Below are 56,122 nucleotides of genomic sequence, written 5' to 3' on the forward strand. Positions count from 1 at the left end.
AAACGCCCGGTCCCATTCCGAACCCGGAAGCTAAGCCTGACAGCGCCGATGGTACTGCAACCGAAGGGTTGTGGGAGAGTAGGACACCGCCGAACCTAATTTGGAGAAGGGCCTGGGCCCGGTTGAGACGCGAGTCTCCCGGCCCGGGCCCTTTTTTTCATGCCCGCGGACGCCGCATGCCTGCATCCACTCGAGCCGGCCCGAACGAACCGCGCGCCCACGCGAGCAAATGAGGCGAGGCCGCGGCCCGCGAAGGCGGCTACCGGCAGGTCCGGAACCGCACGCCGCCCGGAGCAACGCCCGCTCGCGAGAGCCGCCAGGCGACCTCAGACCGAACGCGGCCGAGGTGCCGGCCGGCTCCGCAGTGGCGACGACAACACCAGCGACGTCGTCGTCTCGCCGTACCGCTGCACCTTCTCCACCAACGCCTCCAGCTCCCCGGTGTCCCGGCACAGCACCCGCAGGATCCAGCACTCGTCACCGGTGATGTGATCCGCCGAGACCACCTGCGGCAGCGGCAGCACCGCCGTCCGGAACCGCGGCGTGTCCAGGCTCCGCACCCGGGCCCGCACCAGCGCCTCGATCGGCAGCCCCAGCTTCGCCGTGTCCACCCGGGCCGCGTAGCCCGTGATCACCCCGCGCTCCTCGAGCCGGCGCACCCGCTCCGTCACCGCCGATCCCGACAGCGACACCCGGCGGCCCAGCTCCGAGAAGCTCAGCCGGCCGTCCTCCTGGAGGAGCTCCAGCAGCTGCCAGTCGACGTCGTCGAGGTCCACCTTGAATCTCCAAGTCGAACAGGGCCACAGCCGGGAAATCCTCGGGCGGCCCCGGCTTCCACGCCGATTCTGCCCTGTGGCGGAAGCCCCGCCACCAGCAGGATTTACCCCATGACACGCATCCTCGCCGTCCCCGCCCCGGCCCCGGAAGCCGCCACGCAGTACTTCGGCGCCGAGCTCGCCTTCGAGGTCGACCCCGACGACCTCGTCCGGGACCTCGAAGCCGGCCACACCGACGGCTACGTGATCGTCGAGACCCGGGCGCCCGAAGCCTTCGCCCAGGCCCGCATCCCCGGCGCCGTCAACCTCCCCTACCGGGACATGACGGCCGAAAGCACGAAACACCTCGACCGGGACGTCGTCTACGTCTGCTACTGCGAGAGCGTCAACTGCAACGCCGCCACCAAGGGCGCCCTCGAGCTCGCCCAGCTCGGCTTCCGGGTCAAACGGCTCTCCGGCGGCATCACCGCGTGGATCGCGGCCGGCTACCCCGTGGAAGGAGCCGCCGCCCCGGGAATCCGCTGCGCCTGCTGACCTACCCTGAAAAGCGTGACACGACTGCTCATCATCCAGCCGGACGCGTCGGACCCGCTCGGCCCCCTCGGCGACTGGCTCACCGGCGCCGGCGCGGAGCTGGACCTCCGGCTGCCGCCGAAGGACGCCCTGCCGGACGACCTCGACGGCTACCGCGGCGTCGTCTGCCTCGGCGGCGGCATGGCCGCGGAAGACGACGCGAAACACCCCTGGCTCGCCGACGTCCGGCGGCTGCTGGCGAAAGCCGCGACGAAGCGGATCCCGACCCTGGGGATCTGCCTCGGCGCGCAGCTGCTGGCCGTCGCGACCGGGGGCCGCGTCGAGGTCGGGCCGGACGGGCCCGAGGTCGGTCCGCAGCTCGTCAGCAAGAAGGACGCGGCGTGGACCGACCCGCTCTTCGCCGACCTGCCGCTCGTGCAGGACGTCCTGCAGTTCCACAACGACGCCATCACCCGGCTCCCGCCCGGCGCCGAGCTGCTCGCTTCCGCGCCGCTGTACCAAAACCAGGCGTTCCGGTTCAACCGGTGTGTCTACGGTGTCCAGTTCCACATCGAGACGACGCCCCTCGTCGTCGAGAGCTGGGCCGCGGATGAGCCCGAGATGGCGGAATTCGCCCGTCCGGGCTCACTCGAGCACGACGCGTTGATCACCGTCCACTCAGACATCGAGGAAACCTGGCGGCCGTTCGCGCAGCGGTTCGTCCGGTTGGCCGCCGGAGAACTCGAGCCCGCCGCCGACAGTCAACGGTCGTTACCACTGGCTTAACGGCAGGCGTCACGATAAGCAACAGCCTGTTAACGCCAGGCGTCACCCGTCAGGTACCTTGCGGGAAGAGTCCCCACAAGGGCGTTCGGAGGTCGGGGTGGAGCCCTCGTTGCTGGTCGTGCTCGTAGTCGTCACGGCCCTGGTTTTCGATTTCACGAACGGGTTCCACGACACCGCGAACTCGATGGCGACGTCGATCGCGACCGGCGCTCTCAAGCCCCGCGTCGCCGTCGCGATCTCCGCGGTGCTGAACCTGGTCGGCGCGTTCCTGTCGGTGGAGGTCGCCAAGACGATCTCCAGCGGCCTGGTGGACGACACCAAGATCGGCCCGTCGATCGTGTTCGGCGGGCTGATCGGGGCGATCGTCTGGAACCTCGTGACGTGGTTCGTCGGCCTGCCGTCGAGCTCGTCGCACGCCCTGTTCGGCGGCCTGATCGGCGCCACCTGGATCTCCGCGGGCACCGACTCGGTCCACTTCGGAAAGATCGTCGAGAAGGTCCTCGTCCCGGCCGCGGCGAGCCCGGTGATCGCCGGGGTCGTCGCGATGGGCGCGACGTACTTCGTCTACCGCTTCCTCGTGCGCGGCCGCCCGGCCACGCGCGGGTTCAAGGTCGGCCAGGTCGTCTCGGCGTCGCTCGTCTCGCTCGCGCACGGCACCAACGACGCGCAGAAGACGATGGGCGTCATCACGCTCACGCTCGTCACCGCCGGCAGCCTGCCGGCGGGCGCGGCGCCACCCGTCTGGGTGATCATCAGCGCCGCCTGCGCGCTCGCGGCGGGCACCTACCTCGGTGGCTGGCGCATCACCCACACCCTCGGCAAGGGCCTGACCGACATCGAAGGCCCGCAGGGCTTCGCCGCCCAGACGAGCTCGGCGCTGGTCATCCTGGTCTCGTCGCGGCTGGGCTTCCCGCTGTCGACGACGCACGTGTGCTCCGGCGGGATCGTCGGCTCCGGCGTCGGCCGCCGGGAGGCGCCGGTGCGCTGGCGGATGGCGGGCCGGATGGTCGTCGCGTGGCTGTTCACGCTGCCCGCGGCCGCGATCGTCGGCGCGATCTCCGGCAAGATCGCCTCGCTCGGCGCCGCGGGCACCATCGCCGTCGGCGTCGTCGGGCTGGGCGTCGGCGTCGGGATCTGGCTGCTTTCGCGCCGCCACCCCGTCACCGCGCACAGCTTCCAGGTGCCCGAGCCGACGCCCGCCGGAACCGAACCGGGTCAGCTGGCCGCCTGAGCCGGGGCCCGCGGGATACGGTGGTCGGTGATGGCAGACCGCGCGCGAACGACCGCTTCGGCGGCGAGGTACGGCTTCACCGACTCCCGTGCCGAGGGTCAGTTGCGCGCGGCCGGCTGGTGGGACGACGGCGGCCCGGTCGAGACCGCCACCGACGTCATCGCGGCGTTGTCCCGCGCCGCGGACCCGGACCTCGCGCTGCGCGGGATCGACCGGATCCGCGAGGCCGACGACGCCGAGTGGACCCGGCTCGACGAGCAGCTGCGCGCGAACCGGACGTTCCGCGGCCGCCTCTTCGGCGTGCTCGGGACGTCGAGCGCCCTGGCCGACTTCCTCGCCGCGAACCCCGCGCAGTGGCAGTCGCTGCTGGGCGACAAGTGCACGGATTCCGCCTGCTACCGGGAAAACCTGCGGACGGCGCTCGTGCGCGACGACGGTTCGGTGCTCACCGGCACCGAGGCCGAGCAGGCGCTGAAGGTCGCCTACCGCGGCCAGCTGCTCGGCATCGCCGCCGCCGACCTGGGCCACCTCGTCGAGGACGGGCTCGAGCACCCGCACTACGCCGAGGTCGCCGCGCAGCTGACCGAGCTGGCCGAGGCCGCCCTCGCCGCCGGGCTCGCCGTCGCCGAGGCCGAAGTCGGCACGTCCGCCGAAGGCACCTTGGCGATCATCGCCATGGGCAAGTGCGGCGGCCGGGAACTCAACTACGTCAGCGACGTCGACGTCATCTTCGTCGGCGCGGACGACCTCGGCGTCTCGACGCGGCTGGCGAGCACGACGATGCGGATCGTCGGGAAGGCGTGCTTCGAGGTCGACGCCGCGCTGCGGCCCGAAGGCAAGGCCGGCGCGCTCGTCCGCACGCTGGAAAGCCACCACGGCTACTACCAGAAGTGGGCCAAGACCTGGGAGTTCCAGGCACTGCTCAAGGCGCGCCCGGTGGCCGGCGACGCCGAGCTCGGGCGCCAGTACGCCGAGATGGTCGCGCCGCTGGTGTGGGCGGCGGCCGACCGCGAGAACTTCGTCGGCGAGGTGCAGCAGATGCGCCGCCGCGTCGAGGGGCACGTGCCGTCCGAGCACGCCGAGCGCGAGCTGAAGCTGGGCCGCGGCGGGCTGCGGGACGTCGAGTTCGCCGTCCAGCTGCTGCAGCTCGTGCACGGCCGCATCGACGCCGATCTGCGCTCACCGTCCACGATGGACGCACTCGCCGCGCTCGGCGAAGGCGGCTACGTCGGCCGGCAGGACGCGGCCGAACTGGGTGCGTCGTACGAGTTCCTGCGGATGCTCGAACACCGGCTGCAACTGCGGCGGCTGCGTCGCACGCACCTGTTCCCGGCGACGTCCGACACCGACGAGCTGCGGATCCTCGCCCGCGCCAGCGGGATCAAGGCCGGCGGCGGCAAGACGCAGGGCGAGGCGCTGCTGGCGGAGTTCCGCAAGCACGGCAAGGGCATCCGGCGCCTGCACGAGAAGATCTTCTACCGGCCGCTGCTGCAGTCCGTCGCGAACGTGCCGACCGAGGCGCTGCGCCTGACGACCAAGCAGGCGGCCAGCCGGCTGGCGGCGCTCGGCTACACGGCACCCGACGGCGCGCTGCAACACATCAAGGCCCTCACGTCCGGCGTGTCGCGACGCGCGGCGATCCAGCAGGCGCTGCTGCCGGTGCTGCTCGACCTCCTGGCCGACACCCCGGACCCCGACGGCGGCCTGCTGTCGTACCGCAAGGTGTCCGAGGCCCTCGAAGACACGCCGTGGTACCTGCGGGTCCTGCGCGACGAGGGCACGGTGGTCGAAAACCTGGCGCTGCTGCTCGGCACGTCCCGGCTGGTGCCCGACCTGCTGGTCCGCGCGCCGGAGGTGCTCAGGCTCCTGGGCGACCCGGCCCGGCTGCTGGGCCGCACGCCCGCCGAGGTGGCGACGTCGCTGCGGGCCGCCGTCCGCCGTCAGCCGGGGTTGAACGCCGCGGTCGCGGCCGCGCGGTCGTTGCGGCGGCACGAGCTGCTGCGGGTCGCGTGCGCGGACCTGCTCGGCCTGCTCGACGTGCCGGCGGTGTGCGAAGCGCTGTCCAGCGTGTGGGTCGCGGTGCTGCAGGGCGCGCTCGCCGCGGCGTTCCGCCAGCGCCAGGCCGAGCTGGGCCGCACGCCCGCGCGCATCGCGGTGATCGGGATGGGCCGGCTCGGTGGCGCCGAACTCGGCTACGGCTCCGACGCCGACGTCCTGTTCGTGTGCGAGCCGTCCGAAGGGGTCTCGGATGCCGACGCGGTCAAGTTCGCGTCGTCGGTCGCGGAGACGGTCCGGAAGATGCTGGGCGCACCGAGCTCGGACCCGGCCCTGGAGGTCGACGCGGACCTGCGGCCGGAGGGCCGGAGCGGGCCATTGGTGCGCACGCTGGAGTCGTACCGCACGTACTACGCGCGCTGGGGCGAGGTGTGGGAGGCCCAGGCGCTGCTGCGCGCCCGGTTCGTCGCGGGCGACGACGACCTGGGCGAGCGCTTCATCGCGATGATCGACCCGATCCGCTACCCCGAGGGCGGCTTGGACGGGACGAAGGCGCGCGAGATCCGCCGCATCAAGGCGCGCGTGGAGACCGAGCGCATGCCCCGCGGAGCGGATCCGACGCGCCACACGAAACTGGGCCGAGGCGGCCTCGCCGACGTCGAGTGGACGGTCCAGTTGCTGCAGCTCCAGCACGCTCACTCGGTCCCGGCGCTGCGCACGACGTCGACGCTCGACGCGCTGGCGTGCTTGCCATCGGCGGGCTTGGCTTCGGAGTCCGAAGCGGACTCGCTGCGCGAAGCGTGGCTGCTGGCGACGAGGGTGCGCAACGCGGGGATGCTGGTGCGCGGCAAGGCGGTCGACGAGGTCCCGGGCTCGGGCCGCGACCTGGCGGCGGTGGCGAGGGTGCTGGGCCAGTCCGCGGAAGACGACCCTGGCGAGTTCCTGGACACGTACCGCCGCCTCACGCGCCGGGCGCACACCGTGGTGGAGCACCTGTTCTACGAGGCCTGACCTACAGTGGGGCGGTGACCGATCGCGAGCCGTTCCGGACCCGGATCAAGGTCCGGCACTACGAGCTGGACACCCTGGGCCACCTCAACCACGCCGTCTACCACTCGTACGGCGAGGTCTCCCGCCTCGAGCTACTGGAGGCGGCCGGCGCACTGGAGGGCCTCCCCGGCGTGGCGTCAGTGTTGCTGGAGACGCACGTGGTGTTCCGCCGCGAGCTGAGGGCGGGCGACGAGGTCGACGTGACGTGCGACGTCAAGTTCGGCAGCGGCAAGACGTTCAAGATGGACTCGAACATCTACAAGCTGGACGGCACGCTGGCCGCGGAGATCACCTGCACGCTGGGGTTGATGGACCTGGAGATCCGCAAGTTGGTCCCGGACCCGCGAGCCAAGTACGAAGCCGCGGGAGCGGACCTGAAGCTGATGTCGACGGCTGAATAGAAGAAACGCCGGTGGCGAGGGCTCTTCGCTCCTCACCACCGGCGTGTCCGGGGTGGTGCTACCGCATCACACGTCGTAGTACAGGCTGAACTCGTACGGGTGCGGGCGCAGGCGCAGCGGGTCGATCTCGTTCTCGCGCTTGTACGAGATCCACGTCTCGATCACGTCCGGCGTGAACACGCCGCCCTCGAGCAGGTACTCGTGGTCGGCCTCGAGGGTGTCGAGGACCGTGCCCAGGTCGCCCGGGACCAGCTTGACGTCCTTGGCCTCCTCGGGCGGGAGCTCGTAGAGGTCCTTGTCGATGGGGTCCGGCGGCTCGATCTTGTTCTTGATGCCGTCGAGGCCGGCCATCATCATCGCCGAGAACGCCAGGTACGGGTTGCCCGAGGAGTCCGGGCAGCGGAACTCGGCGCGCTTGGCCTTCGGGTTGTTGCCCGTGATCGGGATGCGGACGCAAGCCGAGCGGTTGCGCTGCGAGTAGACCAGCGAAACCGGGGCCTCGAAGCCCGGGACCAGGCGGTGGTAGGAGTTCACCGTCGGGTTCGTGAAGGCCAGCAGGCTCGGCGCGTGCTTGAGCAGGCCGCCGATGTAGTGGCGCGCGGTGTCCGACAGGCCGGCGTAGCCCGACTCGTCGTGGAACAGCGGCTGGCCGTCCTTCCACAGCGACTGGTGGCAGTGCATGCCCGAGCCGTTGTCGCCGGCGAGGGGCTTCGGCATGAACGTCGCCGTCTTGCCCGCCGCGAACACCGTGTTCTTCACGATGTACTTGAACAGCTGCAGGTCGTCGGCCGCGTGCAGCAGCGTGTTGAACTTGTAGTTGATCTCGGTCTGGCCGGCGGTGCCCACCTCGTGGTGCGCGCGCTCGATCTCGAAACCGATGTTCGTCAGGTTGCGGACGATGTCGTCGCGCAGGTCGGCGAAGTGGTCGACCGGCGGGACCGGGAAGTAACCGCCCTTGAACTTCGTCTTGTAGCCCTGGTTGCCGCCCACCTCGTCGGCGCCGGTGTTCCACCAGCCCTCGACCGAGTCGATCTCGTGGAAGGAGGCGTGCTCGGCGGAGTCGAAGCGGATCGAGTCGAAGATGTAGAACTCGGCTTCGGGACCGAAGTACACGTTGTCGGCGACGCCGTACTCGGCGATGTACTGCTCGGCCTTGCGCGCGATGTTGCGCGGGTCACGGCTGTACGCCTCACGCGTGAACGGGTCGTGCACGAAGAAGTTGAGGGCGAGGGTCTTCGCCTTGCGGAACGGGTCGATCCGCGCGGTCGCCGCGTCCGGCAGGAGAAGCATGTCGGACTCGTGGATGGACTGGAAGCCGCGCACCGAGCTGCCGTCGAACGCGAGACCCTCTTCGAAAGCCTCTTCCGTGAAGGCCTTGGCGGGGACCGTGAAGTGCTGCATCACGCCGGGCAGGTCGCAGAACTGGACGTCGACAACTTCGACGTCCTCGTCGGCGATGAGGCGCTGGATGTCGTCTGGAGTAGTGGGCACCCTCGGTGACTCCTTCTCGTTCGAGCTCGTACGGCAGTGCTCTCTTCGGCTCACGCTAAGAGGGCGGTGTTGCCCGACCGTCACCCGTATGTTTCGCGGGTGTTAACGGGTGGGTGGATACCGGCTATCCGACCAGGGCGGATGTGGTCCGCGCCACCGGCATACCCTGGATGGGTGGCGAGATGGACCGGAGAATGGCTGCCCGGCACCGGCGAGGGCCGGCAGGACGCTGATCAGCGCTGGCCGGGTGAGAAGTTCGGTTTGCCCGAATCCGGCGTCGGCTCGGCGGCGAGCGGGGGCGCGCGGCTGCTCGGGCTGATCGTCGACCTCGTCGTCGCGGCCCTGGTCACTGCCATCTTCCTGCACCCCAGCCTGCAGGACCCGGCCGCGATGCAGGAGTTCAACCTCTGGTCGGGCGGCGTGTGGGCGGTGATCTCGGTGCTCTCCGCCGGCTTCTTCGGCTTCACCCCCGGAATGGGTGTGATGGGCATCCGCGTCGCCCGGCTCGACGGCGCCGCGCTGGTCGGGCCGCTGCGCGCGCTGGTCCGGGCGGTGCTGACGTTCGTGATCATCCCGGCGGCGGTCCGCAACGCCGACGGCCGCAGCTGGCTCGACCGGCTGACCGGCACCGTCGTCATCAAGATGCGCTGAACGACGAAGGCCCCGTCCGAGCTCGGACGGGGCCTTCGTCGTTCGCGGGGTCAGCGACGGCGGATCGTGCGCTGGACGTTGCGCATCTTCGCGCCGGCCGGCATCGGGCCCTTCGGCATCGCCGCGCCGCGGTTGCCGAGCGCGGCCAGCTTCGCCTCGAGGGCGTCGACCTGGGCCGGCTTGAGGTTGCGCGGCAGCTTCATCAGGAAGCCCTGCAGCTTCTTCAGCGGGATCTGGCCCTCTTCGTGGCCGATCGTGACGTCGTAGATCGGGGTGTCGCCCACCAGGCGCGAGACACGCTTCTTCTCCTGGGCGAGCAGCGTCTTGACGCGGTGCGGCGCGCCCTCGGCGACGAGCACGACGCCCGGGCCGCCGAGCACGCGGTGCACGGCGTCGAGCTGCGTCGTCGCCGCGACGGTCGGCGTCACCTTCCAGCGGCCGCGCAGGTTCTCCAGCGCCCACGCCGCGGCGCCGGGCTGGCCGTCGGCCTTCCCGTAGACCGTCTTCTGGACGCGCCTGCCGAAGATGATCATGGCGAGCAGGGCGCCGAGCACCAGGCCCAGCGGCAGCAGCACCCACTGCGCGTCGAAGAAGAACCCGATCCCGAACAAGACGCCCGCGACGACGACGATCGACCCGACCATCCACGGGATGAGCCACGGGTCTTCCTTGCGCTGCATCTTGAAGGCCTCGAAGAGCTGGCCACGGCGTGCCTTGCTCGCCGCGCGCTTCTCCTTCTTGGCCTGCTTGGCCGCTTCCTTGTCCTGCTGTCCCGCCATATGACCAGGATACGGCCGCGTGCCCCTGACCCGATTCCCCGTCCCCCTCTGCGAGGATGCGGGACGTGACCGGCGTACTTCCCCCCAAGAGTGTGACCCGTCTGCTGGATGGCCTCGACCCCGAGCAGCGCGCCGCCGCCGGCGCCCCTCGCGGGCCGGTCTGCGTGCTCGCCGGCGCCGGCACGGGCAAGACCAGGACGATCACCCACCGGATCGCCCACCTCGTCCGATCGGGGCACGTTTCCGCCGGTCAGGTGCTCGCCGTCACGTTCACGACGCGCGCCGCGGGCGAGATGCGGACCCGGCTGCGCGGCCTCGGCGTCGAGGCGGCGCAGGCGCTGACGTTCCACGCCGCCGCCCGCCGTCAGCTGCGGTACTTCTGGCCGCGCGTGGTCGGCGACCGGCCGTGGGACCTGCTGGAAAACAAGTTCCGCTTCGTCGGCCAGGCCGCCACCCGGCACCGGCTCGGCACCGAGACCGAGGTCCTGCGCGACCTGGCGAGCGAGATCGAGTGGGCGAAGGCGTCACTGGTCGGCCCGGACGACTACCCGGCGGTCACCGCGCGCGCCCAGCGCGACATCCCGGCGCCGGCGGCGCAGGTCGCCGAGGTCTACCGCACGTACGAAGAGCTGAAGAACGCGGCGCAGGTGCTCGACTTCGACGACCTCCTGCTGCACACGACGGCGGTGCTCGAGGAGCACGGCGTCGTCGCGGAGGAGTTCCGCGACCGCTACCGCTGCTTCGTCGTCGACGAGTACCAGGACGTGACGCCGCTGCAGCAGCGCCTGCTCGACGCGTGGCTCGGCGGCCGCGACGACCTGACCGTGGTCGGCGACGCCAACCAGACCATCTACTCGTTCGGCGGCGCGTCCCCGCGGTCGCTGCTGGAGTTCACCCGCCGCTACCCGGACGCGACGGTCGTCCGGCTCGAGCGCGACTACCGGTCGACGCCCGAGGTCGTCGCGCTGGCGAACCGGGTCATCGGCGCCGCACGCGGGCGGCCGGCGGGGTCGCGCCTGAAGCTGATCGGCCAGCGGCCGTCCGGCCCGGAGCCGCGCTTCGCCGAGTTCGACGACGAGGCGGTCGAGGCCGAAGCCGTCGCCCGCCGGGTGCGCGAGTTGCTGGACGGCGGCGTCGCGGCGAGCGAGATCGCGGTCCTGTACCGGGTGAACGCGCAGTCCGAGGCGTACGAGTCGGCGCTGGCCGAGGCGGGCATCCCGTACCTGGTCCGCGGCGGCGAGCGGTTCTTCAACCGCACGGAGGTCCGCCAGGCGATGTCGGCACTGCGCGCCGCGAGCGGCGACGTCAGCTCCGACCTGGTGACGACGGTCCGCTCGGTGCTCGCCCGCGTCGGCCTCACGGAGTCCCCGCCGGCGGGCGGCGCCGCGAAGGAGCGGTGGGACGCTCTGCTCGCGATCGTCGAGCTGGCGGAGGAACTGGCATCGACGGTTTCCGACGCCGACCTGCCGCGCTTCTGCGCGGAGCTGGACCAGCGAGCGGCGGCCCAGCACCCGCCGACGGTGGAGGGCGTGACGCTGGCGTCGCTGCACGCGGCGAAGGGCCTGGAGTGGGACGCGGTGTTCCTGGTCGGCCTGGCCGAGGGCACGATGCCGATCCTCCACGCGGGCGACGACGAAGCGGCGATCGAGGAGGAGCGCCGGCTGTTTTATGTCGGCGTGACGAGGGCCCGCGAGCACTTGTGGCTGTCGTGGGCGTTGGCCCGGACGCCGGGAGGACGCCGCAACCGGCGGCGAAGCCGGTTCTTGTACGGCCTGATCCCGGAGGACCACCCGGCGGCGAGGGCGGCCCGAACCCAGCAGAAGCCGTCGACGCCGATCAAGACGCGCTGCCGGGTGTGCGGCGGCCCGCTGCTGGAGACGATCGACGTCAAGCTGGGCCGGTGCGGACGCTGCCCGTCCACAGTGGACGAGGGGTTGCTGGAGCGCCTGAAGTCGTGGCGCGGGGATCGGGCCCGCGAGCTGAAGGTGCCGGCGTTCGTGGTGTTCACGGACGCGACGCTGATGGCGATCGCGGAGCAGCGCCCGACGGATGAAGCGGCGCTGGTGTCGATCTCGGGGATCGGGGCGACGAAGCTGGAGCGGTTCGGAACGGAGATCCTCGGGGTCGTCCGGGCCTCGGCGAGTTCCTGAGGCCGGCCGCGCTGGGGTTGGTGGGCGGTTCGGCTGGGCCCGGTGGTTGGGCTGGGGTTGGCAGGTGGCTCGGCCGGGGCCGAGTGATCGCGCCAGGTTGGAACGGTCTGCCTCGGTTCGGCTGGTCGCGCCCTGGGCCGCTTGATCCTCGCGGTCGCGGCGATGCCGGCGGGTCGCCGTGCCGAGGTCGGCTGGCGGGTTCGGGTCGGCTCGGGTGGTCGTGCCGGGGCTGCGGGCGGTTCGCTCGGTTCGGCGGAGGCGGCTTGATCGGGGCGGTCGTGCCGGGAGCGACGCGCGGTTCGGGTCGGTTCGGGTGGGTCGTCCGCGCGGCGGGGGAGGCGGGTGCGGTTTGGCCGCGTCGGCGTTCCGCGCGGTCGGGGGCCTCGGCGGTGGGCTCCCCGTGCGGGGCCGCTCGTGCGGTGTTGACCGCGTCCGGGCCATGATCCACGCGGCGAACCCGCTGCTCAGGGGCGATCTTCGTAACTTCGAGGATTTTCCCGTTAATTGAGTTGCCCCGGTGTGGTGGGGGGCAATAACCTGCCAGTACCGAGCCCGAAGGGCTCGGCTGGGGATCCACGTGCAGAGCCTAGACACAGCGCCGCTCGGCGGCCGTGTGTGCAGAGTACAGAAGGAGGTGCCGGTGAAATGATCAGCAACATGACGCTCACGAATCCAGGCACCCGTCTGTCCTGCGCCGGGGAAGTCTCGGCTGCTCAGCGCCCGGGCACCGGTGTGTCCGTGAGCGCGCACGAGATCCGTGGCATGCGTCGCGTCGAGCGGCGTTGGGCCACCGGTGTCGTCGTCTTCGGGACGCAGGGCGTTGTCGCCGCGTACCCGCAGGCCGATCTGCCGACCATCAAGCAGTTCCGTGTTCCGTTGTCGATACGGGAGCGAAGTTCCTGACCTAGTCAGGACAGAGGCTCACGAAGGCCGCGGAACCGGAAAACCCGGATCCGCGGCCTTCGTGTTTTTGGCTGCACAACCCAAGAGGAACAGCATTGCCCAGCTCCATCTCCCAACCGAAAACCCGTGCGACACAAGGAGGAACTGCCATGTCTTCGGCCATCGCCTACACCTCGGGTGAGGCAATATTCGCCGACCTGCTCGACCCGATCGCCGTGCCGGACGCGGCTCTGCCCTGCCGTTCGGGCGACGCGGACCTGTGGTTCGCCGAGTCCCCGGCCGAGCTCGAGCGCGCGAAGGCGCAGTGCGCCGACTGCCCGGTCCGCGAGGCCTGCCTCGCGGGTGCACTGGCCCGGCGCGAGCCCTGGGGCGTCTGGGGCGGCGAGATCTTCGAGCGCGGCGTCGTGATCGCGCGCAAGCGGCCCCGTGGCCGCCCGCGCAAGAACGCCGCTGTCGAGCCCGCCGCGGCCAAGGCCGGCGGCGATCACCGGAGTGCCGCCGCATGAGCGTCGAACCGGTCACCACGAAAGACCACGAAGCGCGGATGAGCCGTCCGCAGCTGCAACTGACGAAGACCGAGATCGAGGAGATCAGCGAGATGTTGCTTTACGAAGAACTGTCCAGGGCCCGAATACGGGATCTGGAGGAAGGGGTCCGCGCCCAGCGGGCCCGAGGTAGCGCGCGTGCCGTACGCCGCTGGACGCGGGTAGCCCGATGGGCGAGCCGCCGAGCGGAGCGGTACCAGCTGGACCAGAACTGAGCGCAGGCCCCCGCCGCCTTCGGGCGGTGGGGGCCGTTGTGCTGTTCAGCGGACGACCGGTGCCGGTGGATTTTCGCTGGCCGGGGCAGGGGGTGGCACTCGCGGCTGGCGATGTGGTGGCGCTGCCGTGCTCGCCGCCCGCTGGGGAATGGGCATCCTGTGCTGGGCCGCAGGATGTGCGGGCGCCGCCGGCGGAGGTTTCGGTGGCCGAGGAGCGGGCGGTGCTCGCGGCCGGCGGCAGCGCGGTGGGCAGCCGGGAATCTCCCGTGTTCGCAGCTGGGCAGCCGGCACCTCTCCGCTGAGTCGGAGTCTCCTTCGGGTGCCGTTCGTGGCGGGGTTGCTGGTGTTCAATGGGGTGATGTCCGCACACACCCATCACGACATCGACTGGGCCGACCGGCTCGCTCAGCTGCGCATGGCCGATGCCCTTGATGCCGGTGCGCTTGCGCCCGTTGCGGGGCGGTTGGTTGAGCTCCTTCGGGCTCGGCCGACCGTGTTCGATGTCGGGTGCGGGGCTGGGGGCATGAGCGTGCTCTTTGCTCGTGAGCTTGCTCGGCGGGGTGGGGGCACCGTTGTGCTACTCGATGCCACCGCCGTTCTGCTGGCCGAGGCTCAGCGCGCCGTCGGTGAGGCCGGCGGTGCGGACGTTGAGGTCGTCGGCGTGCACGGGGACCTTGCCGATCCGCGGCTCGCCGAACGGGTTCCTGCTCCTGATCTTGTGTGGGCGTCGGGCGTTGTGCACCACGTCGGTGATCAGCAGGCCGCCTTGCGTGCCTTGGCCGGGCTGGTGCGGCCGGGTGGGGTGCTTGCCGTCGGTGAGGGTGGGCTCGAGATGCGGTGCCTTCCTTGGGACGTCGGGGTTGGGCGGCCCGGGCTCGAGCAGCGGTTGCTCGCCGCTCGGGGTGAGTGGTTCGCCGGGATGCGGGCTGGGCTGCCCGGCAGCGTCGCCATGCCATATGGCTGGCCGCGCGCCCTTCGGGAGGCCGGGCTCGAGGATGTCGAGTCGTTCGGTGCGCTCATTGATCACCCCATGCCCGGCTCGGACCTGTTGCGTGAGTACGTCGTGCACCGGATCGGGTGGCTTGCCGAGTCGGCCGGGGAGCGGCTCGATGCCGATGATCGCTTGGCCGTCGCGGCCTTGACCGATCCGGATGGGCCGGACTTCCTCGGCCGGCGTGACGATCTCTTCCTGTTCGGTGCCAAGGCGATCCACTGTGGACGGTTGCCGTGAGCGCGCCCGAGCAGGTTGGGTGTACGCGCTGTGGCCGGATCCGCAGCTCTGACGACGACCCGGCTACCGCGCTCGCCTGGGTGGCCAGCCGCGAGCGGGGGACGCTGACGTGGCTGTGCCCGGACTGCGCGCGGCAGCACGTGCGTGACATCGAGGGCAAGCTGCCCGACGAGTACTGGTGATCTGTCTGCCTCATGCCGCGTCTCCGATGGGGGTCATCGGGATGGCTCGGACCTTGGGACGCGGGGTGCGGGATGCGTCGCCGAAGGCGTGGGCCAGCTCTTGGGCCACCTCGCGGGGGACCTGTTTCAGCTGGCGGACCGTGCAGCGGACCAGCACGATCCCCGTTGCCGCCAGGGCCAGGTGGGAGAACCCGCCCGTTCCCGGGCCGCAGCGGTACTGCCAGGCCAGGCCCAGCTCGTCCCACCACGCGTCCGCCTCGCCGATGCGGCGGCCTCGGCGGTCGCAGACCGTCACGTCCCACGTCGGCTGCGGGAGGCGGGCCATGTCCATCACCTGCGCCGCCAGGCCGTGCGCCTGGATCGGTCCCTCGTCGAGCTCGCGGAGCACCTTCCGGACCAACGCCGTGCCGCGCTGGGGGCCCTCCGCCAGCTCCGTCATCAGCTCATGGCGGTCGCACAGCCCCCAGTAGAGCGGGAGCGTCAGCAGGTGCCGGATCCGCGCCGGGTCGGGGTCGGCCCTTGCCAGGTCGAGCGCTGCTCGCGACGGCGGGGCGAACGGCAGCCCGTCGACCACCGCCGGCTCCGGCATCCTCGCCGTGCGCGCCGCGCTGACACCATCACACGGCGCCACCCGGCAGTGGTCGGGGACCAGCAGGCGGATCTCGCCGTCCGCCGGGCACTGCACGCCGTGGGCCCGCAACGCGTCGGCGCCCGTGATCACCACCCGCGGGCCGTAGCGCACCAGCGCCGCGTGCAGCCGCTGCTGCCGCGTCGGGGTGCTGTTGCGGAGCAGGACGACACCGGGGTGCAGGCGGCGCCACGGCCCGCCGGGGCCGCAGAGCCGCCGGGTTCTTCGGTCCGATATCCCGGCTTTCCTCAGTTGTTCGAGGTTCATCACCTCGCACGTGCCGGGGTTACTGAGGGCCAGTGGGTCGGTGCAGTGAGTAGCGGTCATGGATCGAGCATGACGGCTCGGCCAACCGGGTGGAACCCCGTTCCCCGCAGCTGTGGACAACTCGCCGGAATCCGCGCGTTCGCGGCCCGGCCTGTGGACAACTCAGGCGGCGAACCCGGGCTGCCAGCGCTCCACGATGCCGCGCGCCGGAATCTCCGCGTCGAGCTGGCAGAGGATGCCCGTCGACCCGGCCGTCACGCGGTGGATCATCAGGTACTCGGGCGGCAGGTTGAGCGACCGCCCGACGCGGAAGTCGTTGCCGCGGCTGTCGCCGACGCGCCACGCCTGCTTCTGCATCCACTTGCGCGTGAAGTGGAAGGTCGGCTCGGCCAGCGGCTCGGTGAACGGCGCCAGGTAGGTGAGCACCTCGTCCGCGGTCAGGTCGCTGTCGGGCCGGATGAACCGGTTCTCCCGCAGCACGCGCATGAGCTCGGCGGACTCGCCGTCGAGGGCCAGCCGGGTCATCTCGCCCAGGTGGCGGGGGATGCCGTCGGGCAGCCGGGCGACGCCGCCGAAGTCGATGACGCACAGCCGGCCGTCGCCGGTGATCATGAAGTTGCCCGGGTGCGGGTCGGAGTGCAGCAGGTGGACGCGCTCGGGGGACGAGTAGTGGAACTCGGCCAGCAGCCGGCCCGCCAGGTTCCGCGTCTCGCGGTCGCCGTCCGCGATGACCTTGGACAACGGGGTGCCGGTCACCCATTCGGTCACGACGACCTTCGGCGCGCTGGCCACCACGCGCGGCACCAGGATGCCCGGATCGCCGTCGAACGCCTTCGCGAAGGCGCGCTGGTGCTGGGCCTCGGCCTGGTAGTCGAGCTCCTCGTTCATCCGCTCGGAGAGCTCGGCCAGCAGCGGCTTGACCTCGGTGCCGGGCACGAACGCCTGGAACAGCCTGCTGAACCGCTGCAGCTGGCGCAGGTCGCTGCGCAACGCCTCGTCGGCGCCCGGGTACTGGACCTTGACGGCGACCTCGCGGCCGTCGTGCCAGACCGCGCGGTGCACCTGGCCGATGCTCGCGGCCGCCGCCGGCTCGTCGTCGAAGGAGGCGAACCGGCTGGTCCAGGTGCGGCCCAGCTGCTCGGCGAGCACGCGGTGGGTCTGCCGGGCCGCCATCGGCGGCGCCGCGGCCTGCAGCTTCGTCAGGGCCTCGCGGTAGGGCTTCGCCATGTCGTCCGGCACCGCCGCCTCGAACACGCTCAGGGCCTGGCCGAACTTCATCGCGCCGCCCTTGAGCGTGCCGAGCACCTCGAACAGCTGCTCGGCGGCCTTCGCGGACAGCGTCGCGTTGACCTGCTCGGCGCTCTGACCGGCCAGCCGCTTGCCCCACCCGCCGACCGCCCGCCCGGCGATCCCGAGCGGAAGACTGGCGAGCTTGGCCGTGCGGGCGGCACCCTTGCGCGGCATCGCGGTGTCACGATCGCCTGGGTCGCGGAAGTCGGTCACCTCCGCGATTCTGCCTTGCGTCCTCGGCGGCGCGCAGCCTGCTCGCGGCGACTTAGTGGCCTACGTCTCCTGTTGCACCGCCGGGGCGCCGCACCCGCACCGGGCGTGCGGGGGCCAGCCGCGGTGGCGGATGCGGCCGTCGAAGGCGTCGATCTCGAGGGTCGCGTTCCACGCCGGCGGCGGCGGTTCCGCGGGCGAGAGCAGCCGCATGGCCTGGGCGACGGCCAGCGACGCGCAGGCGTGGACGGCCCCGAGGTCGGGCCGCTGGTGCCGGCCGGTCAGCTGACCGGCGACGCGGGGCCAGCACGGGTCGAGGTCGGTCCGGTGCAGGTCGGCGCACCGCAGGCAGGAGCTGCGGCCCGGGACCACGAGCGGGCCGACGATGGCCGTTCCGTCGCGGACGCGGGCGAGCAGGTGCGGGACGCCGTCCGCCATCAGCTCGGCGACGACCTCCGGCGCCGGGACGACGGCGTCGGTGAGCAGCGCCAGCTCCGGGTACCGGTCGTGCAGGCGGGTGACGCGGACGGCCGGGTCGACACGGCGGAGCAGGTCGCCGAGGGCCTGCCGCCGGGGCCGGCCCAGGTCGGCCTGGGTGAAGCCGGTGCCCAGGTCGTGTTCGGTCACCGTGCCGGGTAGTTCGAGCTCGACGTGGCCGATCCCCGCGTTGGCCAGCAGCACGGCGACCGCGACCGCCACCCGGCCGTCGCCCTGCACCGTGACCGCGGTGGCGCGGCGCCGGTCCGCCAGCGCCGGCTGGTGGTGGCGGGCGCGCAGTGACCAGAGGCCGGTTTCGCCGCGGAAGCCCGGTCCGCCCGGATCACCCGCGTCGGTGACCAGGCCGAGCGCGGTCAGCTGCCGGAGGAGGGTCCGCAGCTGATCGCGGTGTTCGCTCTCCGCGAGCAAAAGCCGCTCGACGTGCTCGCTGCCGTCCAGTGCGCGCAGCCGTTCGACGAGTCCGGGTGGCAGCCCTTCGACGATCACGCCGTGGCGCGGGTCGAGCCCGAGCTGGATCTCCCGCGACCCGCGTTCGAGCACGGTGATGCCCGGGAGCAGGGCGGGATGGGCCGGCAGGAGCACCGGTGGCATGTCCGCGGTCGAGAGGATCATGTCCGCAGGATGGCACCCGGCGGCGACCGCCGAGCCCCGGAAGGCGCTCGTGAGGCCGAGTTGTCCACAACTGAAGAGGGCTGTGGACAACTCGGGTCTGTGACCTCAACGCGCTCGGAGTTGTCGGTGCCTGGCCTTACCGTTGTCGGGTGGTCGAAGCACGGACGCCCTCGCTGAGAGGCAGGGGGGAGACGAACCCCCCGTCGGACACACCTGGACACAAGGTCGAAGTGCGGCGCAGCCAGCGCCGGCACCGGACGGTCACCGCGTACTGGAAGGACGACACGCTCGTCGTGCTCATCCCCGCGCGGATGACCAGGGCGGAGGAGAAACACTGGGTCGCCGAGATGGAGCGCAAGCTGCAGCGCGCGGAACCACGCCGGCCGGCGCCCCCGAAGACGTCGGACGAAGCCCTGCTGGCGCGCTGCGCACTGCTGGCGGGCAAGTACCTGGATGGCACCGCGATGCCGGCGAGCGTCCGCTGGGTGCCGCCGATGCGCACGCGGTGGGCGTCGTGCACGCCGGTCGACGCGACGATCCGGGTCAGCGACCGGCTGCGGAAGGTGCCTCCCTGGGTACTGGACTACGTGCTGGTGCACGAGCTGGCGCACCTGCGTGAGCCCGGGCACGACGCTGCGTTCTGGGCGCTGGTCCGGCGGTACCCGAAGACGGAACGGGCGATGGGATACCTCGAGGGGCTGGCCGCGGCCGCCGGGTGGGGGATCGACATCGAGGAGTGAGCTGGTCGGTGGCCGGGGTGACCCGCGGGTTGCTCCGGCCGCTGATTCGGGCCGGTCCCGGAAAGCAGAAAGCCGGTGGTCTGCGGACCACCGGCTTCCCGGAAACGACCCAGCACTACGCCGGGGTCTCGCCCTCCTCGGGCGGGGTGTTCTTGCTCTTCTCCTCGCGCTCCGAACGCTCCGTGCGCTCCAGCTCGGCGATCGGGTCCAGGTCGTCCAACGACCCCGTCTCGCCCACCCGGTCCGCGAAGTCGATCGGCTCGTCCAGGTCCTCCGCCGTCGGCATCAGGTCCGGGTGGGACCACAGGCCGTCGCGCTTGTCGGAACCGTGGCGGTCGCCCACCAGCTTCCACAGGTTCGAAGCGTCCCTCATGCGGCGGGGACGCAGCTCCAGACCCACCAGCGTGGCGAACGTCTGCTCGGCCGGGCCGCCCGTGGCCCGGCGGCGGCGCAGCGTCTCGCGCAGCGCGTCCGCTCCCGGCAACCGGTCGCCGACCGCCTCCGCCACCACCACGTCCACCCAGCCCTCCACCAGGGCGAGCAACGTCTCCAGGCGGCGAAGCGCGCCCTTCTGCTCCTCCGTCGTCTGGGGCTCCAGCAGGCCCGACGACATCGCTTCCTCGATGCTCGCCGGGTTGGCCGGGTCGATGCGGCCGGCCAGGGACTCCAGGGCCGACGTGTCCACCGAAATCCCGTGGGCGAACTCCTCGACCGTCGCGAGCAGGCGCTGGCGCAGCCACGGCACGTGCGTGAACAGCCGCTGGTGCGCCGCCTCGCGGGCGGCCAGGAACACCAGGATCTCGCTGTTCGGCAGCTCCAGGCCCTCGGCGAACTTCTCGATGTTCGCCGGCAGCAGCGCCGACGTGCCGGCCGGAGCCAGGGGGAGGCCGATCTCGGACGCCGTCAGCATCTCCGACGCCAGCTGGGCCAGCGCCTGCCCGAGCTGGGAGCCGAACGCCATCCCGCCCATCTGGCCCATCATCTGCAACAGGGGTCCGGCGGCCTGCTTGGCCTCTTCCGGCAGCGCCTGCATCCACGCGCCCGAGATCTGCTGCGCCACCGGGTCGCAGAGGCGCTGCCACGTCGGCAGCGTCTTCTCGACCCACGTGCGCGGCGACCAGGCGACCGTCGACGTCGCGCCGGCCGGGAACACCGTGGCCGCGTCGAGCCACAGCTCGGCCAGGTGGGCGGCGTCGCGCACGGCGGCGTTCGCGTCGTCACCGCCGCGGAAGCCGAGGCGGCTCTCGCCGGTGTTGCCGGCGCTGCCGAGGTTCTGCAGGGCGATCTGCTTGGCGAGGTCGTAGTTCACCGGCCCGCTGGAGCTGCCGGCCTGGCTGAGCATCTGGCCCAGCTGGCTCAGCATCTGCCCGAGCTGGTTGAAGGCCTCGGCACCGGAGGGCTCCGAAGGCTCGTTCTCACCTCGTTTGTCGGGATCGGACGGTCCGAAGCCGAACGGGGGTTTGCTCATGTGTCCACCGTACGCGGGTCGGACGCCGCTGAGCGCGTCAACCGGACCCATGTGCGTGGCCTTCACCGACAAGCGAACACGGTCACCGTACGCTGTCACGCGTGACCAAGTCCTCCGAGCAGACCGCGCCCGCGAAGAGCAGCCCGGACCCCGGCGCCGAGCCCGCCGGCGAGGCCGGGCGGATGACCCGCCGCGGCTGGACGCTCGTGGTCAGCGGCTCGCTGTTCCTCGTCTTCGTGGTGCTCGGCCTGGTCGTGCCGGTGCCGTTCGTGGCGATCAGCCCCGGCCCGACCTACGACACGCTCGGTCGCGACGCCGCGGGCAACTCCGTCATCCAGGTCACCGGCCACGAAACCTTCCAGACCACCGGCGAGCTCCGGATGACGACCGTCTCGCTGCACGACGGCGTCACGCTCTTCCAGGGCCTCGGCTTCTGGGCCAGCGGCCGCTACGCGCTCGCGCCGCGCGAGGAGTACTTCAAGCCCGGCGAGACGAACGAGCAGGTCAAGCAGGAGAACATCCAGCAGCTGCAGGACTCGCAGACGAACGCGCAGGTCGCCGCCCTGCGCAAGCTCGGCTACCCGATCAAGGTGCTGGCGAAGCAGATCGTCTCCGGCAGCCCCGCCGACCACGTGCTCTCGCCCGGCGACAAGCTGATCACCGTCAACGGCAAGAAGATCGTCGAAGCCGCCGACGTGCGCAACGCGCTGGCCGGCACGCTGCCCGGCCAGACCGTCCAGATCACCTTCCAGTCCGACGGCCAGCCGGAGCGGACCGTGCCGCTGACGCTCGCCTCGCGGCCCGACCGCAAGGAGGGCTTCATCGGCCTCACCGCGGTCGACCGCGCCGACGCCCCCTTCACCGTCAACATCTCGCTGCAGGACGTCGGCGGCCCGTCGGCCGGCCTGATGTTCACCCTCGCGATCATCGACCGGCTGCAGCCCGGCGACCTCGCGGGCGGGCGGCACATCGCCGGCACCGGCGAGATCACCGAGACCGGCGAGGTCGACCCGATCGGCGGGATCTCGTTCAAGGTCGTCGGCGCCCGCGAGGCCGGCGCGACCGACTTCCTGGTGCCCGAGCACAACTGCGCCGAGGCCAAGACGAACGCGCCCGCCGGGCTCAACCTCATCAAGGTGTCCACACTGGACGACGCGCTCGCCCAGCTGGCCAACCTCAAGGCGGGCCGCCCGACGGCGTCCTGCTAGGGGAGGAGCGTCGCCTTGAGGGCCTCGAGGAGGTTCGGCGCCAGGTCCGGGCTCTCGACGATCTCGTCGACCGACTCGTCGCCGCCCATCCCGCGCAGCCGCATGGCGCACGCGCCTTCGCCGTCGCGCAGGACCGCGGCGACCAGGCGGGCCTCCGTCCGCTGCGGGTGGTCGGCGGCCGCGCGGCGCAGGCTGTCGGCGTCGGCCTCGGCGACGTCCGGCAGCTCCGACTCCGAGCCCGGCGGCAGCACGATGATCTCCTGCGCGAGCGCGCACCCGATGACGATGTCGGGCCACGCGATCCGGGCCAGCGCGTCGGCGAGGTCGCCTTCGGGCAGCGCTTCCTGCGCGACCGGCGTCAGCGGGTTCGCCCGGTCGAGCTGCCCGGCCAGCTCCGGCTGCTCGTCCAGCAGCGCCGCCGTCGGGACCAGCGCGAACAGCTGCGGGGGCTGGTCCCAGCCGCCCGCGGCCATGAACTCCTCGATCTCGCGGGCGAGAGCGGCCACTCCGGCCTGCTGCGATTCCATGCGCACATCGTGGCAGGCCGGTCCTCGCCACGACGCCGCGAGTCCGGTTTGGGCGGGTCCCGGGAACTTCCCCGGGCATCCGTAGAGTTAGGGAATCAGGGGGCGCGTGCGCCCCTGTTCAAGTGCTGACGAAGACAGGAGCGTGCACCGTGGCGACTCGGCCCCCGGTGAGCCTGCCGAAGCTGTCCCGGCGGAGCCGGATCCTCCTCATCATCGCCGCGGTGATCGTGCTGGCGCTCCTGCTCGGGGCCCGCTTGCTCGACACGTACGTCGACTGGTTGTGGTTCGGTGAAGTCGGTGCCCGCTCGGTGTTCACCACCCAGGTGGTCACGAGGATCATCCTGTTCTTCGCCGTCGGGTTGCTGGTCGGCGGCGTGCTCGCGATCAGCCTGATGATCGCCTACCGGACGCGCCCGGTGTTCGTGCCGATCTCCGGCGCCGACGACCCGCTGGCCCGCTACCGGTCCGCGATCGTCGCCCGGATCCGGCTCTTCGGCATCGGCATCCCGGTGCTCACCGGCCTCATCGCCGGCCTGTCCGCCCAGGGCGACTGGCAGGTCGTGCAGCTGTTCCTCAACGGCACCTCGTTCGGCCAGACCGACCCCGAGTTCGGCAACGACGTCGGCTTCTACGCCTTCGACCTGCCGTTCTACAACTGGCTGCTCGGCTGGCTGTTCATCACCGTCGTCATCTCCTTCTTCGGCGCGCTGATCTCGCACTACGTCTTCGGCGGCATCCGGCTGGCCGGCAAGGGCGGGCAGCTCGCCGGCCCGACGCGCGCGCAGCTCGCCATCACCGTCGGCGTCTTCGTGCTGCTGAAGGCGGCCGAGTACTTCTTCGACCGGTACAACCTGCTGCTGTCCGACCGCGGCGCGCCGCTGTTCATCGGCGCCACCTACACGGACCTGAACGCGGTCCTGCCCGCCAAGCTGATCCTGCTGTGCATTTCGGTGATCTGCGCGATCGCGTTCTTCGCCGGTGCCTTCCTGCGGAACCTGCAGCTGCCGGCGATCGCGCTCGTGCTGCTGATCCTGTCGAGCATCCTGGTCGGCGTCGCGTGGCCCGCGATCCTCGACCAGTTCTCGGTCAAGCCGAACGCGAACGAGAAGGAAGCGACGTCCATCCAGCGCAACATGGACGCCACCCGCCGCGCCTTCGGCCTCACCGACGTCCAGTACCAGCCCTACACCGGCAACGCCACCGCCACGCCGGACCAGCTCAAGGCCGACTCCGGGACGATGTCGAACATCCGGCTGCTCGACCCGAACATCCTTTCCGACACCTTCACCCAGCGCGTCGGGCGTGAGAACTTCTACGGCTTCCCGGCGAAGCTCGACATCGACCGCTACACCGTCGGCGGCGTGACGCAGGACTACATCGTCGCCGCGAAGGAGATCAAGACCGAGGGCCTGACCGGCAACCAGACGAGCTGGATCAACAAGCACCTCGTCTACACCCACGGCAACGGCTTCGTCGCCGCGCCGGCCAACACGATCGACCGCGCGGTCAAGGACGCCAACTCCGACGGCGGCTACCCGATCGCCACGACCAGCGACACGCAGAACCCGTCGGGTGCCGGCTCGCCCGCCGCGGGCCAGCAGGGCATCGAGGTCAAGGAACCGCGGATCTACTACGGCGAGCTGTCCGCCGCGGACTCCGACTACGCCATCGTCGGCGGCAACGGCGCGCCGGGCGAGTACGACACCGCCACCGACCGCTACAACTACAAGGGCACCGGCGGCGTCTCGGTCGACAACTGGTTCAACCGCCTGGCCTTCGCGGCCGAGTACGGCGAACGCAACATCCTGTTCTCCGACGCCATCGGTGAGAACTCGAAGATCATGTACAACCGCGACCCGCGCGAGCGCGTCAGCAAGGTCGCGCCGTGGCTGACCCTCGACGGCGACCCGTACCCGGCGGTCGTCGACGGCAAGATCCAGTGGATCATCGACGGCTACACGACGATCAACAACTTCCCGTACTCGCAGCAGACGCAGCTCGGCGCGGCGACCAACGACTCGCTCAACGGCGTCGCCCGGCAGGCGAACAGCTCGATCAACTACATCCGGAACTCGGTCAAGGCCACCGTCGACGCCTTCAACGGCACTGTGACGCTGTACTCGATCGACGACAAGGAACCGGTCCTCGACGCCTGGGAGAAGGTCTTCCCCGGGCTGGTGAAGCCGAGCTCCGAGATCTCGCCGGACCTGCGGGCGCACTTCCGCTACCCGGAGGACCTGTTCAAGATCCAGCGCGAGCTGCTGTCGCGCTACCACGTCAGCAACCCGCAGGAGTTCTACTCGCAGCAGGCGTTCTGGAGCGTCCCGCAGGACCCGACGGCCGAAGGCGGCTCGAACCCGGCCGCGGCCGGGGCCGCCAACCAGCCCGGCTACTACGTCCTCGCCGACAGCCCGGGGCAGAGCAAGCCGACGTTCCAGCTGACCAGCTCGCTCACCGGTCTGCAGCGGCAGTACCTCGCGTCCTGGATGTCGGTGTCGTCGGATCCGAACGACTACGGGAAGATCCGCGTCCTCCAGCTACCCAGCGCGGCGACCGGGGCCACCCAGGTCGACGGCCCGGTCCAGGTGCAGAACCGGTTCCAGAGCGATCCACGGGTCGCGCAGGACCGGACGCTGTTCAACAACCCCAACGTCATCCCGATCTACGGCAACCTGATCACGCTGCCGGTGGCGCAGGGCTTCCTCTACGTCGAGCCGGTGTACATCCGGCAGCGCAACCAGAACAGCTATCCACAGCTGGCCCGCGTCCTCGTTTCCTACGGACCGAAGGTCGGCTACGGCGCGACGCTGCAGGAAGCCCTCGACCAGATCTTCGGCGCGGGCACGGGCGAGGCGACGACGACGCCACCGCAGGCAGGCCAGCCCACGACCACGCCACCGACGACGACCCCGCCGGCCACGACGACGCCACCCAACTCGGGCGGCGGCAACGCGGCGCTGGACAAGGCCGTCGCGGACATCCAGTCCGCGCTCGCCAAGCTGCGAGCGGCTCAGCAGTCGGGGAACTTCACGGACCAGGGTGCGGCTCTCGCGGCGCTCGACGCGGCGGCCAAGGAGTACGAGTCGGCCAAGACCGCGGCGCCCGGGACCAGCACTCCGCCGCCTAGCAGCCAGCCGGGCGGGTGACGTCGGTTACCTAACGGGCACCTGCTTTGCACCCCCGGGAAACGGTGGCGTAAGGTAGGTGTCACGACGCGGGGTGGAGCAGCTCGGTAGCTCGCTGGGCTCATAACCCAGAGGTCGCAGGTTCAAATCCTGTCCCCGCTACTGGAAGAAGAGGCGCGGCCAACTGGCCGCGCCTCTTCTTTTTTCGTCAGACGAGCCAGCCGGCCACGGAACCCGTCGTCGAGGCGATGTAACCGTCCGGGCGGATCAGCGCCTGCGTCAGGTCGGGCCATGGCAGCTCCGGTACCTCCGCTACGACTACCTCCGGATGCGGTGCCGGTGCCGGGGTTTTCGTCAGCAGGACGAACTTTCCACTGTGGAACAAGTCGCTCGCGAAGCCGTTGCCCAGTGGGAAATCCGGGAGGCGGGCTCCCGCCGCCGGGTGGGATTCCGGCGATGCGTAAGCGATGTCCAGGCCCGAGACCATCCCCGACAGCTTGTGCTGCACCTCGGGAAGCGCTGTCAGGTCGCGGAACAACGCCCGCAGGGCCAGCTGGTCCGGGGTCAAGGGAATCAGCGCGTTCTGGGCCGCCACGTTCTGCAGGACCCCGGAAGCCACCGTGCGACGCTCCTGCTCGTACGAATCCAGGAGACCCTCCGGGGCTCGGCCGCGCACGTCCGCCGCCAGCTTCCAGCCCAGGTTCAGCGCGTCCTGGACACCGAGGTTCAGCCCCTGCCCGCCCGCGGGGAAGTGGACGTGCGCCGCGTCGCCCGCCAGGAACACCCGGCCCACCCGGTACTTCGCCGCCAGACGGCTGTCGTCCGAGAAACGGGACACCCAGCGGATTTCCTTGATCTCCACCTCCTCGCCGAAGCGTTCGCGCACCGCCGCGCGGACCTCCTCCGCCGGCACCTCCGCCCGGAGGTCTTCGGGCCGGTTCAGCCGGTCGCCGTAGCTCAGGCGGTACAGGTTCGGCTCGCCCAGCGGGATCAGGCCGACGAACTTGCCCGGGCTGTGCGACGTCACCATGTTGCCCATCGATCGCCACTCCGTCGGCGCGCCCGGCGGCGTCGTCCGGAACAGGATGTCCGCCGAGACGCCGTGGCCGCGGCCCTCGATCCCTTCGAACGGCAGACCCAGGGCCTTGCGCACCGCGCTGCGGCCACCGTCGCAGCCCGCCAGGTACCGCGCTCGGATCCGGACGTCGCCCGCCGTGACCGTCACGCCGGCGGCGTCCTGCTCGAACGCGGTCAGTTCGTGGCCGCGCAGCACCTTCACGCCCTGCTCGGCCAGCCGCTCCTCCAGCGCCGCCTCGACCTGGGCCTGCGGGATGCCGACCTGGTACGGGTGCCGCGTGTCCCAGCCGGTGTAGCTCACCGGGATCACCGCGAAGTGTCCGTCCGAGACGGTCGCGAACGACCGCTGCTCCGCCCGGCCCAGCAGGCCGCGCAGATCGAGGACCTCCGCCGTGCGCGGCTGCAGGTTCAGCGCCTTCGACAAGCCCGTCCGCTCGTGCATCCGCTCGAGCACCTGTACGTCCACTCCGGCCAGTGCCAGCTCGTTCGCCAGCATCAGCCCGGTCGGCCCCGCCCCGGCGACGACCACGTCCGCGGTCAGCTCGTTCATCCCCAGCTCCTTAACAACGTTAAATTGACCTGACCCGAGGATGCCCTTAACATCGTTAAACTGTCAAGCCGGGTATCCGAGGAGAATCGAAAACATGGCCCTGACCAGGCAGGACATCGCGCGTTCGGGCCTGAAGCTGCTCAACGAGGTCGGCCTCAACGGGCTGACGCTGCGGCTGATCGCCGCCGACCTCGGCGTCAAGGCGCCGGCGCTCTACTGGCACCTGAAGAGCAAGCAGGAACTGCTCGACGAAATGGCGACGCAGATGTACGCCGATTCGGCAGGCGACCGGCGGCCGCCGGAGGGGCTGGGGGAGTGGGACGCCGTCGCGCACGGGGCGCGGGCGCTGCGGCGGATGATGCTGTCCTACCGCGACGGCGGCAAGGTTTTCGCGGGCACCTACCTCGGCGACACCGGATTGGTCGGGCCGAGCCCGCTGCGGCGCAGCATCGAGGCCGGCTTGGACGAACGGCGAGCGGGCCAGGCGCTGTTCACCGTCTACAGCTACGTCGTCGGCTTCACCATCGAAGAGCAGGCCGTCTACCCGGTACCGGGGCAGCTGGACGAGCGCTACCGCGACGCGGACGCGGGCGATCTCCTCGCCGACGTCGGCTCCCGCTTCGAGGACGGCCTGGAGATGGTCCTCAGTGGAGCACGTCTGTGGCTCGGAGTGGCGTAACGCCTGGTCAGCCGGTTAGCGGACCCCGGTGAAAACCCGGTGGCCACCCCGTGTAATCTATTCAAGTACCACAACGGCGCGGGGTGGAGCAGCTCGGTAGCTCGCTGGGCTCATAACCCAGAGGTCGCAGGTTCAAATCCTGTCCCCGCTACCAACGAAGAGGCACGTTCTCGGAAATCCGGGAACGTGCCTCTTTTGTCATGTTCGCACGAGTTTTCCTGCCGACTTTTCCGCGAAACCGTCGAATGACTGCGGATCCCACGATGTGAACCCCGTTTCCGGGTGGTTGCGGTGTGTGTCCGGAGTGCGCCAAGCCGGGGAAAGCGCCTTGCCGAAGTCACCTGCCTGGCCGCCTCGGGGTGGCTCGCGTGCGGCTGGTTGGACCAAAGTACGGGCCCTGGTGGTTGCACAGCGTGTCCGCGGTCCACAGTGGACCTGGTCGCATTGGGCCGAACGAGGGGATCTCACTAGCCACAATGGACAGATCTGCTGACCACTGTGGACACAGCGGCCGATAAGTGGGAATCTAGGGGACGTGTCCGAATTGAATGCAACAGCCGCCGCCCTGCTCGGTCTGCTCCACGACGGTCCCGCCACCGGCGGGCAGCTCGTCGCGGGAGCGGGTGAGCGATTCGGCGCCTTCTTCAGCGTCACCCGCAGCCAGGTGTACCGGGAGCTCCCGGCGCTGTCCAAAGAAGGTCTCGTCCGGCTCGGCAAGCAGGGCCCGCGCTCCAGCCAGCAGTACCTGATCACCGCCGCCGGCAAAAAGGCCTTCAAGGCCTGGCTGACGTCCGAGGCCGGTCCCGACCACCTGCGCAGCCCGCTCATCCTGCGGCTCGTGCACGCGGCGTCGCTGACCGCGAAGCAGCGCCAGGTGCTGCTCGACTCGGCCCGGACGAGCTACAGCCAGCAGCTCGACGATGCGAAGGCGGCCACCAAGGCGGCCGACGGGCCGTACGAGAAGGCCGTCGGCGAGTTCGCCCAGGCTCAGGCCAAGGCCGCGCTCAAGCTGCTCGACGCCATCCCCGCGGCCTGAGGTTCGCGCGCCCACGACCGGTCCTCGCAACCGGTCGTGGGTTTTGCCGTAACCTTGACAAACGTGAGTGATGAGTTCGACGCGGCACTGAGGGACCTGACCGGCAAGCTGACGCAGATCGAGTCGGTGATGGACCTGGACGCGCTGCGTGCCCAGGTGGCCGACCTGGAGGCACAGGCTTCGAGCCCGACCCTCTGGGACGACCCGGAGGCGGCGCAGAAGGTCACCAGCCAGCTCTCCCACCGGCAGGGCGAGCTGCGCCGGGTCTCCGACCTGCGCCAGCGGCTCGACGACCTCGGCGTGCTGTACGAGCTCGCCGAGGCCGAAGGCGACGCCGGCAGCATGGGCGAGGCCGAGACCGAGCTCACCGACCTGGGCAAGTCCATCGACGGCCTCGAGGTCCGCACGCTGCTCTCGGGCGAGTACGACGACCGCAACGCCGTCGTCACCATCCGCTCCGAGGCCGGCGGCGTCGACGCGGCCGACTTCGCCGAGATGCTGCTGCGCATGTACCTGCGCTGGGCCGAGCGCCACGGCTATCCGACCGACGTCTACGACATCTCCTACGCCGAAGAGGCGGGCATCAAGTCGGCGACGTTCAAGGTGAGCGCCCCCTACGTCTACGGCACGCTCTCGGTCGAGCAGGGCACCCACCGGCTCGTCCGGATCTCGCCGTTCGACAACCAGAGCCGCCGCCAGACGTCGTTCGCGCACGTCGAGGTGCTGCCCGAGGTCGAAGAGGTCGACCACGTCGACATCCCGGAGAAGGACATCCGGGTCGACGTCTACCGCTCCTCGGGCCCCGGCGGCCAGAGCGTGAACACGACCGACTCCGCGGTCCGCATCACGCACATCCCGACGAACATCGTCGTCTCGTGCCAGAACGAGAAGTCGCAGCTGCAGAACAAGGCGGCCGCGATGAAGGTGCTCCAGTCCCGGCTGCTGCAGCGCAAGAAGGAAGAAGAGCGCAAGGAGATGGACGCGCTCAAGGACGGCGGCTCCAGCTGGGGCAACCAGATGCGCTCCTACGTCCTGCACCCGTACCAGATGGTCAAGGACCTCCGGACCGAGTTCGAGGTCGGCAACCCGACCGCGGTGCTCGACGGCGACATCGACGGCTTCCTCGACGCCGGCATCCGTTGGCGGAAGCAGACCGCCGCCGCGTGATCGGTGCAGGGGGTGTTTGCGTGACCGCTCACCGTGCGCAAACACCCGCTGCTCCACCCGGGTGGACCGGGCAACCGGGGCTTCACGAGACCGGTGGGTAGTATGCCGAATCGTGATCCGGCTCGAAGAGGTTTCCAAGGTCTACAAGACCTCGACGCGGCCCGCGCTCGAGCGGGTGTCCGTCAACATCGACAAGGGTGAGTTCGTCTTCCTCATCGGTCCCTCGGGATCGGGGAAGTCGACCTTCCTCCGGCTGCTGCTGCGCGAAGAGACGCCCAGCAAGGGCCGCGTGATGGTGTCCAACTTCGACGTCGCCAAGCTGGCCCGCCGCCGGGTCCCCCGCCTGCGGCAGACCATCGGCTGCGTCTTCCAGGACTTCCGCCTGCTGGCCAACAAGACCGTCGCGGAGAACGTCGCGTTCGCCCTCGAGGTCATCGGCAAGCCCGCCCCGACCATCAAGAAGGTCGTCCCCGAGGTCCTCGAGCTCGTCGGCCTCGACGGCAAGGCCGACCGGCTGCCCAACGAGCTCTCCGGTGGTGAGCAGCAGCGCGTCGCGATCGCGCGCGCGTTCGTGAACCGGCCGCTGGTGCTGCTCGCCGACGAACCGACCGGGAACCTGGACCCCGACACCAGCCAGGACATCATGCTGCTGCTGGAGCGGATCAACCGCACCGGCACGACCGTCCTGATGGCCACCCACGATCACTCCATCGTGGACTCCATGCGGCGCCGCGTCGTCGAGCTCCAGCTCGGCCGGGTGATCCGCGACGACGCCCGCGGCGTCTACGGCATCGGTCGCTGACCTTCCCGCCCCAGCCCCCGACTTCAAGGACCTGACCCCGACATGCGCGCCAGTTTCGTCTTCAGTGAGGTAATCACCGGCCTGCGCCGGAACGTCACGATGACCATCGCGATGATCCTGACCACGGCCGTGTCGCTCGCCATGCTCGGCGGCGGCCTCCTGGCCGTGCGCACGATCGACAAGATGAAGTCCAATTTCCTCGCCGACGTCGAGGTTTCGGTCTACCTCACCGACGACATCAGCGCGACGGACAAGAACTGCACGCAGTCGCTGTGCCAGTCGCTGCGTTCGTCGCTGCAGAGCAACGACGGCGTCGAGTCGGTCGTGTTCGAGAACCGCGACCAGGCCTTCGACCGCTTCAAGAAGATCTTCGAGAGCCAGCCGGAGCTCATCCAGCTGACCGGGCCGGAGTCGCTTCCCGCGTCCCTGCACGTGAAGCTGAAGGACCCGGACCGCAGTGAGTCGATCGTGCAGGAGTACGGCAGCAAGCCGGGCGTGCGGAAGGTCGACGACCAGAAGAAGTTCCTCGACCGCGTGTTCAACGCCTTCAACGGCGTCCGGAACATGGCGTTCGGCGCCGCGCTCATCATGGCCATCGCCGCCCTGCTGCTGATCGCCAACACGATCCAGGTGTCGGCGTTCACCCGGCGCACCGAGGTCGGCATCATGCGGCTGGTCGGCGCGACGCGGTGGTACACGCAGCTGCCGTTCCTCCTGGAGGCGGTGGTCGCCGGCGTCTTCGGTGCGGTCATCGGGATCATCATGCTGATCATCACGAAGGCCGGCTTCCTCGATTCGGTGTTCACCGGGGACGTGTTCCCGAAGATCACCACGCTGGAGCTGCTGTTCCCGGTCGCGCCGATCCTGCTGGCGGTGTCCGTCGTGATCTCGGCCATCACCGGGTACGTGACGCTGCGCCTGTACGTCCGGCACTAGCGTTTGCTCGTGTCTATTCAAAACCGGCTGCTCGTCGTTTCCGGAATCACGTAGAGTGGTCGTATGCCCAAGGAACGTGGCCAGAAGGTGATCGTGTCGAACCGCAAGGCGCGGCACGATTACTCCATCCTCGACACCTACGAGTGCGGTCTCGTGCTCGTCGGCACCGAGGTCAAGAGCCTGCGCGAGGGCAAGGCGTCGCTGGCGGACGCGTTCGCGACGGTCGACGACGGCGAAGTGTGGCTGCGCAACGTGCACATCCCGGAGTACACGCAGGGCACGTGGACCAACCACATGCCCCGGCGGACCCGGAAGCTGCTGCTGCACCGGCGTGAGATCGAGAAGCTCATCGGCAAGACCAAGGAGAGCGGGCTCTCCCTGGTCCCGCTGTCGATGTACTTCAAGGACGGCAAGGTCAAGGTCGAGATCGCGCTGGCCCAGGGCAAGAAGGCCTACGACAAGCGGCAGACGCTGGCCAAGCGCGACGCCGAACGCGACATCCGGAAGGCCATGGGCCGCGCGCTGAAGGGCCGGTTCACGGAGTGACGCCGGGCCCGGCCTCCGACGGTGACGTCGCGCGCTGGACGGCGTCGCTGGGCCTGCCCGGCCTGGTCGACCTGCACGTCCACTTCCTGCCGAAACCGGTGATGGACAAGGTCTGGGCGTACTTCGACGCGGCCTCGACGCACTACGGCACCGACTGGCCGGTGCACTACCGGACGTCCGAAGAGGACAGGCTGGCGACGCTGCGCTCGCTCGGCGTGACGCGGTTCGCGCCGCTGGTCTACCCGCACAAGCCGGGCATGGCCGAGTGGCTGACGGACTGGGCCCTCGAGTTCGCCGCGCGGGTGCCGGACGCGGTGCCGACCGGGACGTTCTACCCCGAACCCGGCGCCGGGTCCGCTGTGGACGGTGCGCTGCGCGCCGGCGCCCGCGTGTTCAAGGCGCACGTGCAGGTGGGCGCGTACGACCCGCGTGACGCACAGTTGACGCCGGTGTGGGGAGCGCTCGCCGACGCGGGTGTCCCGGTGGTCGTCCACTGTGGACACGGTCCGTTGCGCGGCGACTTCACCGGGTTGTCGGTCTTCGAAGAGGTCTTGGCGCGGCACCCGAAGCTGACGGCGGTGCTGGCGCACGCGGCGATGCCGGAGTTCGGGACGGCGTTCGAGCTGCTGGCGAAGTACCCGCGGGTGCACCTGGACACCACGATGGTCGGCGTCCCGTTCGCCGAAAGGATGTCGCCGCTGCCGCCGGACTGGACGGCGCGGCTGGCGGAGTTCGCCGACCGGGTGGTGCTCGGCACGGACTTCCCGAACATCCCGTACTCCTACGCGACGCAGCTGCAGGCGATCGCCGGCTGGGCGGCCGACGATCGCCTGGGGGAGCCGTTCCTGCGGGCCGTCCTGCACGACACCCCGCTGCGCCTGCTCAACGCTTGACGACTGCTCGCTCGCTCACGACGACCGCGCGGCCCAGCAGCTCGGTCGCCGGGATCGGCTTGCCCGCCAGGAGGAAACCGGCCGTCGCGAGGACGATCCACGGCACCGGTCCGTGCGCGAAGCCGTCCGACAGCGGCGCGAAACCGTGCGCGGCCAGGCCGAGCAGGCCACCGGAAATCATCAGGCCGGCGACGACCAGCTGCGGCACCTTCGCCGTCGCGACGGCGGTGTCGCGCTGCATCTCGAAGTGCGCGAACAGCCGCAGCAGGCCCAGCAGCACCAGGCCGCACACCGCGAACCACGCGGGCGCCATGACGAGCCACAGTAGCGTGCCCGGCTCGGGCGTCTCGTAGCCGAGGCCGTAGACGGTCACGCCAGCCACCACGATCAGCGCCGGCATGTGCCAGAGGTAGACGCTCATGAACCGCGCGCCGAGCCAGCCGAGCGCGGTGCCGACGCCGGGGCGTTCGGCGAGCGCGTTGAGCTGCGGGCGGAAGGCGAGCAGCAGGCCGATCTGGCCGACGGCGAGGAAGGCGAGCAGCACGGTGGGCGGGCTCATGTTCGACACCGGCGCGCCCGGCATGCCGATCATGCTGGCCGGGTACGGGCCGAAGGCGACCATCAGCGCGGTGACGCCGAAACCGGCGGCCGAGAGCGTCAGGGCGGCGCGGCGGGTGAGCGTGCCGAGGCGGCCTTCGACGTAGTGGAAGCCGAGCTGGTGCACCGCGACCCAGACGAAGATCGCGTTGGCGTAACCGATGTAGCCGAGGTCGTTGAAGCGGGCGACGTCGACGAGGACGCCCGCGACCCCCATGACGAGCGGGACCTTGAGGCCCCAGCGCCGGTGCGCGGCGACCATCAGCGGCGTGAGGAGCACGACCAGGACGTACACGGCGAGGAACCACAGCAGCTGCGCGGCGATGGAGCTGCCGACCTGGAGTGGCTGCGGTGGGACGCCGAGGCCGCGCAGGAAGTCCGGCATGACGAGCCAGACGGCCATCAGCGGCAGCACGGGCAGCATCAGCCGCTTGAGCCGCGCGCCGAGCCAGGTCCGCGTGGATTCCGCGCGGCGGAAGGAAATCAGGTTGGCCGCGCCGCCGGCGAAGAAGACGAGCGGCATGACCTGCGACAGCCAGGTGACGACCCACCAGCCGGGCGTCGCGAGCGCGTTGCCGGTGCTGAGGGTGCCGTCGGAGTAGGAGAGCACCGGCATGGTCCAGTGCTGCGCGATGACGGCGAGGATGGCCCCCGCCCGCACGACGTCGAGAAACCTGTCCCGGCCGCCTCGTGCGACCCCCTGGCTTGTCTGCATGCGCCAAGCCTGGCCGGTCGCGACGTCCGGAACAGCGGTGCTGACCGGCGTCTTGGGGGTCGTGTTACCCCCAGGGGGATACGGGGGTTCTCCCTACCTCAGGCCGTCGGGCTCCGGTTCGTGCTGCGTCGCGGCGACGCGGTACTCCCAGCCGTGTTCGGTGAGGCCGAGTTCGTACCGGGTCTCGATCTTCGGGCCGCCGTGCAGGTGGATGTGCCGGATGACGGTGCCGGGCACGGGTTCGGCGTCCCCGAGCTCCTGGACGCGGCCGTCGAGCGGGCCGCCGAAGAAACGGACTTCGCCGGTCATCTGCTCGCTCCTCTCGACGGCGGGTCCGCTCATGGTAGGTGAGCGGTGCGGAGGGTGCCGCCCGCGGAACGGGTGACCCGATATCCACCCTACGGGACTTGTCGTCACCTTCCGTCGCTAAAGTTCCGGCCCGTGACCGAACCCGCGTACCTGACCAGCACCCGGACCGCGTACGACACCGTCGCCGATGCATACGCGGAGGAAGCGCGGGACGCACTGGCCACGAGTCCGTGGGACCGGGCGATGCTCAACACGTTCGCGGAACTGGTCGGTGCGACCGGCCCGGTCGGCGACCTGGGCTGCGGCCCGGGCCGGCTGACGGGCCACCTGGCCTCCCTGGGCCTGGACGTGTTCGGCGTGGACCTGTCCCCGGGCATGGTTGCGGTGGCTCGCCGGGCGCACCCGGAGCTGCGGTTCGAGGTCGGTTCGCTGACCGCGTTGGCGCTGGAAGACGGTTCCCTGACGGGCGCGCTGGCGTGGTACTCGCTGATCCACACGCCGCCGGAGCAGCTGCCTGTGGTGGTGGCGGAATTGGCCCGGGTCCTGGCTCCGGGAGGCCGCCTGCTGACCGCGTTCCAGGTCGGCGACGAGCGCCTCCACATCCCCCGGGGCTACGGCCACGAGGTTTCCTTCGACGCGTACCGCTTGCAGCCGGACTTCGTGGCGGGTCTGTTCGAGGCCGCCGGTTTGGCGATGGAAGCGCGGTTGGTCAGGGCGCCGCGGGAACGGGAGAAGACGCAGCAGGCGTACCTGCTGGCCCGGAAACCGGCTTAACGGCCCAAGTAGGTCAGCACCGCGCGGACGCGGCGGTGTTCCTCCGCGCTCGCTTCGAGGCCGAGCTTCGAGAAGATGTTGCCGATGTGCTTCTCCACCGCGCCGTGCGAAACCACCAGGGAGTTCGCGATCGCGGTGTTCGACAGCCCCTGCGCCATCAGCCCCAGCACCTCGGACTCGCGCGCGGTCAACGCGTCGAGGGGGTTGCGACGGCCGCGGGCCATCAGCTGGGCGATCACGTCCGGGTCGATCGCCGTGCCGCCGTTGGCCACGCGGCGGACCGCGTCGAGGAACTCGTCGACGTCCGCCACGCGCTCCTTCAGCAGGTAGCCGACCCCGCCGGCGCCGCCCGAGAGCAGCTCCACCGCGTACGACTCCTCGACGTACTGCGACAGCACCAGGACCGGCAGCCCCGGGACCTCCTTGCGGGCCGCCAGCGCCGCTCGCAAGCCCTCGTCGGTGAACGTCGGCGGCATCCGGACGTCGACGATCGCCAGGTCGGGACGGTGTTCCTTGACCGCTCCGAGCAGGTCGTCGCCGTTGTCGACGGCCGCGGCCGTCTCGATGCCCTCGTCGGCGAGCAGGCGGGTCACCCCGGCCCGCAGCAGCACGGCGTCTTCGGCGATGACTACCCGCATCCGGCCCCCAAGCTCGTGGATGAACGGGGTCCAGCCTATTCACCATTGGCAGGGGAGGTCAGCCCGGATCACCGTCGGCCCGCCGACCGGGCTGACGACCGTGATGACGCCGTCGATCGTCGCGGCGCGGTCGGCCAGGCCGGCCAGCCCGCCGCCGGGGCGCACCTCGGCGCCGCCGTGGCCGTTGTCGGTGATCTCGACGACGACGTGGTCGTCGGTCCGCCACACCTTCACACCCGCTTCGGACGCTCCGGAGTGCTTCGCGATGTTCGTCAGGGTCTCGCCGACGATGAAGTACGCCGTCGTCTCCACGGCCGCCGGCGGCCGCGGCTCGACGTCCACGTGCACGTCCACCGGAATGGGTGACTTCGCCGCTTGCGCCGACAACGCGGCGTCGAGACCGCGGTCGCCGAGCACCGCCGGGTAGATGCCGCGCGCGAGGTCCCGCAGCTCCGACACGGCGAGCTTCGCGTCCGAGTGCGCCTCGTCGATCAGCTCCCGCACCATGTCCGGGTCCTGGTCGAACTTCGACTTCGCCCGCCCGAGGCTCATCGCGACGGCGACCAGCCGCTGCTGAGCGCCGTCGTGCAGGTCACGCTCGATGCGGCGCCGTTCCGCCTCGGCCGCGTCCACGCCCCGCGCCCGCGAAGCCTGCAATCGCTCGGCCTTCTGCTCGAGCCGTTTCGTGCGGTCCGGGCCCAGCAGTGCGAGCCCCAGCTCGCCGTGCAGCCAGCCCAGCCACGGCGTCACCCAGACCGCCATCGGCAGCAGCACGATCGACGCCAGCGCGATCCCGACCTCCACGCACGCCAGCGGGAACGCGGCCATCAGGTAGGCGAGGTCCCGCCACGTCGTCGCGTCGCTGAGCCGCACCATCCACCGGCGCAGCAGCGGCTGGCCTTCTTCGTAGGGCCGCCGCTGCACGGGCGGCAGCGGCACCCGCAGCATCTTCCCCAGCCAGCTGCGCTCGCGGTCGCCCGACCAGCGGATGAAGCTCGTCGTCGCCAGCAGGATCGGGAACCCGATCCACACCACCGCCGTCCCGACGCCCACCGCGATGCCCGTCACGATCAGCACGAACTGCAGGATCCGGAAGAAGAAGCTGACGATCATGTACACGATCGTGCGAGCCGGGTGCGGCCGCGGGTGTTCCAGGGGTAGTGCCTCGGTCATCCCGCCACCAGGTTCTTCCGCTCCGCGTCTTCCCACCAGCGCTCCATCCGACGACGCTGGGCCACGGTCGTCCCCAGCAGCGCGTTCGCCAGCCGGGCGTGCACCCCGGCGAGCGCCTTGGTCAGCGCGACCGACAACGCGACGAACAGCACCCCCAGCGCTGCCCACGGTAGCGCTTCCACGGTCGAATCCACGGTCAGCCACCGCAGGTCGTCCGACGGGAAGTAGTACGCGCCCTCGGGCAGCCACCGGAAGTAGATCGGCAGGCCGGCCAGCGCCAGGCTCGTCGACCAGAAGGTCGTCACCAGCACGAACTCGACGACGCCCAGCGGGAAGAGCAGGAAGAAGTAGGCGAGGTCCCGCCACGTCGACGGGTCCTTCAGTCGAGCCTTCCACCGCTCCTTCTGCCCACCGGCGGGCAGCGGCAGGTAGGGCAGGTCGACGTAGGTGTCCAGCAGCGCGTAGACCCGAGCCCGTTCCAACCGCCCGGCCCCCCGAACGGCCAGCACGAGCAGCGCCAGCAGGCCAACACCCACCCACACGACGGCGGTCCCCAGCCCGGCCGCGGTGAACGCGGTCAAGAAGACGAACGCCAGCACCCCCACCGGCAGGTTCATCAGCAAGAACACCACCGAACCACCGAACGGCGGATCCCGCCTGTCGCTACCCATCACCGGACTCCTCTCTGCTGGAGTCCAGAGTCGTCTTTCCCGGCCGCAGGTGACATGGTGCGCGCGGGCATCCTCGCGGTAGGGCTGGCCCTACCCACCTGGAGTAAAGAGGTGGCCCCCCGCGTTATGATGTACAGGTTGTGTTCCCACCAAGGGGGTGAACGGTTTCGACTTTGGACGTTGATTCAGGAGAAGCGTGCCGGTGCAGGCGAGAGACCACCGTAAGCGTCATCGCAACCAAATAAGCGCCGACTCCAGTCAGCGCGAGTACGCCCTCGCCGCCTGAGCGAGTGCGTCTCTGTCGGCCCGGGTTCGCCTCCGGCCCGGGTACCGGCATCAGCTAGGAGGCTCAGCGATCATCCCGGCCACGGGGACTGATCGTGAAGCAAACAGTGGCTGGGCTCGTCACCTCGGCTTGTTCGCGTGACTGAGGGAGTCAAGTAGAGACGTAGCGGACTGCGCACGGAGAAGTCCTGTTGATACGCCAGAGGACCCGGGTTCAATTCCCGGCACCTCCACCTTCGAGAAGGCCCTCGCTCCTTCGGAGCTTGGGCCTTCTCTTCGGTTTCGTCCGTGTTCTCTGGGGGTCGAACCCCCAGACCCCCGCCAGGCGGGCTTCGCCCCCTGGACCCCCTTCTCGGGGCTTCGCCCCGGGCCCTTCTCTGGCTCGGGCTTCGCCCTGCGCCCTTCTTGGGGCTTCGCCCCTTGCCCCCTGCGGGGCTTCGCCCCTTTCCCCCTGCGGGGCTTCGCCCCCTGCGGGGCTTCGCCCTTCCCCGCCTTTCGGGCTTCGCCCCGTGCGCCTGGGCTTCGCCCCTTGCCCCGGGCTTCACCCTTGCCCCCGGACCCCAAAGCTTCGCCCTTCACCCCTTGCCCCCGGGCTTCGTTCTTCCCCGCCTTGCGGGCTTCGCGTCTTCTCTGGCTCGGACTTCGCCCCGCGCCTCCTTTCGCGTCTCTCTCGGGGCTTGCCCCAGGCCCTTCTGCGCAGGTCTGGTTGGTGCCCCGTCCTGGTGCGTTGCCCTTTCTTGGCTCAACTTCGCCCCGCGCCTCTCTCCCGGGGCTGCCCTCCGAGTCCCTTCTTGCTTCGGGCTGCGCTCCGAATCCCTTCTTGGCTCGGGCTGCGCCCGAGCCTCCCTCTCGGGCTGCGCCCGACCCTTCGTCTTGAGGCTGCGCTCCGCGCACCTTCGTGGCTCGGCCTGCGCTTCCTGCGCGGGCCCGTGCCTCGTGCCTCTTCGGCGGGCCCGTGCCCGGTGCCTCTTCGCGGGGCTACGCCCCGTGGCCCCCTGCGCGGGACTTCGCCCGTGCCCGCTGCTGCGCAGGTCCGGCTGGCGTCCTCCGTCTTGGGGCTTCGCTTCTTCTTGGCTCGGTCTGCGCGCCCTTGCCTCTTCTCGGGACTGCGCCCAACGACCCTTCTGCGCGGGTCCGACTGCCGCCATGCCACAGCTTCGGCATGTCACGGCCCGCGCGGCGCCACCCAGGAGCGAGCCAGCGCGAGAACAGGCACCGACGAGAACCCAGACTCCCCCGCACCCCGATCCGAAGCCAGAACACGGCCGGCAGCGCCGGGTCAAGGCATCTTTCCCGCCTTGACGCGGTGTTGCCGGCCGTAGTCACAATGACAGCTTCGGGGTGCCGGAAGGGCTTACGGAACCGCCGCTGGGAGCCGGGTGCCGGGTGCCGGAAGGAGTACGGAACTGCCACTGGGAGCTGGGGCTACGGAACCGCCGCTGGGAGCCGAACGCTCGAAGACCTACGGAACCGCCACCCTTAGCCGGGGAGCCGGGTGCCGGATGGGCTACGGAACCGCCGCTGGAAGCTGGGAGCCGGGTACCGGAAGACCTACGGAACCGCCACCCTGAGCCGGGGAGCCGGGAGCCGGATGGGCTACGGAACCGCCGCCGGAAGCTGGGAGCCGGGTGCCCGAAGACCTACGGAACCGCCACCCTGAGCCGGGTGCCGGTTGCCAGGTGCCGGGTGCCGGATGCCGGATGGGCAACGGAACGCCACCCGGAGCGGGGAACCGCCAGCCGGGAGCCGGAGCCGGGAACCGTCACCCTGAGCCGGGAGCCGGGAGCCGGGAGCCGGGAGCCGGGAGCCGGGTGCCGGGAACTGGGCGCCGCCAGCCGGAAGCCATGGCCCACCCGCCGCCTCCGCCATCCCACCGCGGGTCCGTCCCCAACCCCTCAAACCCACACCAACCCACTACTCTCCGCAGCTTTCAGCCTGTGATGGGGCCCACTTGTGAGTGAAGTTTTTGTGAGTGTCATGCTGAAGCCCCGACCATGGCTCCGCACCCGCGGGGTCGGAAGTAGGTGGCCAGATGACCTGGGCCCGTTCCAATGGCAGCTCCACCGCCAACGACGAAGACAGCCGGATGGGTGTTATCCGGGCTGAGGAAGCCGTTCGGCTTGCCGAACAGAACGATCGAGCCGTCATCACCGTTGCCGGGCACTCCTCCGATGTGCGGGAGTGCGCCGAACTGCTCGCCATGCTCGGGCTGGATGCCGGGCGGCGACACAAGATCGCCTGATCACGCCAGGTCCGCTACGTGGACCACCTTGTTCCGGCCCGTCGCTTTCGCGTGGTACAGCGCCGTATCCGCCGCGTCGAGCAGGCGCTGCAACGAGGTTCCCGCCGTCGGGTAGATCGCCATGCCGATCGAGGTCGAGAGGCCTGAGATCGAGAGCGTGCCCGCTGGGACCTTGAGCGCCGCCACCGCTCGGCGGATGCGCTCCGCCACCGCGCCGATGTCCGGGTGGGCTATTCCCGGCAGCAGCACCACGAACTCTTCGCCGCCGAACCGCCCTACCGCATCCCCGCGCCCTCGGACCGCGGCGATGATCGCTTCCGCTACCGCCCGTAACACCGCGTCGCCCGCCAGGTGCCCGTACGTGTCGTTCACCTGCTTGAAGTGGTCCAGATCCAGCATCAGCAAGCCGAACGTCGAGCGCTGGCGGGCGGCGGCCGCGAGGGTTCTCTCCGCCAGCGCGTGCCAGCCGCTCGTGTTGTACAGCCCCGTCTTCGCGTCGCGGTGGGCCGCCACCTCCAGCTGCTTCACCAACACCGTCCGGTGCAACAGCAGCACCGGTGGGAGCACCAGCACCGTCAGGCCCGGCAGCACCGCCAGCGCCAGCGCGTTCAGCGCGCCCAGGCAGAGCGTTGCCACCTCCAGGCCGTTGTCGGCCCACGTGCCGAACAGCGCCTCCGGGGTTCGGCCGATCTCGCGGCGGGCCGGGAGGACCAGCAGGGCGTTCACCACGAAGAACGTCACTCCCGCGGCCGCGATCGCGAACGTGCCCGCCCAGCCGCGCGGGAACGCCGCGCGCACGTCCGGGGCACCCGAAACGCGCATGACCGCCTGGGCCGCGTAGCACGACAGCAGGATGATGGCCGCGTTGCTGATCGTCCGGGACGCCGGCACCCGCTGCAGGCGGTACCAGCTGCGGATCGCCAGGTGCCCGTACAGACCGCCGACCAGCACCGCCAGCAGCGGCGGCGGGAGCACCAGCACGCCGGCGAACGTCCAGACCGACGTCATGTTGATGTGCGGCGTCCCCGACACGCGGCGGCGGATGCGCTCGACGCGGCGGCCCGTCTCCGACTGGGCGACGCCGAGGAGCAGCAGCACCAGCAGGATCAGCAGCGTGCGGCGGTCGACCGCGACCGGGAACGGGCGCAGCGTCAGGGTCACCGCCGCCGCTTCCGTCAGCAGGCAGTAGACGATCACGCGCGGGCCCTGGTGCCACAGCGCCCAGCGCCGTGGCACGAGCGCGTCACGAAAACGGGGTCCGCCGCGCGGGGTTCCGGCGCCGGTCCGCATACTCATGGTGTCCGGCCGGTGACGGATCCGGGTCGGCCCGAGGTGGCGAAGGGAGGCGCGCCATGTGCGGACGCGACAACTGAGGTCATCGATCCTCCAGCCCGACCCGGCGCCACGCCCTCGCGATCGGCACGGCCACCGCGGCACCCGCCGCCCCGGCCACGGCGATGGTGTGCGCCGGGCTCAGCACGTCGGCCAGCGCGCCCGCCGCGGCCGCGCCGACGCCCTGCACGGTGATCAGGCCCGCCGAGTTCACGCCGGCGCACTGCGCGCGGTGCTCGTCGGGCACCCGCCGCATGAACGACACCGTGCCGGTGATGTTGTAGCCCGTCGCCAGCAGGCCGGACGCCGCCAGCAGCACCACCGACAGGACCAAGCCGGGCCGGAAGACGAACACGATCAGCGGCAGCCCCGCCGCGATCCCCAGCCAGCCGAGCACGCGGACCTGCACCCGCTCGGGGATCCACTTGCCGAACACGACGCCGCCGAGCACGCTGCCCGCCGGGTCCGCCGCCATCAGCAGCCCCACCAGCGTCGCACCCGCGCCGATCCCCGCCGCGTACGGCGCGGCCAGCGCCTCCGGCACGACGTAGAACCCCGCCAGCCAGTTCAGCGCCACCAGCGTGCGCAACGCCGGGTCGCGCCAGATGAGCCGGATGCCGGCGCCGGTCGTCGACAGCCAGGCCGGGCGCACCGCCTGCGCGATCGCCGCCCGTCGCCGGACGCCCGTGACCAGGAACAACGCCGAGAGCACGAACGTCACCGCGTCGAGAGCCAAAGCCGCAGACGGCGCCAGCGCGGCGATCAGCAGACCGCCGCCGGCGAACCCGGCCAGCTGCGCGGCCTGGATCGTCACGTTCCGCAGGGCCATCCCGACCAGGTACCGCTCGCCTTCGAGCACCGTCGGCAGCAACGCCTGCTGCGCCGCCTTGAACGGGCCGCCCAGCGCCGTCATCACGGCGACGAGCACGCACAACACCCACAGCGGGACGCCGGGGATCGCGATGACGCCGACGAGCGCGGCCCGGGCCACGTCGGTCGCGACCATCACGTCGCGACGCGGCCACCGGTCGCCCGCGCCGGCCAGGAGGATTCCGCCGAGCAGCGACGGCACGTACGTCAGGGCGTAGGTCAGGCCGGTCAGGGCCGCCGACGACGTGCGCTGGTAGACGAGGACCGCGAGCGCGACGCGCGCGAGCTGGTCGCCGCAGATGGAGAGCAGCTCGGCGAGCCACATCGCCCGGAACTCGGCGACGGCGAGGACCGCGCCGAACCCGGCTTTCGTCACGCGTGCGTCGTCCATCGCCGGCGTCCCCTCGAAACCGCTGTTGAGCAACGGTAATCACCGAGCGGAGTGGAATCGAGCCGTTCGGTGACAGTTGCCCCGATCGCAGCAGCGCGTCAGCCCGGGTGGCCGCCGATGCGGCTGGTCAGCTCGGCCGCCGTCGCCGCTACTTCGGCCGCCAGCTCCGGCCAGCTCTCTTCGCACGGCTCGGCCGCGCAGTGGTGGCGCAGGGTCACGCTGATCGCGGCCAGCGGGCGGGCGCCGTGGTCGAACACCGGGGTGGCGACCGATGCGAAGCCGGCCGTGACGTGGCCGTCCTCGATCGACCAGCCGAGCCGGCGCTCCGTGGTCAACGTGCGGCGCAGCTCGGCCAGCGTCTTCGGGCCGCGGCCGGTGCGGAGCACGAACGCCGACGCCGAAGGGAACAGCGCGCGGACGTGCGGGGCGGGCAGGTGCCGCAGGATCGCGCGGCCGGAGGCGGTCAGCTGGGCGGGCAGCCGGACGCCGACCTCGGTGACCAGGGTTTCCGGGCGCGCCGGGCGTTCCTTGATCAGGTACAGCGACTCGTTGCCGTGCAGGACGCCCAGGTGCGCGGTGTGGCCGACGCGGTCGACGAGCTTGCGCAGCAACGGCCCGGCCAGCCGTTCGAGGGGGTCGTGGCGCAGGTAGGCCGAGCCCAGCTCAAAGGCCGCGATGCCGAGGCCGTAACGGCGTTCCGCGGGCAGGTGGACGACGAAACCGGCGGCCTCCAGCTCGCTGAGCAGGTGGTACGTCGTCGAGCGGGGAAGGCCGGCTTCGCGCGCGATCGCCGCCGCGGTCACCGGGCCCGGGCGCGTGGCCAGGAGGCGCAGGACGGCGAGCCCGCGGCGCAACGCCGGCACCTCGCTGCTGTCACCCATGGTCCGAGCCTACGTCTGGGATCCCAGACGGAACCACTCCGTGGGGCATCCCACCAGCGGGAAGGACGATGTCCAATGGGCCCATGCCGGAAAAAGTGCTCCTGGGCCTCGAACCACTGACCGCCGCCCAGGTCGTCGACGTCGTCCGCGGCCACGCGCCGGTCGCGCTCGGGGACGCGGCCGAGAAGACCCTCGCCGCGACCCGCCAGCACATCGAGAACCTCGCCCACGCCGTCACGCCCACCTACGGCGTCTCGACCGGCTTCGGCGCCCTCGCGACCCGTCACATCCCCGTCGAGAGCCGGACCGCGCTGCAGCGCAGCCTGATCCGCTCGCACGCCGCCGGCGCCGGGCCCGCCGTCGAGCCTGAGGTCGTCCGCGCGCTCATGCTGCTGCGGCTGCGGACCCTCGCCAGCGGCTACACCGGCGTCCGGCCGGGGACCGCGCAAACGCTTGCGGCCCTGCTCAACGCCGACATCACCCCGATCGTCCACGAGTACGGCTCGCTCGGCTGCTCCGGCGACCTCGCGCCGCTGGCGGCCGTCGCGCTCGCGCTCATGGGCGAAGGCGAAGTGATCCACGCCGGTCAACTCAAGCCCGCCGCGGAGGCGTTGAAGCACGCCGGTATCGAGCCGGTCGTCCTTGCCGAGAAGGAGGGGCTCGCCCTCACCAACGGCACCGACGGCATGCTCGGCATGCTCTTGCTCGCGGCGGCCGACCTGCACCGGCTGTTCGACATCGCGGATCTCACCGCGGCGATGAGTGTCGAGGCCCTGCTGGGCACCGATCGCGCGTTCGCCGCCGACCTCCAGGCCCTCCGGCCGCACCCCGGGCAAGCCACCTCCGCGGCCCGGATGTGGGAGGCGCTGCAGGGCTCGAAGATCGTCGAAAGCCACCGCGGCCCGGACTGCAACCGCGTCCAGGACGCCTACTCGCTCCGCTGCGCCCCGCAGGTGCACGGCGCCGCGCGCGACAGCCTCGCCCACGCCGAACTCGTCGGCGAGCGCGAGCTCATGTCCGCTGTGGACAATCCGGTCGTGCTCGCCGACGGCCGGGTCGAGTCCAACGGCAACTTCCACGGCGCGCCCGTCGCGTACGTGCTGGACTTCCTGGCCATCCCGATCGCCGACGTCGCCAGCATCGCCGAGCGCCGCACCGACCGGATGCTCGACAAGGCGCGGTCGCACGGCCTGCCGCCGTTCCTGGCGCACGACCCCGGTGTCGACTCCGGCCACATGATCGCCCAGTACACGCAGGCCGCCGTGGTCAGCGAGCTGAAGCGGCTCGCCGTGCCCGCGTCCGTCGACTCGATCCCGAGCAGCGCGATGCAGGAGGACCACGTCTCGATGGGCTGGTCGGCCGCGCGGAAGCTGCGCAAGGCCGTCGACGGCCTGACCACCGTGCTCGCCGTCGAACTGCTGACGGCGACCCGGGCGCTGGACTTCCGGGCGCCGCTGGAGCCGTCGCCGGTCACCGGCCGCGTCCGGGATCTGCTACGTACCAAAGTGGACGGTCCCGGTCCGGACCGCCACCTGGCGCCCGAGATCGCGGCCGCCGAAGAACTCGTCCGCTCCGGCGCCGTCCTCGACGCCGCCCGTCTGGAGGTCCGATGAACAGCGAGTCCCGTGTCGTCCGTGCCGCCCGCGGCACCCAGCTCACCGCCAAGTCGTGGCAGACCGAAGCCGCGCTGCGGATGTTCCACAACAACCTCGACCCCGACGTCGCCGAGCGGCCGGAGGACCTGGTCGTCTACGGCGGCACCGGCAAGGCCGCCCGCAACTGGGCCAGCTTCGACGCGATCAGCCGTGAACTGACCACTTTGGACATCGACGAGACGCTGCTCGTCCAGTCCGGCAAGCCGGTCGGCGTCTTCCGCACGCACGAGTGGGCGCCGCGCGTGCTGATCGCGAACTCGAACCTGGTGGGGGACTGGGCCACCTGGCCCGAGTTCCGCCGGCTCGAGCAGCAGGGCTTGACGATGTACGGGCAGATGACCGCGGGTTCGTGGATCTACATCGGCACCCAGGGCATCCTGCAGGGCACGTACGAGACTTTCGCGGCCGTCGCCAAGAAGAAGTTCGGTGGGAGTCTCAAAGGGACACTCACCGTGACCGCCGGTCTCGGCGGCATGGGTGGCGCGCAGCCCCTCGCCGTGACCATGAACGACGGCGTCGCGCTCGTCATCGAGTGCGACCCGCAGCGCGCGCACCGCCGCGTCGAAACCCGTTACCTGGACGAAGTCGCCGACGACCTGGACGACGCCATCGCCCGCGTCACCAAAGCGAAGCGGGAGAAGCGGGCGCTGTCCGTGGGCGTCGTCGGGAACGCGGCCGAGGTGCTGCCGGAACTGCTGCGACGGAACGTCGAGGTCGACATCGTGACCGACCAGACGTCCGCGCACGACCCGCTTTCCTACCTGCCCAAGGGAATCGAGGTCGACGACTGGCACGACTACGCGGCCAAGAAGCCCGACGAGTTCACCGACCGCTCGCGCGAGTCGATGGCCGACCACGTCGACGCGATGCTCGGCTTCCTCGACCGCGGCGCCGAGGTCTTCGACTACGGCAACTCCCTGCGCGGCGAGGCCAAGCTCGGCGGCTGCGAGCGCGCGTTCGACTTCCCCGGGTTCGTGCCCGCCTACATCCGGCCGTTGTTCTGCGAGGGCAACGGCCCGTTCCGCTGGGCCGCGCTGTCCGGCGACCCCGAAGACATCGCCGCGACCGACCGCGCGATGCTGGAACTGTTCCCGGAAAACGAATCCCTCGCGCGCTGGATCCGGCTCGCCGGCGAACGCGTGGCGTTCCAAGGGCTTCCGGCTCGCATCTGCTGGCTCGGCTACGGCGAGCGGCACCTCGCGGGTCTGCGGTTCAACGAGATGGTGGCCAGCGGCGAGCTGAAGGCGCCGGTCGTCATCGGCCGCGACCACCTCGACTCCGGCAGCGTCGCCTCGCCGTACCGCGAGACCGAGGGCATGGCCGACGGCTCCGACGCGATCGCCGACTGGCCGCTGCTCAACGCGCTGGTCAACACGTCGTCCGGGGCGAGCTGGGTGTCGATCCACCACGGCGGCGGCGTCGGCATGGGCCGGTCGATCCACGCCGGGCAGGTCAGCGTCGCCGACGGGACCGAGCTGGCCGCGCAGAAGCTCGAGCGCGTGCTCACCAACGACCCCGGCATGGGCGTCATCCGGCACGTCGACGCCGGGTACGACCGCGCTGCCGAGGTCGCCGACGAGCGGGGCGTGCGGGTGCCGATGCGGGAGCAGGCGTGACCGCTTCGGGGTTGCTCGGAGAGATTGGTGACGTCGGGCGCGACCCGAAGCGCGGCGGCTATTCGCGGCACGCGTTCGACTCGCCCGAGCAGGACCTGCGGGTGTGGTTCGTCGAGCGGGCGCTCGGCCTCGGGCTGGACGTCGACACCGACTACAACGGCAACATCTGGGCCTGGTGGGGTTCGCCGGGGCCGGACGCCGTCGTCACCGGCAGCCACCTCGACTCGGTGCCCGGCGGTGGCGCTTTCGACGGCCCGCTCGGTGTCGTCAGCGCGCTGGCCGCCGTGGAGGCGTTGCGGGAAAAGGGTTTCCAGCCGGGTAAGCCGTTCGCGGTCGTCGTCTTCGCCGAAGAGGAAGGCGGCCGGTTCGGGGTGCCCTGCCTCGGTTCGCGGCTGCTCACGGGCACCATCGACGCCGACAAGGCGCGCGGCCTGCGGGACGCCGACGGCGTGACGTTCGCCGAGGCCGCCGCGAAGTCGGGCTTCGACCCGGAGCGGGCCGGGCCAGACCCCGGCCGGCTCGGGCTGATCGGGAAGTTCCTCGAACTGCACGTCGAGCAGGGCCGTGGGCTGATCGACCTCGGCTCGCCGGTGGCCGTCGGCAGCACGGTGATCGCGCACGGGCGGTGGCGGTTCTCCTTCGCGGGACAAGGGAATCACGCCGGAGCGACACTGCTGGACGATCGAGCCGATCCGATGCTGCCCGCCGCCGCGACGGTCACCGCCGTCCGGCGGCTGGCCCGCGCGGTGCCGGACGCGCGGGCGACCGTCGGACGGCTGGTCCCGACGCCGGGCGGCACCAACGTCATCGCGTCCACTGTGGACCTTTGGCTCGATGCCCGGGTGCCCGGTGCCGCGACTCCGGAGCTGGTCGCGGAAATCACGCGAGCGGCCGAGGCGGCGGCGGAGGAGGAAGGTTGCCGGGTCGAGGTGACGCGCGAGTCCTATTCGGACGACGTCGTGTTCGACGACGCGCTCCGGCGTGACCTCGGCGGCTGGCTCGGCGCGCCGCCGGAGCTGCCCACCGGAGCCGGCCACGACGCGGCGATCCTCGCCGGGTTCGTCCCGGCCGGGATGCTGTACGTGCGCAACCCGACCGGGATCAGCCACTCGCCGGAGGAGTTCGCCGAAGCCGAGGACGTCGAAGCCGGCGCCGCCGCGCTGGCCACGGTCCTGGAGCGGCTGACGCGATGACCTCCGGCCCGCGGGGGCGCCCCCCGTTTCCAGCCTATCGCGAGGCACCGACAGTTTTCTGGTGCGCGCAGGCCTGGCTGCCGGACGGGATCGCGTCCGACGTGCGGATCGACGTCGCCGGCGGCCGGATCACCGGCGTGGCACCCGGCTCGCCGCGGTCCGGCACCGTGCTCGACGGGCTGACCCTGCCGGGCTTCGCGAACGGGCACTCGCACGCCTTCCACCGCGCGCTGCGGGGCCGGACGCACCACGAGCGCGGCACGTTCTGGACGTGGCGCGAGCGGATGTACGCCCTGGCGTCCCGGCTCGACCCGGACACCTACTACCGGCTGGCCCGCGGGGTCTACGCGGAGATGGTGCTCGGCGGCTACACGAGCGTCGGGGAGTTTCACTACCTGCACCACGCGCCCGGCGGCAAGCCGTACGCCGACCCGAACGCGATGGGGCACGCCCTGCGGCAGGCCGCCGCCGACGCCGGGATCCGGCTGACGCTCCTGGACACGTGCTACCTCGCGGGCGGCATCGGCGTCGAACCGGACGAGGTCCAGCGGCGGTTCTCCGACGGCTCGGCTTCGGCGTGGGCGTCCCGGGTCGCCGCTTTGAAGGAAGACGACCTGTTCCGCGTCGGCGCGGCGATCCACTCGGTGCGGGCGGTCCCGGCGGCCGAACTGTCGCTTGTGGACAGCCAACGCGTAGTGCACATCCACTTGTCGGAGCAGCGGGCCGAGAACGAGCAGTGCCAGGCCGCCTACGGCCGCACGCCCACCGAGCTGCTGGACGAGCACGGGGTGCTGACCGACCGGCTGGTCGCCGTGCACGCCACGCACCTGACCGCGTCTGACATCGACCGCCTGAGCGGCGCGCGGGCGTGCTTCTGCCCGACCACCGAACGCGACCTCGGCGACGGCATCGGCCCGGCCCGCGCGCTGCGGGACGCCGGGGTGCGGCTGAGCATCGGCAGTGACAGCAACGCCGTCGTCGACGCCTTCGAGGAGACCCGCGCGCTGGAGCTGGACGACCGGCTCGCCAGCGAGGAACGCGGCCGGTTCAGCGCCGGAGAGCTCCTGGAAGCGGGCACGGACCACGCGGCGATCGGGTGGGACGAGGTCGGCGCGCTCGCCGAGGGGGCGGGCGCGGACTTCGTCACCGTCGGCCTGGGTTCGGTCCGGACGGCCGGGATCGAGCCGTCCGGGGTGCTGTTCGCGGCCTCGGGCGCCGACGTCCGGCACGTCGTCGTCGCCGGCCGCGAGGTCGTGCGGGACGGTGCGCATCAGCTCATCGACCGTCCGGAAACCCTGCTGGCGAAGGAGATCGAGGCACTGTGGCAGTCCTGATCACGGGCATCGGCGAACTCACGACCAACGACCCCGCGCTGGGGCGGCTCACCGACGCGGCGCTCGTCCTGGACGACGGGAAAGTCGCGTGGGTGGGCTCCGCAGCCCAGGCACCGGACGCCGACGAACGCGTCGACGTCGAGGGCCGCTCGGTGCTGCCCGGCTGGGTCGACAGTCACACGCACCTCGTCTTCGCCGGCGACCGCACCGCCGAGTTCGAGGCGCGACTGGCCGGAAAGCCCTACACGGCGGGTGGAATCGCGATCACGGTCGGCGCGACGCGGGAAGCGTCCGACGAGCAGCTGGCCGCGAACTTGCGCCGGCACGTCGATGAAGCAGGGAGCCAGGGCACGACGTGCCTGGAGACGAAGACGGGCTACGGGCTGACCGTCGCGAACGAGGCGCGGTCCGCCCGGATCGCCGGCGAGGTCGCCGACGAGGTGACGTTCCTCGGCGCGCACCTCGTGCCGCCGGGCGTCGACGCGGAGTCCTATGTGGACTTGGTGTGCGGCGAGATGCTCGACGCCGTCGCGGAAAGCGTGCGCTGGGCAGACGTCTTCTGTGAGACCGGCGCGTTCGACGAGGCCCAGTCGGCGCGAGTGCTGAAGGCCGCGGCCGAGCGAGGGCTCGGTTTGCGGGTGCACGGCAACCAGCTCGGTGAAGGTCCGGGCGTCCGGCTCGCGGTGGAGCTGGACGCGGCGAGCGTCGACCACTGCACCTACCTGAGCGACGCCGATGTCGAGGCTTTGGCGGCGTCCGACACGGTCGCGACTTTGCTGCCCGCGTGCGACTTGTCGACCCGGCAAGCGCTGGCACCGGCCCGGCGATTGCTCGACGCGGGCGCGACGGTCGCGTTGGCCAGCAACGCCAACCCGGGCAGCTCGTACACGACGTCGATGGCGTTCTGCGTGGCGACAGCGGTGCTGCAGATGCGCATGACGATCGAGGAAGCGGTCTGGGCGGCGACGGCCGGCGGGGCGAAGGCGTTGCGCCGCGACGACGTCGGGGTGCTGCGGCCCGGCGCGCGGGCGGACGTCCACGTCCTCGACGCGCCATCGGTGACGCACCTGGCGTACCGGCCGGGCGTGCCGCTGACGAAGTCGGTGTGGCGCGCCGGAGAACGGGTGCGCTAACGTCGCGCGAAGACACAGTCCGGTATGGGTTAGTCCGGGCAGCGCACGCAGGCTCACCTGTGCGTCCCTTCCACGGAAGGGACAGCTGTGTCTGTGATCATCATCGGTGCCGGTCTGGGCGGCCTGAGCCTCGCGCAGGGACTGCGCCGCGCCGGAATCCCGTGCGAGGTCTACGAACGCGACGAGTCGGCCGGCGCGCGCAAGCAGGGCTACCGGCTGCACCTCAGCGACGTCGGCGATGCGGCGTTGCGCGAGGTGCTGCGACCGGAGCTGCACGAACTCGTCCACGCGACCGCGGGTCGCGCGCTGCCGCACACGAACGTCTACGACGACCGGTTGCGCCTGCGCACCCGGCTGGCCGTCGAAGGAACCCACCTCAACACCAACCGCTTCACCCTGCGGCAGATCCTGCTGCACGGCCAGGAAGTCCGCTACGGCAAGCGGTTCACGCACTACGAGACCGACGGCGACGGCGTGACCGCGCACTTCGCCGACGGGGCTTCCGCGCGCGGCAGCCTGCTGGTCGGGGCCGACGGGATCAACTCGCCGGTGCGGCGGCAGTACCTGCCGCACGCCGAGGTCGTCGACGCCGGGCTCGTGCACCTCTACGGCCGGATCCCGCTCACCCCGGAAACGCGGGCGCTGTTCGAGCCGGAGATGTTCGCGATCTTCTCGATGATGGTCGGCCCGGACCGGACGATGGCGGGCTTCGCGCCGGTCGACTACCCCGAGCCGGTCGCGGACGCGTGCGCGCGGCTCGTGCCGGACCTGCGGTTGCGCGACGACGAGCCGTACATGACCTGCTCGGTCGGCGCCCGCTGGGAAGCCGTCGGCCACACCGAGGCCGAACTCGCCGAGCTGACCCCGGGTGACCTGCAGAAGGTGGCGCTGGGCCTGGTCGACGGCTGGCACCCGCTGGCCCGCGCGATGGTCGGGCACTGGGACGTCCCGGCGACGTTCCCGCAGCCGATCCGCACGAGCGTGCCGATCGGGCCGTGGGAACCGTCGCGGGTGACGCTGGTGGGCGACGCCGTCCACGCGATGAGCCCGGCCGCCGGCGCGGGCGCCAACACCGCGTTGCGCGACGGTGCGGCGTTGGCGTCCGCGCTGGCCGGGGCTCCGCTGCTCGAGGCCGTGGCGGCCTACGAAACCGCGATGCGGGACTACGGATTCGCCGCGGTCCGGGAGTCCGCCGAGAACGGACGGCGGTACTTCGGCCAGAACCCGCTCACAGCGGCAGGGTGAACGGCGTGCACTTCGGCGAGTAGGACGAGTCGAGCGCGTGCAGGATCAGCCCGGTGACGTTCGGGTCGATCGCCTGGCCCAGGTGGCCCGACGCGTCCGAGCCGCAGAAGTCCTGCAGGACGACGTCCGTCGCGCCCGGCTCGTTCATGATTCCGCTGGTGTACGGCGTCACGACCTCGTCGTACTTGCTGACGATGTTCGTGTACGTCGGACCGGGGACGTGGAAGCCGCCGCGGGCGAGGTCGTCCAGGAACGCCGAGGGCGCCAGGTACTCCTTGCAGGAGCCGCAGGCCGTCCTGATGACCGCGTCGAGCCCGGGGACGGTGGTGAGCAGCGCTTTCGCGAGCTTGTCGAGGCCGCCGAGCGTGGTGCCGCGGTAGTTCGCGCCGAAGCCGACGAAGTGCGCGACCTTCGCCGCGCCGCCGCCGAACTTCAGGTAGTAGGCGGGCATCGTGCTGCCCTCGGAGTGGCCGACGATGTCGACCTTCGCTGCGCCGGTGGTGGACCGGACCTTGTCGACGAACCGGCCGAGCTGCGCGGCGCTGTCCCGCATGGACGCGAGCCCGCCGACGCCGGGGCCGAGGATGCCGGTGCCGTAGGTCAGCGAGAAGACGCAGTAGCCCTGGGCGGCGATCTTCGGCGCGTGGAAGAACCAGTTGACGGAGTCGTTCGCGCCGAGGCCGTGCACGAGCACGACGGGCTCCGGGTGCGCGGCCGCCGGACGGCAGCCCCAGTCGTTCCACCCGCTGCTCGGCGCCGCGTTCGCGACCGCCGGCGCGACCACGCCGAAGGTGAGCGCCGCGGCGAGCGCGGCCAGGGTTCGCTTGGCACCGCCGTTGGTGACCCGCATTCCGTTGCCTCCAGTTACCCGTCAGTACGTGACGCAGATCATGATCGGTCACATGACGGGGGAGACGACCTGGGAAGACGCTCAGAGATCACGGCAGGTCTTTGTGACGGCTCACAGTCAGGCAACGCCCAGACGCTCGAAGTCCGACGCCTTCCGGGCCCCGACCGCGATCCCCGCGACGGCGACCAGCCCGCAGAGCCACGCGAACCAGTCGCCGAACCGGGCGTACGGCGTCTTCCCCGAACCGACCGGGACGTCGGCCACGACCACCGTGAACGGGCCGTCGCCGGTGTGCGCGTCGGCCAGCACGTGCCCTTGGGCGTCCGCCAGCATCGGCGTTCCGCGGGCCGCGCTCCACGCCACCGAGAAACCGTTTTCGACGCCGCGGATCAGCGCCGTGCGGCTGTGCGCCCAGCCGTCGACGTCCTCGTCGGAGGCCGGGATGAGCACCAGGCCCGTGCCCGCTTCGCCGTATTCGCCGCTGGGGTCGGAGAAGTTGACGTCCATGCACACCATCAGCCCGATCCCGGCGAGGTGCGCGAGCTGCGTGCCGGACGCCATGTTCGGCGAATCCCCGTTGTGCCACTTGCGGTATTCGACCGGCGCGCCGGACGGGGGCACGGCGAGCGCCGCGTTGAACCGGCCCTCCGGCGTGGTGTCGACGACGCCGGCGACGACGTCGAGGTTGCGCGTGCGGGCCACTTCGGCGAAGGCCTCGACGAGCCGTGGCCGGCTGGTCTGGTCCACCGCGAAGGTGGCCTCGGGCAGCACGACGGCCTGGACGCCGTCCGGCAGCCGGCCGATGCGGTCCACATAGGACCGGATCAGCGCCTGGCCGTCCGGCGTGGCGGCGTCGACCGCCCAGCGGCTCTGCCCGGGGGCGATCAGCGCGATCCGCGTCGACGGTCCGGAGGGGCTCGGCAGGTTCCAGAACACCAGCGCGCCGAGCGCGGCGGCGACGGCGACCAGCCCGGTCACGCGGGACCGGGCGCGCACTCCGGGGGCGAGCGCGGCGGCGACCGCGGCCGGGACGAACAGCACGAGGAACTCCACGCCCCAGCCGCCGGTGACCGCGGCGAGCCGCAGCACGGACGGCCGGTCGGCCTGGGTCGTCATCAGGGTGCCCATCAGGCCCGTCGGGTTGAGCAGCGAGACGCCGTAGAGCGCGACGGTCCACAACGCGGGCGCGGCGACGGCCGCGAGAAAGCGGTTCCCGCGGCGGACCAGGAGCCGGAAGAGCCCCGCGGACAGCGCGAACAGCAGGGCGCTGCCGCCGAGGATCGCGATCGCCGCGGGCCGGGGGATCGCCAGGGAGTGCCAGAAGTAGCTCCAGCTCTCGGCGCTGCCCGCCAAGTAGGCCAGGAACGCGCAGAGCAGCGCGATGCCGCCGTGGACGCGGGGTGCCAGAAGCAAAACCGGCAGCGGCGCGAGCCAGGCCAGCTCGGGGACGGGGTCCAGACCAGTCCCGAAGAAGAACAACACCGCCGACGCGGTCGTCGCGACGACCGCCCACCCCAGCTTGCCCATCGTGGCCCCTTCCGCCGGTGTCGACGGTCGCAGCCGGCGGGGCCCAGGGCACTGGGCCAAACCCCCGGTTCGGCGGTCGGGCCAGCCCTACCTCCGCCGGAAATGCCGGGTATGCCGGGAAAGCACGCACGGGTTCATTGAGAGTTCAGTCAGCCGTCACGCCTTCGGGATCGGGCGCCGGGCACCCCGCAAGTAGCGTTTTCGCAGCGACTTCGGGACGGGAGAGCCACCCATGGACTTCTCACTGATCGTGCTGGTGGTGATCGTCGCGGCCTTGGCCTTCGACTTCACCAACGGCTTCCACGACACGGCCAACGCGATGGCCACCTCCATCGCGACCGGCGCCCTCAAGCCGAGGATCGCGGTCGCCGTGTCGGCGGTGCTCAACCTCGTCGGCGCGTTCCTCTCGGTCGAGGTCGCCAAGACGATCTCCGGCGGGATCGTCGACGACACGAAGGTGACCCCGGTGATCATCTTCGCCGGCCTGGTCGGGGCGATCGTGTGGAACCTGGTGACCTGGCTCATCGGGCTGCCGTCGAGTTCGTCGCACGCCCTCTTCGGCGGGCTGATCGGCGCCACCTGGATCGCCTCGGGCTCCGACGCCGTCCACTTCGGCAAGGTCGTCGAGAAGGTCCTGATCCCCGCGCTGGCCTCGCCGATCGTCGCCGGGATCGTCGCGACGCTGGGCACCTTCCTCGTCTACCGGATCACCGCCCGCGCCAAGGAAGGCACCGTCGGCAAGACGTTCAAGGCCGGCCAGATCGCGTCGGCGTCGCTGGTCTCGCTCGCGCACGGCACGAACGACGCGCAGAAGACCATGGGCGTCATCACGCTGACGCTGATCGCCTCGGGCTCGCTCGCGCCGGGCTCGAACCCGCCGATCTGGGTCATCCTCACCGCCGGCGCCGCGATCGCGCTCGGCACCTACCTCGGCGGCTGGCGGATCATCCAGACGATGGGCAAGAAGCTCACCGAAATCCAGACGCCGCAAGGGTTCGCGGCCGAGACGAGCGCCGCGGCCGTCATCCTGACGTCGGCGCACCTCGGGTTCGCGCTCTCGACCACGCACGTCTGCTCGGGCGGCATCATCGGCTCCGGCCTGGGCCGCCGCCTCGCCGAGGTCCGCTGGGGCGTCGCCGGGAAGATGGTCGTGGCCTGGGCGCTCACGCTGCCCGCCGCCGCGATCGTCGGGGCGATCGCCGCCGAGGTCTCGACGCTCGGCAGCTGGGGCACCGTCCTGATCGGCATCGCGGGCGTCGTCGTCGCGGTGGGCATCTACCTCGCGTCGAAGCGGAACCCGATCAGCGCCAAGACCATCAACGAGCCCGAGCCGGCCACGCAGCCGGCCAACGCCTGAGGAGCGCCGTGAACATCGATTGGGGTTCGCTGGGACTCGTCTTCGTCGTCGCGCTCGCCTCGGTGGTCGTGCTGACGAGCCTGTTCTCGTTCGGGGTGGTCGGGCTTTCGCAGCGCGAGTCGGCCCGCGAGTCGGGTGCGTCCGGCACCGGCCCGCTGGCCGGCGCGGTCATCTGC

51 protein-coding genes, 2 tRNA genes, 1 rRNA gene and 1 other RNA gene (1 of these 55 cut by a window edge) are annotated in these 56,122 nt (G+C 71.0%); 36 read left to right on the forward strand and 19 right to left on the reverse strand.

Annotated elements, in window-relative coordinates; translation table 11 throughout:
- Positions 1-95, forward strand: a 5S ribosomal RNA gene (rrf, locus tag ACIQWX_RS43585); the annotation flags it as partial.
- Between the two features lie 231 nt (positions 96-326).
- On the opposite strand, the gene ACIQWX_RS43590 is transcribed toward rrf, so the two are convergent.
- Positions 327-776 (reverse strand): Lrp/AsnC family transcriptional regulator, encoded by a 450-nt coding sequence (locus tag ACIQWX_RS43590; RefSeq protein WP_400884370.1) that lies wholly within the window; start codon positions 774-776, stop codon positions 327-329.
- A gap of 111 nt (positions 777-887) precedes the next feature.
- Between ACIQWX_RS43590 and ACIQWX_RS43595 the strand changes: the two genes are divergently transcribed.
- The 5 genes from ACIQWX_RS43595 (at position 888) to ACIQWX_RS43615 (ending at position 6,752) form a co-directional block, all read left to right on the forward strand.
- A complete protein-coding gene (locus ACIQWX_RS43595) occupies positions 888-1,310 on the forward strand; it encodes a rhodanese-like domain-containing protein (protein WP_400884371.1) in 423 nt (140 codons plus the stop codon).
- A gap of 15 nt (positions 1,311-1,325) precedes the next feature.
- Complete coding sequence (locus ACIQWX_RS43600; RefSeq protein ID WP_400884372.1) at positions 1,326-2,075, forward strand: type 1 glutamine amidotransferase; 750 nt, start codon at positions 1,326-1,328, stop codon at positions 2,073-2,075.
- Between the two features lie 97 nt (positions 2,076-2,172).
- On the forward strand, positions 2,173-3,306 hold the full coding sequence (locus ACIQWX_RS43605) for an anion permease (protein ID WP_400884373.1): 1,134 nt from the start codon (positions 2,173-2,175) through the stop codon (positions 3,304-3,306).
- A 30-nt stretch (positions 3,307-3,336) separates the two neighbouring features.
- Positions 3,337-6,312 carry a bifunctional [glutamine synthetase] adenylyltransferase/[glutamine synthetase]-adenylyl-L-tyrosine phosphorylase gene (locus tag ACIQWX_RS43610; protein ID WP_400884375.1) on the forward strand — a complete coding sequence of 992 codons (2,976 nt, stop codon included), beginning with the start codon at positions 3,337-3,339 and terminating at the stop codon, positions 6,310-6,312.
- Positions 6,313-6,326: 14 nt separating this feature from the next.
- Positions 6,327-6,752 (forward strand): acyl-CoA thioesterase, encoded by a 426-nt coding sequence (locus ACIQWX_RS43615; protein ID WP_400884376.1) that lies wholly within the window; start codon positions 6,327-6,329, stop codon positions 6,750-6,752.
- Between the two features lie 66 nt (positions 6,753-6,818).
- Here ACIQWX_RS43615 and glnA read toward each other — a convergent pair whose 3' ends face one another.
- Positions 6,819-8,243, reverse strand: a complete 1,425-nt coding sequence (gene glnA / locus ACIQWX_RS43620) for a type I glutamate--ammonia ligase (RefSeq protein WP_400884378.1) — start codon at positions 8,241-8,243, stop codon at positions 6,819-6,821.
- A gap of 261 nt (positions 8,244-8,504) precedes the next feature.
- Here glnA and ACIQWX_RS43625 point away from each other — a divergent pair, with 261 nt between their 5' ends.
- Complete coding sequence (locus ACIQWX_RS43625) at positions 8,505-8,894, forward strand: RDD family protein (protein WP_400885320.1); 390 nt, start codon at positions 8,505-8,507, stop codon at positions 8,892-8,894.
- Positions 8,895-8,944: 50 nt separating this feature from the next.
- On the opposite strand, the gene ACIQWX_RS43630 is transcribed toward ACIQWX_RS43625, so the two are convergent.
- The gene (locus ACIQWX_RS43630; RefSeq protein WP_400884380.1) at positions 8,945-9,673 is read right to left on the reverse strand and encodes a DUF4191 domain-containing protein; all 729 of its coding nucleotides are present in this window, start codon (positions 9,671-9,673) and stop codon (positions 8,945-8,947) included.
- Positions 9,674-9,729: 56 nt separating this feature from the next.
- Between ACIQWX_RS43630 and ACIQWX_RS43635 the strand changes: the two genes are divergently transcribed.
- The 6 genes from ACIQWX_RS43635 (at position 9,730) to ACIQWX_RS43660 (ending at position 14,899) form a co-directional block, all read left to right on the forward strand.
- Complete coding sequence (locus ACIQWX_RS43635; protein ID WP_400884382.1) at positions 9,730-11,823, forward strand: ATP-dependent DNA helicase UvrD2; 2,094 nt, start codon at positions 9,730-9,732, stop codon at positions 11,821-11,823.
- Positions 11,824-12,468: 645 nt separating this feature from the next.
- Positions 12,469-12,726, forward strand: coding sequence for a hypothetical protein (locus ACIQWX_RS43640; protein ID WP_400884384.1), 258 nt, complete (start codon positions 12,469-12,471; stop codon positions 12,724-12,726).
- A gap of 149 nt (positions 12,727-12,875) precedes the next feature.
- Entirely contained in the window at positions 12,876-13,232 is a 357-nt protein-coding gene (locus tag ACIQWX_RS43645) for a WhiB family transcriptional regulator (RefSeq protein WP_285999640.1), read from the forward strand.
- On the forward strand, positions 13,229-13,486 hold the full coding sequence (locus ACIQWX_RS43650) for a hypothetical protein (protein WP_400884386.1): 258 nt from the start codon (positions 13,229-13,231) through the stop codon (positions 13,484-13,486). Before ACIQWX_RS43645 ends, ACIQWX_RS43650 begins: the two co-directional genes overlap by 4 nt.
- A 358-nt stretch (positions 13,487-13,844) precedes the next feature.
- Positions 13,845-14,717, forward strand: a complete 873-nt coding sequence (locus tag ACIQWX_RS43655) for a class I SAM-dependent methyltransferase (RefSeq protein ID WP_400885322.1) — start codon at positions 13,845-13,847, stop codon at positions 14,715-14,717.
- Complete coding sequence (locus ACIQWX_RS43660; protein WP_400884388.1) at positions 14,714-14,899, forward strand: hypothetical protein; 186 nt, start codon at positions 14,714-14,716, stop codon at positions 14,897-14,899. Before ACIQWX_RS43655 ends, ACIQWX_RS43660 begins: the two co-directional genes overlap by 4 nt.
- A 10-nt stretch (positions 14,900-14,909) precedes the next feature.
- Here ACIQWX_RS43660 and ACIQWX_RS43665 read toward each other — a convergent pair whose 3' ends face one another.
- The 3 genes from ACIQWX_RS43665 to ACIQWX_RS43675 form a co-directional block, all read right to left on the reverse strand.
- On the reverse strand, positions 14,910-15,794 hold the full coding sequence (locus ACIQWX_RS43665; protein WP_400885325.1) for a hypothetical protein: 885 nt from the start codon (positions 15,792-15,794) through the stop codon (positions 14,910-14,912).
- Between the two features lie 162 nt (positions 15,795-15,956).
- Positions 15,957-17,297 (reverse strand): ABC1 kinase family protein, encoded by a 1,341-nt coding sequence (locus tag ACIQWX_RS43670; RefSeq protein WP_400884390.1) that lies wholly within the window; start codon positions 17,295-17,297, stop codon positions 15,957-15,959.
- Between the two features lie 60 nt (positions 17,298-17,357).
- On the reverse strand, positions 17,358-18,404 hold the full coding sequence (locus ACIQWX_RS43675; protein WP_400884392.1) for a hypothetical protein: 1,047 nt from the start codon (positions 18,402-18,404) through the stop codon (positions 17,358-17,360).
- A gap of 230 nt (positions 18,405-18,634) precedes the next feature.
- Here ACIQWX_RS43675 and ACIQWX_RS43680 point away from each other — a divergent pair, with 230 nt between their 5' ends.
- A complete protein-coding gene (locus ACIQWX_RS43680; RefSeq protein ID WP_400884393.1) occupies positions 18,635-19,144 on the forward strand; it encodes a M48 family metallopeptidase in 510 nt (169 codons plus the stop codon).
- 115 nt (positions 19,145-19,259) lie between these two features.
- Here ACIQWX_RS43680 and ACIQWX_RS43685 read toward each other — a convergent pair whose 3' ends face one another.
- Complete coding sequence (locus ACIQWX_RS43685) at positions 19,260-20,612, reverse strand: zinc-dependent metalloprotease (RefSeq protein WP_400884395.1); 1,353 nt, start codon at positions 20,610-20,612, stop codon at positions 19,260-19,262.
- A gap of 182 nt (positions 20,613-20,794) precedes the next feature.
- On the opposite strand from ACIQWX_RS43685, the gene ACIQWX_RS43690 reads away from it, so the two are divergent.
- Positions 20,795-21,820 carry a PDZ domain-containing protein gene (locus ACIQWX_RS43690; protein WP_400885326.1) on the forward strand — a complete coding sequence of 342 codons (1,026 nt, stop codon included), beginning with the start codon at positions 20,795-20,797 and terminating at the stop codon, positions 21,818-21,820.
- On the opposite strand, the gene ACIQWX_RS43695 is transcribed toward ACIQWX_RS43690, so the two are convergent.
- Positions 21,817-22,347, reverse strand: coding sequence for a PPA1309 family protein (locus ACIQWX_RS43695; protein WP_400884396.1), 531 nt, complete (start codon positions 22,345-22,347; stop codon positions 21,817-21,819). The genes ACIQWX_RS43690 and ACIQWX_RS43695 overlap by 4 nt on opposite strands.
- Before the next feature lie 149 nt (positions 22,348-22,496).
- Here ACIQWX_RS43695 and ACIQWX_RS43700 point away from each other — a divergent pair, with 149 nt between their 5' ends.
- Both ACIQWX_RS43700 and ACIQWX_RS43705 read left to right on the forward strand, forming a co-directional pair.
- Positions 22,497-25,493 carry a UPF0182 family protein gene (locus ACIQWX_RS43700; RefSeq protein ID WP_400884398.1) on the forward strand — a complete coding sequence of 999 codons (2,997 nt, stop codon included), beginning with the start codon at positions 22,497-22,499 and terminating at the stop codon, positions 25,491-25,493.
- Between the two features lie 67 nt (positions 25,494-25,560).
- A tRNA-Met gene (locus ACIQWX_RS43705) sits at positions 25,561-25,634 on the forward strand.
- Positions 25,635-25,680: 46 nt separating this feature from the next.
- Here the strand turns inward: ACIQWX_RS43705 and ACIQWX_RS43710 are convergent.
- Positions 25,681-27,099 (reverse strand): FAD-dependent monooxygenase, encoded by a 1,419-nt coding sequence (locus tag ACIQWX_RS43710; protein ID WP_400884400.1) that lies wholly within the window; start codon positions 27,097-27,099, stop codon positions 25,681-25,683.
- A 94-nt stretch (positions 27,100-27,193) separates the two neighbouring features.
- On the opposite strand from ACIQWX_RS43710, the gene ACIQWX_RS43715 reads away from it, so the two are divergent.
- The 8 genes from ACIQWX_RS43715 to ACIQWX_RS43750 all read left to right on the forward strand — a co-directional run bounded on the left by ACIQWX_RS43715 (position 27,194) and on the right by ACIQWX_RS43750 (position 33,158).
- On the forward strand, positions 27,194-27,778 hold the full coding sequence (locus tag ACIQWX_RS43715; RefSeq protein WP_400884402.1) for a TetR/AcrR family transcriptional regulator C-terminal domain-containing protein: 585 nt from the start codon (positions 27,194-27,196) through the stop codon (positions 27,776-27,778).
- A 77-nt stretch (positions 27,779-27,855) separates the two neighbouring features.
- Positions 27,856-27,932, forward strand: a tRNA-Met gene (locus ACIQWX_RS43720).
- Between the two features lie 381 nt (positions 27,933-28,313).
- Positions 28,314-28,814, forward strand: a complete 501-nt coding sequence (locus tag ACIQWX_RS43725; protein ID WP_400884404.1) for a PadR family transcriptional regulator — start codon at positions 28,314-28,316, stop codon at positions 28,812-28,814.
- Between the two features lie 63 nt (positions 28,815-28,877).
- Positions 28,878-29,981, forward strand: coding sequence for a peptide chain release factor 2 (prfB, locus tag ACIQWX_RS43730; RefSeq protein ID WP_400884406.1), 1,104 nt, complete (start codon positions 28,878-28,880; stop codon positions 29,979-29,981).
- Between the two features lie 112 nt (positions 29,982-30,093).
- Positions 30,094-30,783: a cell division ATP-binding protein FtsE gene (ftsE, locus tag ACIQWX_RS43735; protein WP_086683549.1), complete on the forward strand. Its 690-nt coding sequence runs from the start codon at positions 30,094-30,096 to the stop codon at positions 30,781-30,783.
- 42 nt (positions 30,784-30,825) lie between these two features.
- Positions 30,826-31,719 carry a permease-like cell division protein FtsX gene (ftsX, locus tag ACIQWX_RS43740; RefSeq protein WP_400884409.1) on the forward strand — a complete coding sequence of 298 codons (894 nt, stop codon included), beginning with the start codon at positions 30,826-30,828 and terminating at the stop codon, positions 31,717-31,719.
- 63 nt (positions 31,720-31,782) lie between these two features.
- Positions 31,783-32,265, forward strand: a complete 483-nt coding sequence (gene smpB / locus ACIQWX_RS43745; RefSeq protein WP_043776590.1) for an SsrA-binding protein SmpB — start codon at positions 31,783-31,785, stop codon at positions 32,263-32,265.
- Complete coding sequence (locus ACIQWX_RS43750) at positions 32,262-33,158, forward strand: amidohydrolase family protein (protein ID WP_400884412.1); 897 nt, start codon at positions 32,262-32,264, stop codon at positions 33,156-33,158. Before smpB ends, ACIQWX_RS43750 begins: the two co-directional genes overlap by 4 nt.
- Here the strand turns inward: ACIQWX_RS43750 and ACIQWX_RS43755 are convergent.
- Together ACIQWX_RS43755 and ACIQWX_RS43760 are read right to left on the reverse strand one after the other, a co-directional pair.
- The gene (locus ACIQWX_RS43755) at positions 33,148-34,470 is read right to left on the reverse strand and encodes an acyltransferase (RefSeq protein WP_400884414.1); all 1,323 of its coding nucleotides are present in this window, start codon (positions 34,468-34,470) and stop codon (positions 33,148-33,150) included. The two genes, ACIQWX_RS43750 and ACIQWX_RS43755, sit on opposite strands and share 11 nt — an antisense overlap.
- A gap of 93 nt (positions 34,471-34,563) precedes the next feature.
- Complete coding sequence (locus ACIQWX_RS43760) at positions 34,564-34,779, reverse strand: hypothetical protein (RefSeq protein ID WP_400884416.1); 216 nt, start codon at positions 34,777-34,779, stop codon at positions 34,564-34,566.
- 132 nt (positions 34,780-34,911) lie between these two features.
- Here ACIQWX_RS43760 and ACIQWX_RS43765 point away from each other — a divergent pair, with 132 nt between their 5' ends.
- Positions 34,912-35,553, forward strand: a complete 642-nt coding sequence (locus tag ACIQWX_RS43765) for a class I SAM-dependent methyltransferase (RefSeq protein WP_400884418.1) — start codon at positions 34,912-34,914, stop codon at positions 35,551-35,553.
- Here the strand turns inward: ACIQWX_RS43765 and ACIQWX_RS43770 are convergent.
- The 3 genes from ACIQWX_RS43770 to ACIQWX_RS43780 are packed head-to-tail and all read right to left on the reverse strand — an operon-like array spanning position 35,550 to position 38,035.
- Complete coding sequence (locus tag ACIQWX_RS43770; protein ID WP_086685091.1) at positions 35,550-36,191, reverse strand: response regulator transcription factor; 642 nt, start codon at positions 36,189-36,191, stop codon at positions 35,550-35,552. The two genes, ACIQWX_RS43765 and ACIQWX_RS43770, sit on opposite strands and share 4 nt — an antisense overlap.
- Before the next feature lie 39 nt (positions 36,192-36,230).
- Positions 36,231-37,364, reverse strand: coding sequence for a sensor histidine kinase (locus tag ACIQWX_RS43775; RefSeq protein WP_400884420.1), 1,134 nt, complete (start codon positions 37,362-37,364; stop codon positions 36,231-36,233).
- Positions 37,361-38,035, reverse strand: coding sequence for a sensor domain-containing protein (locus tag ACIQWX_RS43780; RefSeq protein WP_400884422.1), 675 nt, complete (start codon positions 38,033-38,035; stop codon positions 37,361-37,363). Before ACIQWX_RS43780 ends, ACIQWX_RS43775 begins: the two co-directional genes overlap by 4 nt.
- A 153-nt stretch (positions 38,036-38,188) precedes the next feature.
- Between ACIQWX_RS43780 and ssrA the strand changes: the two genes are divergently transcribed.
- Positions 38,189-38,556, forward strand: a transfer-messenger RNA (tmRNA) gene (ssrA, locus tag ACIQWX_RS43785).
- 1,796 nt (positions 38,557-40,352) lie between these two features.
- Entirely contained in the window at positions 40,353-40,562 is a 210-nt protein-coding gene (locus ACIQWX_RS43790) for a hypothetical protein (protein WP_284749433.1), read from the forward strand.
- Here ACIQWX_RS43790 and ACIQWX_RS43795 read toward each other — a convergent pair whose 3' ends face one another.
- The 3 genes from ACIQWX_RS43795 to ACIQWX_RS43805 all read right to left on the reverse strand — a co-directional run bounded on the left by ACIQWX_RS43795 (position 40,563) and on the right by ACIQWX_RS43805 (position 44,036).
- Positions 40,563-41,852, reverse strand: coding sequence for a diguanylate cyclase (locus ACIQWX_RS43795; RefSeq protein WP_400885328.1), 1,290 nt, complete (start codon positions 41,850-41,852; stop codon positions 40,563-40,565). It lies immediately after the preceding gene.
- 85 nt (positions 41,853-41,937) lie between these two features.
- Positions 41,938-43,155 (reverse strand): MFS transporter, encoded by a 1,218-nt coding sequence (locus ACIQWX_RS43800; RefSeq protein WP_400884425.1) that lies wholly within the window; start codon positions 43,153-43,155, stop codon positions 41,938-41,940.
- A 98-nt stretch (positions 43,156-43,253) separates the two neighbouring features.
- Positions 43,254-44,036 carry an IclR family transcriptional regulator gene (locus ACIQWX_RS43805; protein ID WP_400884427.1) on the reverse strand — a complete coding sequence of 261 codons (783 nt, stop codon included), beginning with the start codon at positions 44,034-44,036 and terminating at the stop codon, positions 43,254-43,256.
- 83 nt (positions 44,037-44,119) lie between these two features.
- Between ACIQWX_RS43805 and hutH the strand changes: the two genes are divergently transcribed.
- The 6 genes from hutH (at position 44,120) to ACIQWX_RS43835 (ending at position 52,212) form a co-directional block, all read left to right on the forward strand.
- Positions 44,120-45,649, forward strand: coding sequence for a histidine ammonia-lyase (hutH, locus tag ACIQWX_RS43810; RefSeq protein ID WP_400884429.1), 1,530 nt, complete (start codon positions 44,120-44,122; stop codon positions 45,647-45,649).
- Positions 45,646-47,307 carry a urocanate hydratase gene (gene hutU, locus ACIQWX_RS43815; RefSeq protein WP_400884431.1) on the forward strand — a complete coding sequence of 554 codons (1,662 nt, stop codon included), beginning with the start codon at positions 45,646-45,648 and terminating at the stop codon, positions 47,305-47,307. The genes hutH and hutU overlap by 4 nt, the downstream gene beginning before the upstream one ends.
- A complete protein-coding gene (locus ACIQWX_RS43820; protein WP_400884433.1) occupies positions 47,304-48,500 on the forward strand; it encodes an allantoate amidohydrolase in 1,197 nt (398 codons plus the stop codon). The genes hutU and ACIQWX_RS43820 overlap by 4 nt, the downstream gene beginning before the upstream one ends.
- Before the next feature lie 101 nt (positions 48,501-48,601).
- Entirely contained in the window at positions 48,602-49,834 is a 1,233-nt protein-coding gene (locus ACIQWX_RS43825; RefSeq protein WP_400884435.1) for a formimidoylglutamate deiminase, read from the forward strand.
- Entirely contained in the window at positions 49,822-50,967 is a 1,146-nt protein-coding gene (gene hutI, locus ACIQWX_RS43830; protein ID WP_400884437.1) for an imidazolonepropionase, read from the forward strand. The genes ACIQWX_RS43825 and hutI overlap by 13 nt, the downstream gene beginning before the upstream one ends.
- Before the next feature lie 87 nt (positions 50,968-51,054).
- Complete coding sequence (locus ACIQWX_RS43835) at positions 51,055-52,212, forward strand: FAD-dependent oxidoreductase (protein ID WP_400884438.1); 1,158 nt, start codon at positions 51,055-51,057, stop codon at positions 52,210-52,212.
- On the opposite strand, the gene ACIQWX_RS43840 is transcribed toward ACIQWX_RS43835, so the two are convergent.
- Both ACIQWX_RS43840 and ACIQWX_RS43845 read right to left on the reverse strand, forming a co-directional pair.
- Positions 52,196-53,062, reverse strand: coding sequence for an esterase/lipase family protein (locus ACIQWX_RS43840; RefSeq protein ID WP_400884440.1), 867 nt, complete (start codon positions 53,060-53,062; stop codon positions 52,196-52,198). The two genes, ACIQWX_RS43835 and ACIQWX_RS43840, sit on opposite strands and share 17 nt — an antisense overlap.
- Positions 53,063-53,179: 117 nt before the next feature.
- Positions 53,180-54,589 carry an acyltransferase gene (locus tag ACIQWX_RS43845; protein ID WP_400884442.1) on the reverse strand — a complete coding sequence of 470 codons (1,410 nt, stop codon included), beginning with the start codon at positions 54,587-54,589 and terminating at the stop codon, positions 53,180-53,182.
- Between the two features lie 232 nt (positions 54,590-54,821).
- Here ACIQWX_RS43845 and ACIQWX_RS43850 point away from each other — a divergent pair, with 232 nt between their 5' ends.
- Positions 54,822-55,946: an anion permease gene (locus ACIQWX_RS43850; RefSeq protein WP_400884444.1), complete on the forward strand. Its 1,125-nt coding sequence runs from the start codon at positions 54,822-54,824 to the stop codon at positions 55,944-55,946.
- Positions 55,947-55,954: 8 nt separating this feature from the next.
- Positions 55,955-56,122 carry the 5' portion of a hypothetical protein gene (locus ACIQWX_RS43855; RefSeq protein ID WP_400884446.1) on the forward strand. It continues 54 nt past the right edge of the window, so the window shows 168 of its 222 coding nt (coding positions 1-168); it begins with the start codon at positions 55,955-55,957; its stop codon lies off the right edge, out of view.

Source organism: Amycolatopsis sp. NPDC098790, assembly GCF_044759945.1.
Taxonomy (GTDB): Bacteria; Actinomycetota; Actinomycetes; order Mycobacteriales; family Pseudonocardiaceae; genus Amycolatopsis.

Excerpts from the sequence above, each read along its gene's own strand:
- ftsX (WP_400884409.1), top strand. The coding sequence starts at position 30,826 with ATGCGCGCCAGTTTCGTCTTCAGTGAGGTAATCACCGGCCTGCGCCGG.
- ACIQWX_RS43780 (WP_400884422.1), bottom strand. The coding sequence starts at position 38,035 with ATGGGTAGCGACAGGCGGGATCCGCCGTTCGGTGGTTCGGTGGTGTTC.
- smpB (WP_043776590.1), top strand. The coding sequence starts at position 31,783 with ATGCCCAAGGAACGTGGCCAGAAGGTGATCGTGTCGAACCGCAAGGCG.
- ACIQWX_RS43790 (WP_284749433.1), top strand. The coding sequence starts at position 40,353 with ATGACCTGGGCCCGTTCCAATGGCAGCTCCACCGCCAACGACGAAGAC.
- ACIQWX_RS43795 (WP_400885328.1), bottom strand. The coding sequence starts at position 41,852 with ATGCGGACCGGCGCCGGAACCCCGCGCGGCGGACCCCGTTTTCGTGAC.
- ACIQWX_RS43840 (WP_400884440.1), bottom strand. The coding sequence starts at position 53,062 with ATGCGGGTCACCAACGGCGGTGCCAAGCGAACCCTGGCCGCGCTCGCC.
- ACIQWX_RS43650 (WP_400884386.1), top strand. The coding sequence starts at position 13,229 with ATGAGCGTCGAACCGGTCACCACGAAAGACCACGAAGCGCGGATGAGC.
- ACIQWX_RS43760 (WP_400884416.1), bottom strand. The coding sequence starts at position 34,779 with ATGACCGGCGAAGTCCGTTTCTTCGGCGGCCCGCTCGACGGCCGCGTC.
- ACIQWX_RS43665 (WP_400885325.1), bottom strand. The coding sequence starts at position 15,794 with ATGAACCTCGAACAACTGAGGAAAGCCGGGATATCGGACCGAAGAACC.
- ACIQWX_RS43845 (WP_400884442.1), bottom strand. The coding sequence starts at position 54,589 with ATGGGCAAGCTGGGGTGGGCGGTCGTCGCGACGACCGCGTCGGCGGTG.
- ACIQWX_RS43635 (WP_400884382.1), top strand. The coding sequence starts at position 9,730 with ATGCGGGACGTGACCGGCGTACTTCCCCCCAAGAGTGTGACCCGTCTG.
- ACIQWX_RS43710 (WP_400884400.1), bottom strand. The coding sequence starts at position 27,099 with ATGAACGAGCTGACCGCGGACGTGGTCGTCGCCGGGGCGGGGCCGACC.
- ACIQWX_RS43695 (WP_400884396.1), bottom strand. The coding sequence starts at position 22,347 with ATGGAATCGCAGCAGGCCGGAGTGGCCGCTCTCGCCCGCGAGATCGAG.
- ACIQWX_RS43770 (WP_086685091.1), bottom strand. The coding sequence starts at position 36,191 with ATGCGGGTAGTCATCGCCGAAGACGCCGTGCTGCTGCGGGCCGGGGTG.
- ACIQWX_RS43610 (WP_400884375.1), top strand. The coding sequence starts at position 3,337 with ATGGCAGACCGCGCGCGAACGACCGCTTCGGCGGCGAGGTACGGCTTC.
- ACIQWX_RS43640 (WP_400884384.1), top strand. The coding sequence starts at position 12,469 with ATGATCAGCAACATGACGCTCACGAATCCAGGCACCCGTCTGTCCTGC.
- ACIQWX_RS43645 (WP_285999640.1), top strand. The coding sequence starts at position 12,876 with ATGTCTTCGGCCATCGCCTACACCTCGGGTGAGGCAATATTCGCCGAC.
- ACIQWX_RS43675 (WP_400884392.1), bottom strand. The coding sequence starts at position 18,404 with ATGATCCTCTCGACCGCGGACATGCCACCGGTGCTCCTGCCGGCCCAT.
- ACIQWX_RS43595 (WP_400884371.1), top strand. The coding sequence starts at position 888 with ATGACACGCATCCTCGCCGTCCCCGCCCCGGCCCCGGAAGCCGCCACG.
- ACIQWX_RS43850 (WP_400884444.1), top strand. The coding sequence starts at position 54,822 with ATGGACTTCTCACTGATCGTGCTGGTGGTGATCGTCGCGGCCTTGGCC.
- hutU (WP_400884431.1), top strand. The coding sequence starts at position 45,646 with ATGAACAGCGAGTCCCGTGTCGTCCGTGCCGCCCGCGGCACCCAGCTC.
- ACIQWX_RS43800 (WP_400884425.1), bottom strand. The coding sequence starts at position 43,155 with ATGGACGACGCACGCGTGACGAAAGCCGGGTTCGGCGCGGTCCTCGCC.
- ACIQWX_RS43685 (WP_400884395.1), bottom strand. The coding sequence starts at position 20,612 with ATGAGCAAACCCCCGTTCGGCTTCGGACCGTCCGATCCCGACAAACGA.
- ACIQWX_RS43805 (WP_400884427.1), bottom strand. The coding sequence starts at position 44,036 with ATGGGTGACAGCAGCGAGGTGCCGGCGTTGCGCCGCGGGCTCGCCGTC.
- ACIQWX_RS43690 (WP_400885326.1), top strand. The coding sequence starts at position 20,795 with ATGACCCGCCGCGGCTGGACGCTCGTGGTCAGCGGCTCGCTGTTCCTC.
- ACIQWX_RS43655 (WP_400885322.1), top strand. The coding sequence starts at position 13,845 with ATGTCCGCACACACCCATCACGACATCGACTGGGCCGACCGGCTCGCT.
- ACIQWX_RS43755 (WP_400884414.1), bottom strand. The coding sequence starts at position 34,470 with ATGCAGACAAGCCAGGGGGTCGCACGAGGCGGCCGGGACAGGTTTCTC.
- ACIQWX_RS43715 (WP_400884402.1), top strand. The coding sequence starts at position 27,194 with ATGGCCCTGACCAGGCAGGACATCGCGCGTTCGGGCCTGAAGCTGCTC.
- ACIQWX_RS43630 (WP_400884380.1), bottom strand. The coding sequence starts at position 9,673 with ATGGCGGGACAGCAGGACAAGGAAGCGGCCAAGCAGGCCAAGAAGGAG.
- hutH (WP_400884429.1), top strand. The coding sequence starts at position 44,120 with ATGCCGGAAAAAGTGCTCCTGGGCCTCGAACCACTGACCGCCGCCCAG.
- ACIQWX_RS43775 (WP_400884420.1), bottom strand. The coding sequence starts at position 37,364 with ATGACCGAGGCACTACCCCTGGAACACCCGCGGCCGCACCCGGCTCGC.